The organism is Leifsonia sp. LS1 (assembly GCF_020521355.1).
In the GTDB taxonomy this organism is placed as follows: domain Bacteria; phylum Actinomycetota; class Actinomycetes; order Actinomycetales; family Microbacteriaceae; genus Leifsonia.
On sequence record NZ_BPER01000001.1, the window covers coordinates 389,307 to 446,977 of the forward strand.

The 57,671-nt window shown below is 70.4% G+C and carries 44 protein-coding genes and 1 tRNA gene (2 of these 45 cut by a window edge); 33 read left to right on the forward strand and 12 right to left on the reverse strand.

What is annotated here, in order from left to right:
- A protein-coding gene (trxA, locus tag LLS1_RS01945) for a thioredoxin (RefSeq protein WP_223358431.1) crosses the window boundary here: on the reverse strand, positions 1-308 show its 5' portion. 79 nt of this gene lie to the left of the window's left edge; only the first 308 of its 387 coding nucleotides appear in the window; the start codon lies at positions 306-308; the stop codon falls past the left edge of the window.
- Between the two features lie 134 nt (positions 309-442).
- On the opposite strand from trxA, the gene LLS1_RS01950 reads away from it, so the two are divergent.
- The 4 genes from LLS1_RS01950 (at position 443) to LLS1_RS01965 (ending at position 2,760) form a co-directional block, all read left to right on the forward strand.
- Entirely contained in the window at positions 443-934 is a 492-nt protein-coding gene (locus tag LLS1_RS01950) for a DUF5684 domain-containing protein (RefSeq protein ID WP_226653356.1), read from the forward strand.
- Between the two features lie 4 nt (positions 935-938).
- Positions 939-1,535 carry a DUF998 domain-containing protein gene (locus LLS1_RS01955; protein WP_226653357.1) on the forward strand — a complete coding sequence of 199 codons (597 nt, stop codon included), beginning with the start codon at positions 939-941 and terminating at the stop codon, positions 1,533-1,535.
- A 50-nt stretch (positions 1,536-1,585) separates the two neighbouring features.
- Positions 1,586-1,945 carry a hypothetical protein gene (locus LLS1_RS01960; protein WP_226653358.1) on the forward strand — a complete coding sequence of 120 codons (360 nt, stop codon included), beginning with the start codon at positions 1,586-1,588 and terminating at the stop codon, positions 1,943-1,945.
- A gap of 383 nt (positions 1,946-2,328) precedes the next feature.
- A complete protein-coding gene (locus LLS1_RS01965; RefSeq protein ID WP_226653359.1) occupies positions 2,329-2,760 on the forward strand; it encodes a hypothetical protein in 432 nt (143 codons plus the stop codon).
- 7 nt (positions 2,761-2,767) lie between these two features.
- On the opposite strand, the gene LLS1_RS01970 is transcribed toward LLS1_RS01965, so the two are convergent.
- Both LLS1_RS01970 and LLS1_RS01975 read right to left on the reverse strand, forming a co-directional pair.
- Positions 2,768-2,905 carry a hypothetical protein gene (locus LLS1_RS01970; RefSeq protein WP_223358425.1) on the reverse strand — a complete coding sequence of 46 codons (138 nt, stop codon included), beginning with the start codon at positions 2,903-2,905 and terminating at the stop codon, positions 2,768-2,770.
- A gap of 11 nt (positions 2,906-2,916) precedes the next feature.
- Positions 2,917-4,722 (reverse strand): DEAD/DEAH box helicase, encoded by a 1,806-nt coding sequence (locus LLS1_RS01975; RefSeq protein WP_226653360.1) that lies wholly within the window; start codon positions 4,720-4,722, stop codon positions 2,917-2,919.
- 306 nt (positions 4,723-5,028) lie between these two features.
- On the opposite strand from LLS1_RS01975, the gene LLS1_RS01980 reads away from it, so the two are divergent.
- The 6 genes from LLS1_RS01980 to LLS1_RS02005 all read left to right on the forward strand — a co-directional run bounded on the left by LLS1_RS01980 (position 5,029) and on the right by LLS1_RS02005 (position 17,044).
- Complete coding sequence (locus tag LLS1_RS01980) at positions 5,029-12,594, forward strand: DUF5979 domain-containing protein (protein ID WP_226653361.1); 7,566 nt, start codon at positions 5,029-5,031, stop codon at positions 12,592-12,594.
- Between the two features lie 139 nt (positions 12,595-12,733).
- Positions 12,734-13,708, forward strand: coding sequence for a diacylglycerol kinase family protein (locus tag LLS1_RS01985; RefSeq protein ID WP_226653362.1), 975 nt, complete (start codon positions 12,734-12,736; stop codon positions 13,706-13,708).
- Between the two features lie 55 nt (positions 13,709-13,763).
- Complete coding sequence (locus LLS1_RS01990; RefSeq protein WP_226653363.1) at positions 13,764-14,033, forward strand: hypothetical protein; 270 nt, start codon at positions 13,764-13,766, stop codon at positions 14,031-14,033.
- Between the two features lie 191 nt (positions 14,034-14,224).
- On the forward strand, positions 14,225-14,488 hold the full coding sequence (locus LLS1_RS01995) for a DUF4113 domain-containing protein (protein ID WP_226653364.1): 264 nt from the start codon (positions 14,225-14,227) through the stop codon (positions 14,486-14,488).
- Between the two features lie 651 nt (positions 14,489-15,139).
- Complete coding sequence (locus tag LLS1_RS02000; protein WP_226653365.1) at positions 15,140-16,306, forward strand: G1 family glutamic endopeptidase; 1,167 nt, start codon at positions 15,140-15,142, stop codon at positions 16,304-16,306.
- A gap of 171 nt (positions 16,307-16,477) precedes the next feature.
- Entirely contained in the window at positions 16,478-17,044 is a 567-nt protein-coding gene (locus tag LLS1_RS02005; RefSeq protein ID WP_226653595.1) for an SDR family NAD(P)-dependent oxidoreductase, read from the forward strand.
- On the opposite strand, the gene LLS1_RS02010 is transcribed toward LLS1_RS02005, so the two are convergent.
- Positions 17,041-18,873 (reverse strand): DUF2207 domain-containing protein, encoded by a 1,833-nt coding sequence (locus tag LLS1_RS02010; protein WP_226653366.1) that lies wholly within the window; start codon positions 18,871-18,873, stop codon positions 17,041-17,043. The two genes, LLS1_RS02005 and LLS1_RS02010, sit on opposite strands and share 4 nt — an antisense overlap.
- A 219-nt stretch (positions 18,874-19,092) precedes the next feature.
- Here LLS1_RS02010 and LLS1_RS02015 point away from each other — a divergent pair, with 219 nt between their 5' ends.
- The 4 genes from LLS1_RS02015 (at position 19,093) to LLS1_RS02030 (ending at position 22,514) form a co-directional block, all read left to right on the forward strand.
- Positions 19,093-19,455: a PadR family transcriptional regulator gene (locus LLS1_RS02015; RefSeq protein WP_223358418.1), complete on the forward strand. Its 363-nt coding sequence runs from the start codon at positions 19,093-19,095 to the stop codon at positions 19,453-19,455.
- Positions 19,452-20,531, forward strand: a complete 1,080-nt coding sequence (locus LLS1_RS02020) for a hypothetical protein (protein ID WP_226653367.1) — start codon at positions 19,452-19,454, stop codon at positions 20,529-20,531. Before LLS1_RS02015 ends, LLS1_RS02020 begins: the two co-directional genes overlap by 4 nt.
- 422 nt (positions 20,532-20,953) lie before the next feature.
- The gene (locus LLS1_RS02025; protein ID WP_226653368.1) at positions 20,954-21,298 is read left to right on the forward strand and encodes a helix-turn-helix domain-containing protein; all 345 of its coding nucleotides are present in this window, start codon (positions 20,954-20,956) and stop codon (positions 21,296-21,298) included.
- Positions 21,279-22,514, forward strand: coding sequence for a type II toxin-antitoxin system HipA family toxin (locus LLS1_RS02030; protein ID WP_226653369.1), 1,236 nt, complete (start codon positions 21,279-21,281; stop codon positions 22,512-22,514). Before LLS1_RS02025 ends, LLS1_RS02030 begins: the two co-directional genes overlap by 20 nt.
- Positions 22,515-22,683: 169 nt before the next feature.
- On the opposite strand, the gene LLS1_RS02035 is transcribed toward LLS1_RS02030, so the two are convergent.
- Positions 22,684-22,757, reverse strand: a tRNA-Gly gene (locus LLS1_RS02035).
- A 197-nt stretch (positions 22,758-22,954) separates the two neighbouring features.
- On the opposite strand from LLS1_RS02035, the gene LLS1_RS02040 reads away from it, so the two are divergent.
- The 9 genes from LLS1_RS02040 (at position 22,955) to LLS1_RS02080 (ending at position 39,876) form a co-directional block, all read left to right on the forward strand.
- Positions 22,955-23,986: a LacI family DNA-binding transcriptional regulator gene (locus tag LLS1_RS02040; RefSeq protein ID WP_223358414.1), complete on the forward strand. Its 1,032-nt coding sequence runs from the start codon at positions 22,955-22,957 to the stop codon at positions 23,984-23,986.
- Between the two features lie 116 nt (positions 23,987-24,102).
- Positions 24,103-26,076, forward strand: a complete 1,974-nt coding sequence (locus LLS1_RS02045; RefSeq protein ID WP_226653370.1) for an endonuclease/exonuclease/phosphatase family protein — start codon at positions 24,103-24,105, stop codon at positions 26,074-26,076.
- Positions 26,069-26,884 (forward strand): HAD-IIB family hydrolase, encoded by an 816-nt coding sequence (locus tag LLS1_RS02050; RefSeq protein WP_226653371.1) that lies wholly within the window; start codon positions 26,069-26,071, stop codon positions 26,882-26,884. The genes LLS1_RS02045 and LLS1_RS02050 overlap by 8 nt, the downstream gene beginning before the upstream one ends.
- A 92-nt stretch (positions 26,885-26,976) precedes the next feature.
- On the forward strand, positions 26,977-28,308 hold the full coding sequence (locus LLS1_RS02055; RefSeq protein WP_223358411.1) for an ABC transporter substrate-binding protein: 1,332 nt from the start codon (positions 26,977-26,979) through the stop codon (positions 28,306-28,308).
- Positions 28,309-28,388: 80 nt separating this feature from the next.
- Positions 28,389-29,300 (forward strand): carbohydrate ABC transporter permease, encoded by a 912-nt coding sequence (locus LLS1_RS02060; protein ID WP_226653372.1) that lies wholly within the window; start codon positions 28,389-28,391, stop codon positions 29,298-29,300.
- Positions 29,297-30,211, forward strand: a complete 915-nt coding sequence (locus tag LLS1_RS02065) for a carbohydrate ABC transporter permease (RefSeq protein WP_223358409.1) — start codon at positions 29,297-29,299, stop codon at positions 30,209-30,211. Before LLS1_RS02060 ends, LLS1_RS02065 begins: the two co-directional genes overlap by 4 nt.
- A 111-nt stretch (positions 30,212-30,322) precedes the next feature.
- On the forward strand, positions 30,323-31,348 hold the full coding sequence (locus LLS1_RS02070; RefSeq protein WP_226653596.1) for a glycosidase: 1,026 nt from the start codon (positions 30,323-30,325) through the stop codon (positions 31,346-31,348).
- A 145-nt stretch (positions 31,349-31,493) separates the two neighbouring features.
- Positions 31,494-35,849, forward strand: a complete 4,356-nt coding sequence (locus tag LLS1_RS02075) for a discoidin domain-containing protein (protein WP_226653373.1) — start codon at positions 31,494-31,496, stop codon at positions 35,847-35,849.
- Positions 35,850-35,916: 67 nt separating this feature from the next.
- Complete coding sequence (locus LLS1_RS02080) at positions 35,917-39,876, forward strand: discoidin domain-containing protein (RefSeq protein WP_226653374.1); 3,960 nt, start codon at positions 35,917-35,919, stop codon at positions 39,874-39,876.
- A 21-nt stretch (positions 39,877-39,897) separates the two neighbouring features.
- On the opposite strand, the gene LLS1_RS02085 is transcribed toward LLS1_RS02080, so the two are convergent.
- Positions 39,898-40,563, reverse strand: a complete 666-nt coding sequence (locus tag LLS1_RS02085; protein ID WP_226653375.1) for a TetR/AcrR family transcriptional regulator — start codon at positions 40,561-40,563, stop codon at positions 39,898-39,900.
- 147 nt (positions 40,564-40,710) lie between these two features.
- On the opposite strand from LLS1_RS02085, the gene LLS1_RS02090 reads away from it, so the two are divergent.
- From LLS1_RS02090 to LLS1_RS02125, 8 genes are all read left to right on the forward strand, one after another.
- Entirely contained in the window at positions 40,711-42,387 is a 1,677-nt protein-coding gene (locus LLS1_RS02090; RefSeq protein WP_226653376.1) for an ABC transporter substrate-binding protein, read from the forward strand.
- A gap of 76 nt (positions 42,388-42,463) precedes the next feature.
- A complete protein-coding gene (locus LLS1_RS02095) occupies positions 42,464-43,288 on the forward strand; it encodes an ABC transporter ATP-binding protein (protein WP_226653377.1) in 825 nt (274 codons plus the stop codon).
- Positions 43,285-44,151, forward strand: a complete 867-nt coding sequence (locus LLS1_RS02100) for an ABC transporter ATP-binding protein (RefSeq protein ID WP_226653378.1) — start codon at positions 43,285-43,287, stop codon at positions 44,149-44,151. Before LLS1_RS02095 ends, LLS1_RS02100 begins: the two co-directional genes overlap by 4 nt.
- On the forward strand, positions 44,148-45,218 hold the full coding sequence (locus LLS1_RS02105) for an ABC transporter permease (protein WP_226653379.1): 1,071 nt from the start codon (positions 44,148-44,150) through the stop codon (positions 45,216-45,218). Before LLS1_RS02100 ends, LLS1_RS02105 begins: the two co-directional genes overlap by 4 nt.
- Before the next feature lie 2 nt (positions 45,219-45,220).
- Entirely contained in the window at positions 45,221-46,354 is a 1,134-nt protein-coding gene (locus LLS1_RS02110; protein WP_374758228.1) for an ABC transporter permease, read from the forward strand.
- Complete coding sequence (locus LLS1_RS02115; RefSeq protein WP_226653380.1) at positions 46,351-48,612, forward strand: glycoside hydrolase family 3 N-terminal domain-containing protein; 2,262 nt, start codon at positions 46,351-46,353, stop codon at positions 48,610-48,612. Before LLS1_RS02110 ends, LLS1_RS02115 begins: the two co-directional genes overlap by 4 nt.
- A gap of 74 nt (positions 48,613-48,686) precedes the next feature.
- Entirely contained in the window at positions 48,687-49,292 is a 606-nt protein-coding gene (dcd, locus tag LLS1_RS02120) for a dCTP deaminase (RefSeq protein ID WP_223358400.1), read from the forward strand.
- 56 nt (positions 49,293-49,348) lie between these two features.
- On the forward strand, positions 49,349-49,873 hold the full coding sequence (locus LLS1_RS02125) for a hypothetical protein (RefSeq protein WP_223358399.1): 525 nt from the start codon (positions 49,349-49,351) through the stop codon (positions 49,871-49,873).
- 174 nt (positions 49,874-50,047) lie between these two features.
- Here the strand turns inward: LLS1_RS02125 and LLS1_RS02130 are convergent, their stop codons facing one another.
- Together LLS1_RS02130 and idi are read right to left on the reverse strand one after the other, a co-directional pair.
- A complete protein-coding gene (locus LLS1_RS02130) occupies positions 50,048-50,893 on the reverse strand; it encodes an SDR family NAD(P)-dependent oxidoreductase (RefSeq protein ID WP_226653381.1) in 846 nt (281 codons plus the stop codon).
- A gap of 151 nt (positions 50,894-51,044) precedes the next feature.
- Positions 51,045-51,596: an isopentenyl-diphosphate Delta-isomerase gene (gene idi / locus LLS1_RS02135; RefSeq protein ID WP_226653382.1), complete on the reverse strand. Its 552-nt coding sequence runs from the start codon at positions 51,594-51,596 to the stop codon at positions 51,045-51,047.
- A gap of 148 nt (positions 51,597-51,744) precedes the next feature.
- On the opposite strand from idi, the gene LLS1_RS02140 reads away from it, so the two are divergent.
- On the forward strand, positions 51,745-53,598 hold the full coding sequence (locus tag LLS1_RS02140; RefSeq protein ID WP_226653383.1) for a glucoamylase family protein: 1,854 nt from the start codon (positions 51,745-51,747) through the stop codon (positions 53,596-53,598).
- Positions 53,599-53,700: 102 nt separating this feature from the next.
- On the opposite strand, the gene LLS1_RS02145 is transcribed toward LLS1_RS02140, so the two are convergent.
- Positions 53,701-54,714, reverse strand: a complete 1,014-nt coding sequence (locus LLS1_RS02145; RefSeq protein ID WP_226653384.1) for a hypothetical protein — start codon at positions 54,712-54,714, stop codon at positions 53,701-53,703.
- Between the two features lie 54 nt (positions 54,715-54,768).
- On the opposite strand from LLS1_RS02145, the gene LLS1_RS02150 reads away from it, so the two are divergent.
- Positions 54,769-55,389, forward strand: a complete 621-nt coding sequence (locus LLS1_RS02150; protein WP_226653385.1) for a MarR family winged helix-turn-helix transcriptional regulator — start codon at positions 54,769-54,771, stop codon at positions 55,387-55,389.
- A 14-nt stretch (positions 55,390-55,403) separates the two neighbouring features.
- On the opposite strand, the gene LLS1_RS02155 is transcribed toward LLS1_RS02150, so the two are convergent.
- The 3 genes in view from LLS1_RS02155 to sigJ are tightly spaced (at most 49 nt apart) and all read right to left on the reverse strand, a layout consistent with a single transcriptional unit that may run on beyond the window.
- Complete coding sequence (locus LLS1_RS02155; RefSeq protein WP_226653386.1) at positions 55,404-56,897, reverse strand: MFS transporter; 1,494 nt, start codon at positions 56,895-56,897, stop codon at positions 55,404-55,406.
- A gap of 49 nt (positions 56,898-56,946) precedes the next feature.
- Complete coding sequence (locus LLS1_RS02160) at positions 56,947-57,582, reverse strand: DUF2461 domain-containing protein (protein WP_226653387.1); 636 nt, start codon at positions 57,580-57,582, stop codon at positions 56,947-56,949.
- Positions 57,583-57,609: 27 nt separating this feature from the next.
- A protein-coding gene (sigJ, locus tag LLS1_RS02165) for an RNA polymerase sigma factor SigJ (RefSeq protein WP_223358390.1) crosses the window boundary here: on the reverse strand, positions 57,610-57,671 show its 3' end. 832 nt of this gene lie beyond the right edge of the window; only the last 62 of its 894 coding nucleotides appear in the window; the start codon falls outside the window, past its right edge; it ends in the stop codon at positions 57,610-57,612.

The window sequence follows — 57,671 nt, forward strand, 5'->3', positions numbered from 1 at the left end:
ATCTGCCCGATCAGGTCTTCCAGCGCCGGGGCCGGAAGGGCGCCTGCCTGCGAGAACAGCAGGATGCCGTCGCGGAACGCCATCAGTGTCGGGATGGACGTGATGCCCGCCGCGCTCGACAGGCCCTGCTCGGCCTCCGTGTCGACCTTGCCGAACACGATGTCGTCGTTCTTCTCCGACACGGTCTCGTACACCGGCCCGAACGCACGGCACGGGCCGCACCACTCGGCCCAGAAGTCGACGAGCACGATGTCGTTCGATGTGATGGTGGATTCGAAGGTCGTTCCGGTCAGCTCGGTGGTCGCCATGTGCGGTCCTTTCGTTCGAGATACCCCTACCCGTATCTCTGCAACGGGTTCACCGGCGACGGTATTCCTCGGGTGGCGGGAGGTCGACCCCACCCCTCTTCGATTCGGCGGTGCCCGTCGGACATACTGGTCGCGTGGCCGCGCCGTACGGGCGGGCCGGACCGGGGGACACAGTGGACTACACGACGACGACGGACCTGACAGCGGCCTACGGCTGGTCGGCGCTGGGCGGCCTGGTGGCCTACGTCTTCTACGGCTTCGCCCTGATGGGGATCTTCGGCAAGGCGGGCCTGAAAAGGTGGCCGGCGTGGGTACCGTTCTTCAGCACCTGGCGGCTCCTCCAGCTCGGCGGTCAGAAGGGATGGCTGGTGCTGATCGGGCTCATCCCGATCGTCGGGCAGCTGATCTACCTGGTGTTCCTCATCATCGCCGGAGTCCACATCCAGTGCGGCTTCGGAAAGCCGGGCGTCTTCTATCTTCTGGCCATCCTCGTCACGCCCGTCTGGTACGGCATCCTCGCCTGGGACCGCTCGGTGTGGGCGCCCCGTCACACACCGATCGTGCCGCGTTCCGGCTACGCCGAACCGGGCCCGCTCTCCGATCCGGCCGCTCCCACCGCCTCCTGATCGCATGGTGGCCGTCCTCACGCTCGTCGCGCTCGCCGGGGTCGCGGTCACCCTCGGGGCGCTGATCGTGCTGCACGTCGCCCCGTCCGGCCTCTCGCCCCTGCGCGACCCGGTCAGTGCCTACGGAATCTCCCCCCACAGCGCGCTCTATCGCGTCCAGACGCTCGGCACCGCGGTCGCCGCCGCCGCTCTCGCGATCGCCCTCCCAGCGACCGACCTCCCCGCGACGCTGCCCGCCATCGTCGCCCTCATTGTCCTCGCCGTCGCCCGCGCCGTCATCAGCTGGGCGCCGATGGACGCGCCGGGAACCGCGCGCACCTCCACCGGCCGCCTCCACAACGTGCTCGCCTTCGGCGCCTTCGCCGCTGCGTCGGTCGGCGGCTTCATGACCGCGATCGCGTTCGGCGCGACCTCCGGCCTCTCCGCCGCCGCCGCAGCGTCCAGCGCGCTCGGCTGGCTGATGACCGCGGCCAGCGTCCTCACGATCGTCTCGGCCGCCACGCCTGCACTCCGCGGAGTGTTCGGCCTGGCCGAGCGCCTGATCTACGTGGGGATGATCGCGTGGCTGGCGCTGACGGCCGTGGTGCTGCTGGGGTGGTGAGGGGGCGCATCCCGTCCACGGGTCCTCGACCTACAGGGAGGAGAATCCGAATGGCTGAGAAGATGACCGACGCGGAGTACGAGGCGCTTGCAGCCCGGCTGACCGATGTCGCCACGCAGCTGCCCGCGCCCCAGAACGTCCTGATCGGCTCGGCCGCCGAACAGGCGGGTCGCGAATTCATGCTGAGCGAGTACGGCTCGGAGGAGGCGCTGGACGACGCCCTGCGCTCGGCGGGGAGGCCGCGACTCGGGACCCATCCCAAGGGGGCGTCGCCCACTGTGCGCGGCCGCATCCCTGCGGCTGATCGGGCGGCCTTCGATCAGTTGATCCGGCAGACCGGGAAGAAGGAGAGTGAGCTGGTGCGCGAGGCCGTGCATCTGCTGCTGGAGCAGCACAGGCTCGCCGGCTGATCTGCGGGGGCAATGTCCCGACCGCCACTCCGATAGCCGACATGGGAAGCGCGGGCGAGCACGTGTCTGCGACTCGCCCGCGCTGTGAGACGCCGACAACCCGAATGCCGGCGGGAGCCCTCCGTGTCTACCCGTATGACCGGAGGTCTGAGATCACCCTTCCGGACGTTGGGAGGCGTTACGTGCGTCTGGGGCGAGAATACGTAGCCCGACGGTTCGGTTGCCGTAGTCGACCCGGCGTCGGCCACGGGTCGCGCGTCCTCCGCCCGAACCTCGGGTCACGGAATCCGGTGCGGGGCGCCGCGCCGAACACCTCGTGACAGCGCACATCGACGTCTCCGGGAAGCGCCGCGGATGACGTCGGCACCACCGGGAGGGTCGGCATGACGGACAGGCGCCTCGTCGAAGAGCACGTGAGGTCGTTCGTGCGCGCCTTCGTGGACCCGACGGCCTGGCTGGCGCTGCTCGTCGGGCGAAACACGCGAGCGGGTCGCCAGCGTTTCCGGGCACTGCTGCGGTCGCCGCTCCCCCTCGTCGACGCGCGAACCGTCAGCGTCGCCGACCGCGACGAGCGGTTCGCTGTGCGGCTGCTCGAGCGGCTCGGCGCCCCGTCGACCTGCGTGCTCGTCAAAGACGGTCTGGTCGAGGACGAGACCACGACGCTCGGCTCTGCGATGCATCGCGCGCAGCTCTCGGGGGAGGGTGCGCTGATCTCGTGCATACCCGGGAGGCTCGCCTACCTTCAGACCGCCGACGGGCGGCGGACGATCCTGTACCGACAGTGCCGGTCCGGGCGAGCCGGGCCGCCGTCCTGATCCGGTGCTACCCCGGCTCCTCCTCCGACTCCAGCTGCTCGTCGGCGTCGACTCCCGAGTCGTCGGTCTCGGTCGCCTCGATGGCGGCCTCCGCCTCGGCGCGGGCCTCGGCCTCCGCGCGCTCTTCGCGCTTCTCTCTGCTCATGCCGTCCCCTTTCAGCGGTGGCGCGGCTTGCGCGCCGGTCGGTCGTCACGGTCACGTCGGTCGTCGCGATCCCGCCTGTCGCCGTCGCGGCGTGCACCGGCCCCGCGGTCGGGGCGGATGTCGATCAGGCGTCCGCTGATGCGCGTGTCGGCGAGGCGGTCGAGGGTGTCGCGCGGCAGATCGGCGGGCAGCTCGACGATGGAGAACGCCGGCATGATGCGGATGTGCCCGAAGTCGTCGCGGCTCAGACCGCCCTCGTTGGCGAGCGCGCCGACGATCTGGCGCGGTTCCACCTTGTGCCGTTTGCCGACCTCGATCCGGTACGCCGACATCGGCTTGTCGCTGCGCTCGCGTCGGGCGGGGCGGTCGCCCCGCGTGCCGCGGTCGTCGCGTCCACCGCGGTCCCGGCCCCGATCCTCGTACCGGGAGTCGCGCTGCACCTGACGGGTCAGCGCGTCGTCGGCGTCCAGCAGGAGGGGCTCGTCGCCCTGCGCCACGATGGCGAGGGCTGCGGACACGTCCGCCTCCGGGACGTCGTGGTGCTCGACGTAGTGGGCGATGATGTCGCGGAACCGCGAGATGCGGTCCTCCTGCGTCAGCGCCTCGGTGATCGCGTCGTCGAAGCGCGCGAGGCGGGTCTCGTTCACGTCGTCGATGCTCGGCAGCTGCATCTGCGTCACGGGCTGGCGGGTCGCCTTCTCGATCGCGGTGAGGAGGCGGCGCTCGCGGGGCGTGACGAAGCTGATCGCGTCACCGCTGCGGCCCGCGCGGCCCGTTCGGCCGATGCGGTGCACGTACGACTCCGTGTCGACCGGGATGTCGAAGTTGACCACATGGCTGATGCGTTCGACGTCGAGGCCGCGCGCCGCGACGTCCGTCGCCACGAGGATGTCGAGCTTGCCCGACTTGAGCTGGTCCACCGTGCGTTCCCGCTGGGCCTGTGCCACGTCTCCGTTGATCGCCGCCGCCGAGTAGCCGCGCGCGCGGAGCCGCTCCGCGAGCGTCTCGGTCTCGTTCTTGGTGCGGACGAAGATGATCATCCCCTCGAAGTTCTCGACTTCGAGGATGCGGGTGAGAGCGTCGACCTTCTGCGGGTACGACACGACGAGGTAGCGCTGGGTGATGTTGGCCGATGTGGTCGTCTTGCCCGTGATGGTGATCTCTTCGGGATCGTGCAGGTAGTTCTTCGAGATGCGCCGGATCGACGCCGGCATGGTCGCCGAGAACAGGGCGACCTGCTTGTCGTCCGGAGTGTCGGCGAGGATGGTCTCCACATCCTCCGCGAACCCCATCTTCAGCATCTCGTCGGCTTCGTCGAGCACGAGGTACTTGAGCTCGGAGAGGTCGAGGGTGCCCTTGTCGAGGTGGTCCATGATCCGGCCGGGCGTGCCGACGACGATGTGCACGCCGCGTCGCAACGCCGACAGCTGCACACCGTAGCCCTGCCCGCCGTACACCGGGAGCAGGTGCACGCCCTTGAGGTGCGCGGCGTAGCTCTCGAACGCCTCCGCCACCTGCAGGGCCAGCTCGCGGGTGGGGGCGAGCACGAGCGCCTGCGGGCTCTTCTGCGACAGGTCGAGGCGCGAGAGGATCGGCAGGGCGAAAGCGGCGGTCTTTCCCGTGCCCGTCTGCGCGAGCCCGACGACGTCGCGACCCTCCATCAGCACGGGGATGGTGGCCGCCTGGATGGCGGAGGGAGTCTCGTATCCGAGGTCCTTCAGGGCCTTCAGGACGGCGCCCTCCAGGCCGAGATCGGAGAAGGTGGGCGTCGCGTCGGCGGCGTCCGCCTCGGTGCTGGGTGTCTCGGTCGTGGTCACCGGGTCAACGGTAGTCCCCGGGCGGGGCGTGTGCCATGCGAGCGCTCGTCCCGGGCACGTCTCCGCCGCTGCGGCGGACCCCGCCGCCCCGTTCGGGGTACAGAAACGTCCTCCATGCGGTGGACTGTCCCCAGCTTTGGGGTAGCAAAACACCTACAGGCGTGATGGAAACTTCGATAGGAAAGGGGTGAAGCATCTCTCGTTGGACCCGACCCGCGAGCCGCTACCCGAACCGACGCCCGTCGCACACCCGTCCCGACGCCCGCCGAGCGGACCCGGATGCTTCGTCCCGCATGGGGGATTGTTGTGCTTACCCGAATCCGCGCTCTCTTCGTGCGCCCGCGCGGCCGTCACTCGGCCGCCGGGCTCACTCTCCGGACTCCCGTCAGTGTCGCCGCAGCACTCGCGCTGGTGCTGCTCGGCTCCTCGGCGATCGGCGTCCAGGCTGCCAACGCCGACGACCTGGGCTCCGGCGTCCTGAACCTGTCGAAGACGACCACGGTCACGGATGTGCAGCCCGGGCAGCAGTTCGTCTACACCCTCAACTTCGGCTGCTCCTCCACCACGACCGGCTGTGTGAACGCGACGATCACCGATCCCGTCCCGGCGCCGCTGACCATCGTCGGCACGCCCACGGTCGTCGGCGGCAGCGGCGCCGTCACGGTCGACGGCAGCACGGTCAAGGTCGCGTTCAGCGACGCCGTGCCCAACACCACTCCCGCGAGCACGGGGCTCGCCGCGGGTGCGACCGGCACCGTCCAGATCACCGCCAAGGTGCCCGACGACGTCGCGAAGTCGTACGACACCCAGACCCTCACCAACACCGCGTCGTTCACGGCGAGCAACGCGGCCACCGTGCAGGCCTCCGCGCCGGTCACCGTGCACGTGCCCGACGTGCTCGGCGCGACGGCCTCGAAGACCTGGACCCCGGCATCCACCCAGTTCGCCGCCGGCGAGCACTCGACCGCGACCCTCAAGGCGTCGAGCTCGTCGAACATCGACGCGACCAGCCTGACCATCGCCGAGCCCGCCGACCCGACGGCCGCGGGCGGCGTGTACGACTTCTACGACTTCGCGGGCTTCGGCGCCGTGACCATGCCCGCCGGCGCCGACCAGGTGCAGGTGGTGGCCGTGACCGCGGGCGGGGATGTCCCCGGGCCGGTGGGCGCCACCCCCGCGCTTCCCTCCACGGTCGCCGCGGGCGATGTGCTCGGCCTGAAGATCGTCTTCAGCTCGTCGCAGGGCGGGGCCGCCATCACGCCGGGTGCCAACGGATCCGTCGACGTCGTCTTCGCGCAGCGCGCGACCAACCGCCGGACGGGCGCCGCGCTCGTCGCCGGCGGCACCCGCGTCAACACGATCGCCTCCGTCGTCAGCACGCCGAAGGGCGATGCGACCTCGGCGCCCGCCACGGCCTCCCAGGTGATCGCCCCGCTCACGGTGAGCGTGTCCGCCGACAAGAGCTTCAGCGTCCAGCAGATCCCGGCCGGGCAATCCACCACCGCCACCCTCACCGCGACCAACACGTCCACGGGTCCGCTCACCAGCCTCTCCGTGCGCGAGCCCGGCAGCGGCACGTTCTTCTCCGACAAGATCTCGTTCGGCGGGTTCACGTCGGGTGCGGCATGGCCGGACGGTGCGACGGGCGCCACGGTCTCCTGGTCGGTGAACACCGGGACGGCCCCCGCCGACTCGACCTTCACCTCGTCGTCCGGGCTGCCCAGCGCGCCGACGCTCGCTCCCGGGCAGTACATCACCGCCTTCCAGGTGACCTACACCGGCACCATCGGCACCGGGGCGACGGCGAAGCTGCCCTTCCGCGTCGGGACGACGACGGACGCGGGGCCCGCCGGCTCCGGCTTCGTCACCTACTCGAACGCGGCGACCGTCACCGGCGTCAACGCGGCAGGGACCGCCGAGGACACGGCGACCGCGAACCTCGAGGTGTACTTCCCCGAGGTGATGCTGGCGCTCGACAAGACGATCACTCCGCAGACGGTGATCCCGGGCGGCGCGAGCCTGGTGCAGCTGTCGGCGCAGACGCCGCCGGGCACCAGCTCCGTGCGCCCCACCACGATCGTCGTGACGGAGCCGCAGGATCCGACCGCCGCTCCGTATTGGAACGCGTTCGACGCCACCGCGATCGCGCCGACCTCCGTCCCGAACGGGTCGACGCTCACCATCGAGTACACGACCGACGGAACCACCTGGAAGACGCTGACCACCGTCGACGCCACCTCCGGTGCGAAGACCTACTCGGCCGTGCTCGACGACGTCCTGCCGAACGGCACGGGGCACTCCGACGTGCGGGGGCTGCGCTTCACCTTCGCCGATCAGGACGGCTTCGGCCAGGCGACCAACGTGAAGCCGGGCATCGTGTTCGTCGCGCGCGGCACGCTCCGCGACGGCAGCGGCCCGACCAACCCGGGCACGTACCCGGCGCTCACCGCCTACGAGAACTGCGCGGTCAGCAGCGCGAGCGGCACCGTCAACGGCGGCGCGAACATCACGAGCCGCCCCGCCGTGGACTGCGCCACCGCGAACGTCCAGGCCACCGACGGAGGTCCCGGTCCGCTGATCGCGAGCAAGGCGTGGGACGGCACCAAGGTGCTGCAGGCCCAGTCCGGCACCACCACCGGCGTCACGCTCGGCTGGGGCACCCAGACCACCGGCGTCACCTCGATGGTCGTCCAGGACCCGGCGAGCCCCTCGCCCGTCTCGTCCAGCGTGTTCCAGGCGTTCGACCTGGTGCGCATCGACGCGATCACCCCGACCTCCACGGCGGGTGCGACCTACGACCCGCTGATCCGCTGGGACAAGGTCTCCAAGGTCGAGCTCTTCGACGGCACCGCCTGGAACGACGTCACGTCGAAGGCCTGCACCAGCGCGAACGCCTGTGACGGCACCTTCCCCGGCTACACCCTGAGCACCGCCGAGCGCGCGTCGACACAGGGTGTGCGCCTCACGTTCATCGAGAGCCCGAACCGGGCCGCGGCCATCGCCGCCACCGGCGACCCGACGGCCCCGGCCGTGGGCAGCGGTGTGGCGAGTGCCTCCGCCGGAGCCTTCCCGGGCGCCAACGCCAATGCGCGCACTCTCCACCTCGACCTGAAGCTGCGCAACTCCGTGCGCGGCGGTGCCACGACGGACTGGGTGACCGGCACCCGCGAGTACAACATCGCCGGTTCGGCCGGAGCGGTCGACAACACCGTCCTGGTGCGCGGCATCCCGGCCACCGGCGCGCCGTTCGAGCGGACCGCGTCCGATCACGTCACGATCATCGACCCGACCTTCACCACGAAGACGACGAAGACCGCGAACCCGACGACGCTCGTCATCCCGCAGCCGGACGTGCCCGCCGCCTCGTACCCGACCACCGTCTACACGACGACGATCGCGAACACGTCCACGAGCAGCACCTGGCAGCTCCGCATCAGCGACCCGATCGACTGCACCAACGCGACCACGACGGCCCCGTGCGTCTTCGGCGCCTACGACCCGGCCGCGAACCCGCTGGACAGGCTGAATCTGACCAAGATCGCCGTCGACCTGAGCTCGGCGAGCGGAGTGCAGACCTCCCTCAGCGTCGTCTCGCTCCTGCACCGCGCCGACGATGGAACGCTGACGACGACGACGCACACGATCGCGCAGGCCACGGCGCTCACCGCGGCCCAGCTCGCCGACGTGGTCGGGGTCAGCGTGCTGCTGCGCGGCACCAATGCGCAGGGAACCGACGGAACCGGCGCCACCATCGCGCCGGGGCAGAAGGCCACGGTCACGCTGACGGCGCAGCTGCGCCCGACCAGCCGGGCCACCGGCACCGCGCCCACCGCCGGCGCGTTCGTCAACACCGTCTACGGCGCGCTGCACGACGACGTCTACCCGACCGCGCAGGCCGCGGACACACAGAGCGCGTCCGTGACGCTGGCGAACGGCAACCTCCAGGTCGCCACCGCGAAGACGTTCAGCCCCACCAGCACGCTCCAGGCCAACCCGACGAACCCCATCCAGGTGAGTCTGCGCGCCCGCTCGACCGGCACGCTCTCCCCGAAGGTCCTCGTCATCGAGGACTCGACCCCCACCTTCTGGAACGCCTTCACGCTCAGCGGCTTCGCCATCCCGAACGTGCCGACCGGCGCCGACCGGGTGACGATCGACGCCCAGACCGGCCAGGGCGCCGGAGCGATCTGGCACCCCGGATCCGCGACCACGATCGCGACGGCCTCGCTGCCGTCGAGCGTCGCCGCGGCCGACGTGACCGGCCTGCGCTTCACGTTCACGCGGGCGGACGGGTCGAGCTTCGCCGCCTCCAACAATGCGGACAACGTCCGTCTCAGCGTGAGCCTGCGGTCGCAGCTGCGCGACGGGTCCGGCCCCGTCGCCTCGACGGCGGTCAGCACCCCGATGCCCGGCGAGACCGCAGCGGGCACCATCACCGACACCGTGTTCGCCGACGCCTCGTACAACGAGGTGAACGCGACGCGGGCGACCGCGACGGCGACCTTCACGGTCAACCCGGGGACCGCGGCCATCGCGGTCGAGAAGACCAGCCCCGGCCAGGCGGCCTCCGGCAAGGAGGTCAACTGGACCCTGCGGTTCAAGAACACCGGCACGGGGTACCTGCCCAACCCGGTCGTGACCGACAGCCTCCCGGCTGACGGCTCGCTGCTCTTCGTGCCGACCAACGTGCCGATCTACAGCACGTCCACGGGCGGTACCCTGCCGACCGACGCTACCAAGGTGACGCGCACCTACGACCAGGCGACCGGAGCGATCCGCTTCTCCTGGCCCGCGGGTTCGCAGCTCGCTCCTGGTGAGACGTACAGCATCACGATCTCCCTGCAGATCAAGCCGGGCCTCGCGCCGGCGACGGTCGCGACCAACTGGTTCGGCGTGACCACCGATCGCGCACTCACCGCCGGCGTCTGCAGCGCGCTCAACTCCGGCAACGGACGCAGCGTGAGCTTCGCGAACAACACCTGCTCCACGAGCAACGTCGTGACGACGCTCTCGCAGGGCTCGTTCACCGCCTCGAAGGGCGTCCGCTCCGACAGCGGAGACGCGCAGAACATCAACAACCCGTCGCTGCCCTGCACCTCGGACTCCGACGGCTACTACCGCTACCCCTGCGCGGCGGTCAGCACCGTCGGCGGCACCGACCACTGGAAGCTGGAGATGGTGAACGGCGGGAACGTCGCCGCCAAGAACCTGACCGCCGTGGACGTGTTCCCGTATCCGGGTGACGTGGGTGTCGTCGACCCGTCGCAGCGCGGGTCGGTCTACACCCCGCGGTTCAACGGCGACGTCGCGTTCCAGAGCTCGGGCGGCGTCGACGGCACCCGCATGGACTGGTACGTCACGACCTCCGCGAACCCGTGCACCAAGGAGATCACCCCCGGCGCGGGATCCTGCCCCGCCGGTTCGTGGCTGCCCTCCAGTGCGGTCGGCACCACCGTCGACGCGGGCGCGGTCACCGCGATCAAGCTGGTCTTCGACTTCAGCGGGGCGCCCGGTGCGGTGCTCCCGGCCGGCGGCGCGCTCAAGGTGACGTACTCGACCACGAACGTCCCGACCACGACGGCGGGCGACGACCGGGCGCCGGTCACCGCCCCCGTGACCGGCGTGCGCGCCTGGAACTCGTTCGGCTTCTACCCGACGTACGTGTCGGGCTCGCAGCCGGCGGGACCGCAGGAGCCGATCAAGTCCGGCGTCCTCCTCCTCGGCGGTCCGCTGCAGATCACCAAGACGATCACGGGACCGGCCGCGGAGTATGCGCCGACCAGCTTCGTCGCCGACGTGGCGTGCACCGTCGACGGCGTGAAGGTCGACCTCGGCAGCGCGTCCTCGGTCACGCTGAGCAAGGCCGGCGGGTACACCGCACGGATCGACGGGATCCCGGTGGGCGCCTCCTGCGCCGTCACCGAGCACGGCGCCGACGGCTCGTACGGCGAGTCGAGCCGCACGGTGACCCCGGCGAGCGTGGTCATCGCGACCGCGGCCGACGCCTCGGCGCCCGTCCCGGCCGCCCAGACCGTCGCCATCGCGAACGACTACGCGACGACGCAGCTCACCGTCACCAAGCACGTCGAGACCGCGGCGACGGCCGGCTCCTTCGGGCCCTTCGACCTGACCCTCGTCTGCACCAGCGCGCTCGGGACCTCCATCCCGCTCGCGGCAGCGGATGCCGCCTTCACCCTGGCCGACGGCGAGTCCCGCACCGTCACCGGGCTTCCGGTCGGCGCGAAGTGCGTGATCAGCGAGACCGGCGCCGACGGAGCGGCGACCGCGCCGAACCACGTCGGAATCGCGTTCGACGGAGCCGCGGAGACGACCGGCGACTCGACGACCGTGACCCTCACCGGCGCGGACGGCGGAGACACCGCGGTGGTGAACAACCACTACGCGGCCGGCACGCTGACGATCACCAAGACCGTCGACGGCGACGCCGCGGGCGCCTACGGCGACGGTCCCTTCACCGTCCACGCGACCTGTGTCTACGCGGGCGACCAGACCCTGTTCGACGGAGACCTGACGATCCGTGGCGGCGAGACGGTCACCGTCCCGGGCGTCTACCCGGCCGGCACCGTCTGCGACGTGACCGAGACGGCGACGGGAGGCGCGACGGGAAGCGCCGTCGACCAGCCCTCCGTCACCATCCCGGGCGCCCTCGACGGAAGCGTGCAGAACGTGACGGTCGACGTGACCAACACGTTCTCGGCCGGCTCGGTCACGCTCGAGAAGGTGCGCGACGGCGACGGCGCGGCCACCTACGGGGCCGGCCCGTTCACCGCGCAGCTGACCTGCACCTGGGTCAAGGACGGCGTGACGCTCACGATCCCGCTGCCTGACGCCGGTGTGGTCGTGCTCGACCAGGCCAACGGCTACACCGCGACCGTCACCGGTCTCATCCAGGGAGCCCACTGCGACACGGCGGAGACGGCGACGGGAGGCGCGACCTCCGTCGCGATCGCCCCGGCCGGCGGCGTCACCGTGCCCGCGGGCACCCCGGCGACGGTGACGATCACCAACACCTTCGACACCGGCTCGCTGACGATCGACAAGAAGCGCGTCGGCGCGGGCGTCGCCCTCTTCGGCGCCGGTCCGTTCACCGTCCAGGTCACCTGCACCTACGACGTCGACGGCGTGACCACGCCCATCGACCTCGGGGCGAGGGGCACCCTGGAGCTGTCGAAGGCGAACGGCTACACGGCCACCGTCGACGACCTGATCGCCGGCGCCTCCTGCGCCGTCGAGGAGACGGACGCCGGTCTCGCGACCGCGACGACCCTCGACCCCGCGGACGGCGTGGTCGCCATCCCGAGCGGCTCGGCCGCCACGGTCACGGTGACCAACCGCTTCGACATCGGTCACCTCGCGGTCGCGAAGTCCGCCGATCGGCCGACGGCCTCGGTGGGCGACACCATCGTCTACACGATCGTCGTCACCAACGACGGCGAGATCGACGCGGTCGACGCGTCGGTGAGCGACCTCCTGCCGCGTGGCCTCCGGGTCATCAGCACGAGCCCGGCGTCGACCATGACCGCCGGCAAGCTCACCTGGAAGATCCCGGCCCTCGCCGTCGGAGCCTCCACCTCGTTCACGGTGACCACCGTCCTCGACGAGCCGCTCGACACCACCAACCGCGCGACGGTCACGACCCCGCCCGGGCCGTGGACCCCGTCGACCGGCGAGGGCGGCTGCGGTGACGCGGGCGAGGCCTGCGCTGTCGTGCTCGACCCGCCGGCGGCGGGCGGCCTCGCCAGCACCGGCTCGACCCAGGGTGGCGGTGTCCTGTGGGGCATCGGACTCCTGGTCGCCGGCGCCGCCGGACTCGTGGTGACGCGCCTGCGCCGCCGCCCGCGCCGCGGCTGAGGCCGGCCGAGACGATACCGCTGCGGCGGGATGGGGCGACACCCCCGTCCCGCCGCGGTGGCGACGAGGCCCGGGAGCCGTCCATCCGGGTGCAGGAGTCTCTGACGTTCCCCGCATCGACGGCGCGTACGCTGGAACGATGAGCCGCGACCTCGTCGAGCCGCGTGCGGCCGTCGTGTACAACCCGAGCAAGGTCCGCCTGTCCGCCCTGCGCACCGCGGTGGCGGCCCAGGAGGAACAGGCCGGTTGGGCGCCGTCCGAGTGGTTCGCGACCAGTGCGGACGACGACGGACGAGGTGCCGTGGAGAATGCGATGGCCGCAGATCCGCAGCTTGTCATCGTCGCGGGCGGCGACGGCACCCTGCGTGCGGCGGCCGCCGTGCTGGCGGGATCGGGAATCGGCATCGGCGTGGTCCCGTCCGGCACCGGGAACCTGTTCGCGCGTGAGCTCGGGCTTCCCGTCACCAACACGGGCGCAGCCGTCGCGACCGCCTTCGACGGCGAGGATCGCCTCATCGACCTCGGCTTCGCGCACCTCGAACGCGCCGGCGGCGAGAGCGAGGAGCGCGCGTTCCTCGTCATGGCGGGCATCGGGCTCGATGCGCACATGGCCGCGCACACCAACCAGAAGCTCAAGAAGCGGATCGGCTGGCTGGCCTACTCCGACCCCATCGCGCGCAGCATCCTCGGCAACCGGCGCTTCGACATGGTCTACGGCTTGGACGACAAGCCCGACGTCGCGATGCGGGCCCACACCGTCATCGTCGGCAACTCCGGCAGCCTGACCGCGGGCATGCTGCTCATCCCCGACGCCGTCGTCGACGACGGCCTGCTCGACGCGGTGGTGATGCGCCCGAAGGGCGGCGGAGGGTGGGCCGACATCGGCTACCGCCTCGCCTTCAACCGTCTCCTCCACCGCACGCGCTTCGGCCGGTTCGTCCGGCGCCTCACCCCGAAGCCGCGCGCCATCCTGTACGCCCAGGCCACGACCTTGCGCGTGCGCTTCCGTGAGCCGCAGGAGATCCAGCTCGACGGCGACCCCAACGGGTCCGTGATCGCTGCGAAGCTGCGGGTGGAGCATCACGCGCTGACGGTGCGGGTGCCGCGCGGGTGAGGGTGTGACCCGAAGTCGGGGAGGAGGTGTGTACCCCGGTCTCAGGGAAATGGTCGTGGCCGTCGTCGGCGGCGGCGGGCTCAGCCTGAAGCGCCTCGGCCGCTTCACCGACGGCTGGATTCTGCAGGCAGAGAATCCTGCCTTCCGCTCCATGCCCTCGATGGTCGTTCGGGAGTGGTGGCCTTCAGTGTCCACAGACAACGTGGATGAGGGCGCCGAAACCCTCCTTGGCGGCGTCGCACAGGACGCAGGCGAGCACGCCCGCCACCACGTTGAGAACGAAGCCGGCGAACCGGCGCGGGGTGGGCTTCTTGGGGCGGCGTAGTGCGTGTCGTGACATGCCGTACCAATGCGCGGCGAGAACACTCGGGTGTCAGCGGTGATCTGCCTGGTCGATGCGAACAGCTTCTACGCCTCCGCTGAGCGGGTCTTCAACCCCAAGCCGCAGGGCCGCCCGATCGTGGTGTTGTCGCGAAGGCCGCCATTGAGGCACTGCGGGAGAAGCTGCGGGCTGGGGTGAAGTACGTGCGCGCCGACGTTATGCTCAACGACCTCACCCCCGCCAGCTCGCACAGCTTTCTGCCGATGTTCCAGCCCACCTACGACCACCGCGGCGTCGGCGACCTCCTCGACAGAGTCCACCGCCGCCATGGAGAACCCGCGATCGGCCTGGGACTTGCCGGCGTCCGCCTCGGCCCTGGCTTCGAGATGCGCCGCGAGATGCTTTCACCGCGCTCCACGACGCACTGGACTGAACTTGCGACTGCGTATGCTCAGTGAACGCCGGGGCCGGTGCCGGATCAGCCTCTGCTGAGATGCGTGGCCAGATGACCAATGGCCCGGCGTATCACGCGCCGAGTCCGTGGTAGCCGCAGTCCAGCTTCTCGCGAGTCTTAGCCTGGTATCGACGGGGAAATGTTCCCATCAGCTCCAAGGATCAGGTCGATTGTCTGGGTTTGGATGGTGCCGCAGGGCCCTGGCTTCGAGGACGACACGGGGATCTCTATCGTTTGATTCAAAGTGAGAACAGTTTGACCGCCCTGCTTTCCCGTGACTTGGAGCGTAAACTGCGTTGTCTTCCCGATCGGCTTCTCAGAGATGAGTTGACGAGACCCAGCGAGTGACACGCACTTGTCGTTGTCCAGGCAGCCGATGAGTGACGCGCCCGGGTGCGCAGACAGCCAGGCTCGTGCGTCGAGGTTGATGCCTGGTGGGGAGATGTCGCGTCCGCTGCAGGCGGCTCCTGTGCAGCCGGTGAGGAGCGCGAACATCGCGACGGTCAGCCCGATACCAGTCGCTCGTAGGACGTGCCGCATGGTCAAAATCTACGCTCCGTTTTGCGGGAGAACAGTACTTGACCTATGTTCACTACCTCCGGTAGACCGAACGGTGTGCACCCAAGATGTCCGACTGAACATCGAAGGATTGGGGATGAAACCTTCAAGAGTCATATCTACGTTGACGGTTACGCTCATGGCGGTAGGTGCTGGGATTTCGTTTGCAGTCCCGGCGCAAGCGGAAATTCGCGCCGAGCCGGCTATCAATGGCACATCAGGAGACTGCCCTGCGGGCCTGCACACCAATGTCCCCGACCGAGGGGAGGTGGAGCGAAACGGGGCCAAGGCGCTCTTCACTTCCGACGAATTGCGGGACAACCCTCAGGCGGGCAATAGTGTGCCTCCACAGATGCAAAAGGTTCTCGCGAACGACCCGACGTGGTTGACGACGATCGACTGCGGACCAAAACTCGACCCCGCGAACGGGCAAGTGACACAAACACCATCCGCACAAGCTCGAGCAGCGACAGGGTTGATGCCGATCTACTCAGCCGTATCGCCGAACTGGGCGGGATATCGGCTGATGAATGTCGATTACCCGCTGCATCAGTTCATTAACTACGTCGGCGGCGCATGGACGGTTCCGTCGCCTTATGCGCCCGTTGGGGGGCTCGGTCAGGAGAATGCTTCGATCTGGGTCGGCATCGGCTCAGGCGACAACACGACCGACCAGCTCTTGCAGGCAGGAACGGTTTCCTACAGCGGGCCAGGCGTCGCAGGAGTCGGTCCCAGTGGCACTTACGGGTTCTTCGAGATGTTTCCGTACCAGGCGGAGCAGATGATCCAGAACTTCTCCGTCGTCGGCGGTGACATCGCCAGCTCCTACATCACCTTCCTCGCCGCGTCTAACCGGATGGTGTGGACCTTGTGCACCCAGTCTGCGAACGCCTGCGTTTCTGGGTGGGAACAGTTGAACGCCCCAGCCACCACGACGCAGGCAACACAGGCCGAATGGATTGTCGAGAGGCACGGACTGGGAGGCCTCATTCAGCCGCTCCTTGAGTTCGATGCTCCGGTCGATTTCTACGCCGCCTACGGCGAGATGCCCGGGGGGCCAAATCCTGTGGAAGATGACTATGTGATCGGGCAAGGACCCACCGGGACCACGGCCGATGATGTCCACCTAGACCAGCTGAGGATGTACAACTGCCTGGGGAACGACTCGGAGACCCTGGCCACAACCGGGGGGCTGAATATCCCAACGACCGGGCATTTCCTGGTGAACTGGCAAGCCAAGGGCAATATTTGCGGGGCCAGCTGACCAGTATTGCCGGCCATCTCACCTGCGGGTCACACGGGAACACCCAGCGGTGCCACGCTCCACCAAGCCCTGGGCGGAATTCGCGAACGCCCCGCGTGCTGAGCTGCGGCCTCTCGGCCGCGGCTGCTGCCAGGATGAACCGACTTCGCCGATCCGGCGCAGGTCGAGGGGCTGCTCGGTGCGCTCGGGCCGGTCGACATCCTCGTCAACAACGTCGGGCTGTTCGGTCTCGCGGAGTTCGAGTCGGTCGACGATGCAGAGTGGAGGCGCTACTTCGAGGTCAACGTGATGAGCGGCGTGCGGCTCTCGCGGCAGCTCCTGGGCGGCATGCTGGAGCGTGGCTGGGGCCGCGTGATCTTCGTCGGCAGCGAGTCGGGCGTGAACGTGCCGGCGGACATGGTCCACTACGGCGTCACGAAGGCCGCGATGATCGCGCTGGGCAACGGCCTCGCCAAGCGCACGCGCGGCACCGCCGTCACGGTCAACACGATCCTCGGGGGCCCGACGTACTCGGACGGCGTCGCGGCCGCCGTCGAGGCCATCGCGGAGCAGCAGGCGATCCCGGCGGAGACGATGAAGGAGGCGATCATCGGGCAGAACCGCACGACGCTCCTCGAGCGCTTCCTCTCCCCGGACGAGATCGCGCACCTCGTCGCCTACCTCGCGAGCCCGCTGGCGTCGGCGACGAACGGCGCGGCGATCCGCGCGGACGGGGGTGTGCTGACGGGGATGCTCTAGACGCCCCCGCCGCCTCCGCCGCCGCCCCCGCCGCCCGAGAACCCGCCGCCCCCGGTCCCGCCGGACGACGAACTGCTCGCGATGGTCGTGCTGGAGGAGATGCCGGAGACCATCTGCGAGAGCACGGCCGCGTTGAACGCGGTCTGCCCGGCGTACCAGGTCGGCGACTGCCCGGTCTGCTCGTAGAGCCTCCCGAGTTCCGCCTGCCACTTCTTCTCCTCGCCGAAGAGCACGGCCCACGGCAGGAGCCGCTCGGTGAGCTGCAGCATCTCGCGTGGATCGTCCGCGGCGACCGGCGCGCGCTCCGCCCCCTGCGGCGACTGGAGGTACCGGATGCGATCCGCTTCGGCGAGCTCGACGTACATCCGCAGCCCGTCGGCGTACTCGCGGAGCGTCGTGCCGGTGCTGGTCAGGGGCGAGCGCGACGTCAGGCCGGCGGCGGTGACGAACAGCACGATCGAGCCGAGAAGGATCAGGAACGGCGCCGCCCCGCCGTAGACGCCGACGATGCAGAACACCGCGCTCACGACGGCCAGCAGCGTCGCGGCGAGGCCCGCGAAGAAGACCGCGCGGATCGGTCCGCTCGGACCGGACGTGCGGTAGCCGTACCCGGTCGCATCCGTGTGGACCCGCTTCAGGACGGCGGAGATCGCGCGAGCCGCCCGTGCGTCGGACGAGCCGAGCTCGAGTGTCGCCCCCGGGGCGAGCGGCTCGCCGAAGAGCGCCTGCAGGAACTCCAGCTCGTCCCGCGTCGGATGCGGCTGCCGCAGCGCCTGTCGCCCGGTGGCCTCCGTCGAGACGAACTCCAGCGCATACTTCGGCCGCCCGAGGAACCCCGTGGTCTGCAGCACCCGGACCCGCCCCGACACCGCCAGGTCGAGCGTCTGTGCCGCGACCGCCTTGCTCGTGCGCCGCAGGATGTCCGCCGTGAGCAGCAGGCCCTCCGCGGGCGGCACGTACTCCGGGATGATCGTGCCGCGTCCCGGGGCGTCCCGCAGCAGGCGCACCCGCACCACGATCGCGCCGATCAGCGTCAGGATGACGAGCACCAGTCCGGCGACCGCTGCGTACCCCCAGCCCGTGTCGAACAGTCCGTCCGCGCGCGCGATGAACGTCCCGGACGCGAACCCGATCGCGAACGTGAGGTTCTCCCGCGCCCCCAGCCGATCGGCGGTGAAGCGGAACCCGTCCGCGGTGCGCTCGACGGTCGCTGCCTCCGTCGAGCCCTGCGCGCCCCGATACGCGGACGCCGTGCCCTTCAGCGCCTCCGCCAGCCCGGAGCCGAGATGCACGGTCGCCGTCACCCGGTCGAACGGCTGCGCCCACTCCGTCCCGTTCGCGTCCCAGTAGAACTCGTCGTCGTCCGTGTCGGCGAAGTGCCGCGTCACGTCCGTCTGCCGGTAGGTGATGACGTACGTCTGCTCGCCGTGCACGAACTCCTTCGCCGCGATCGTCAGCGAGAGGACACCGTCGTTCGACTCGCTCGTGTATGCCCGCGGGGACCCGTTCCCGTCCGTCACGGACACGACCTGCGGGCCCGTCGGATGCCCGTCGTACTCTTCGACCAGCTCCCGCCGGATGCCGTGGTTCTGATCCGTCTCGGGGAACCGCGCGACGAGCGTCTCGACGGTGGTGAGGGTCGAGTGCCCGCCGGCGTCGCGTCCGAGGCGGTAGTCCCCGTCGAAGCTGGCGAAGGTGAAGTCGTCGACGGAGACGGGGGCATGGCCGGGCGGCCGCTCGGCCGTCGTCGTCCGGGCAGCTGCTGCTCCCGCCGTCGCGCTCGTCAGGAGCACGATCGTGACGAGGGCGCCCAGGGCGGAAGCGATCACGTGCCGAGCACCCCGGGCGACCCCACCACGCGGCTGTCCAACCCGATCGCGGACTCCCACCTCACCCGCCGTCCTCCGCCCACGGGCGGCGTCGTCGGCAGCCGGTCCCTCCGGCGGCCCCCTCCATCCTGACATCGTCGCGAGTGCAGGACCGAGTGTGCGATGCGCAGTACTGTGCAATCCGTGGTACTGTCTGAAGCGAGACAGTGAGGTGGTGTTGTGGACACGACGCAATTGTTGAAGGGCGTGCTCGATGTCGCCGTACTCGCGGTCGTGCAGGAGGACGACGGCTACGGGTACGACATCGTCCGGCGCCTCCGCGAGGCCGGCCTGGGTGAGGTGGGCGATGCCTCCGTGTACGGAACGTTGCGGCGTCTCTACACCGCCGGCGCCCTCTCGAGCTATATGGCGCCGTCCGAAGGCGGTCCGAACCGCAAGTACTACGCCATCAACGCCGAGGGGGTGGAGATGCTCCAGAGCCAACGCCAGACCTGGACCGCCTTCTCCGCGGCGATGTCCGAGCTGCTGGGGAACGCTCCCCGGCAGCACTCCCCGTCCGTCCGCACGATCGGAGAACGATGATGCACACCACGACTCTGCGTGACGACGTCGCCGCGTTCGCCGCGGCCGTCCGCTCCCATCTGAGCGACCTTCCCGCGGATGACGTCGACGACCTGACCGACGGACTCGAGGCCGACCTGCTCGAGCAGGCCGAGGACAACGACGGGGCGCTCACCGCGGACGACCCCGGGCAGTACGCCTCCGAGTTGCGAGCGTCGGCCGGGCTGCCCGAGCGGGCAGGATCAGCCGCGGCGCCGACGCTGCGGGAGCGGGTGGGGGAATCCGTCGCCCGCATGCGGGGGGAGGCGTCGCGGCTGGCCCGCTCGAGCCGATTCGGCGCGTGGCTCACCGACTTTCTGCTGGCGCTCAGGCCGGCCTGGTGGGTGTTCCGCGGCTGGGCCGTGTACGTCGTGGGCTGGCTGCTGTTCACCGGGCAGGCCCGCCTTCTGCCCACCCAGATCCTGGGCTGGGTGGTGCTCGGCGCGAGCGTTCTCGTGAGTGTGCAGTGGGGGCGCGGCCGCTGGCTCCCGCAGCGATGGCTGACGTACGTCCGGCTGCTCGCTTCCGTCGTCGCCGTGCTCGCCGCGCCGTTCGTGGTCGGCGGCCTTGCCTCCGCGGTGAACGACTCCGGCTCGTACGCCGCCGGGCCCGTCGACGACCTGCCACCTCAGGGTCTCACGCTCGACGGCTCGGCGGTGACCAACATCTTCGGCTACGACGCCGACGGCCGTCCGCTCGACCACATCCAGCTCTTCGACCAGAACGGCGCGCCGCTGGTCACCGTCGGCGGCGACTCCACGGGCCTGGACGCCGACCCCAACACGTCGGACGCCGTAGTCCCGGTTCCGTACGCCAAGATCGGCAGCACCTACGTGTGGAACGTCTACCCGTTGCGCGTCGCGCCACTCGACGCCGACGGCCGGCCGAAGACGGGCGAGGAGGCGGCGGCGTCCCTCCCGTTCCCGGCGACCAACCCGCTCAGCGCGTACGAGCTGCCGACCCCGGAGCCGACGCCGACCCCGACCCCGAGTGTGACGGCGCGTCCCGGTGATGCGGCCACCACGACGCCCACACCGGTGCCGACGCCCGCGCCGTGACTGCTCCTCTGCCGGCCGGGCGATGAGTGCCGGCGGTCCGACCGCATCGGGCGAGAGGGATGATCTGTCGAGTCCGCGGACAGCTGGCGCTCGTCCGCAATCGTCGACGCGGCCTGGGCGCGGCAACCGCAGCCCCGCGATCAGAAACCTCGGTCGAGTCGCTACCCCCGTTCGACGTCGGCGGCGCGGTGAGCACGATCGGAGTAGATGAGAAAACTGGCTACTCCAATACTGCCTCCAATAGTTTCGGGTTAGTTGCTGGTTAGCCGCGAAGTATTGCGCATTGGATTGCTCAATCCGATGGCAGCGGACGGATGGGCGCGCTATTCTTCGCCAGCTGGCACGTCCGCCGTGCATAGAGCGCGCGGACCGCAATAGTTTGAGTCTAATATGGCTTTAGCGCGAAAGTATTGGAGGCACTCGTGGGTAGGCAGCGTATCTCCCTGACACCAGCCGCGCAGGACGCGCTCACCGTCCTCGGGCAGCAGATCCGCTTCGCACGCCATGACCGTGTGTGGTCGATGGCGGAACTCGCCGCACGTGCAGGTGTGTCCGAGAACACGGTGCGAGCGATCGAGACCGGAGGGGCGAACCCGTCTATCGGGAACGTCTTCAATGTCGCCGTCGCCGCCGGCGTGCCGCTGTTCAGCGCCGACCGTGACGAACTCGACAGGCTCGCCCGAGACGGCGCCGCCCGCCTCGCCCTGCTCCCCACCCGGGTGGATGAGCCGCGCCGGAAGGATGTCGATGGCGACTTCGACTTCTGACCGGTTCTACGTTTGGGTATGGCTCCCCGGCGAGACCTCACCGGTCACCGCTGGGGTCCTCGCGCCGAGAGGCACGGACCTCCGCTTCCGATACGGCGATCGCTACCTCGAGCGACCGAACGCGATCAGCCTCGGCCCGGACCTTCCGCTCGGAACCGACTGGCACGAACCGCAAGCCGACCTGCACATGCCCGGCAGCGTTCGGGATGCAGCACCCGACGCGTGGGGCCGCCAAGTCATCCTCAACCGGCTCACCGGCCGTCGCGGCGTCGACGCCGACACCAGCCTGCTTGACGAGCGCACCTACCTGCTGCAGTCCGGCTCCAACCGGTTCGGCGCACTGGACTTCCAGACCAGCGCGACCGACTACATCGCCAGGCGAGACACCGGTTCCCTCGACATGCTTCACCAAGCCGCGGACCTGGTCGCCGCGGGGCTGCCCGTCCCTGAACCGCTCGCGGACGCGCTCACCCTCGGCACCGCGATCGGCGGCGCCCGGCCGAAGGCGCTGCTGGAAGCGGACGGGAAGCACTACATCGCGAAGTTCTCCGCCAGCACCGACCCGTTCTCTGTCGTCGGCGCAGAAGCGGCCAGCATCGTCCTCGCCCGCAAGGCCGGCATCCGCGTCACCGACTCCCTCGTGGTCCGCTCCCTCGGCCGTGACGTCCTGCTCGTCGAACGGTTTGACCGCGTCGACGGCGGCCGCCGACTGGCCGTGTCCGGGCTCACCATCCTCGGCCTCGGCGAGATGACGTCCCGCTACGGCACGTACCCCGACCTGCTCGACAAGCTCCGCGCATCCGCTACCGCACCTGACACGGTCGGCGAGGAGTTGTTCACGCGGATCGCGTTCAACATTGCGATCAGCAACACCGATGACCACCTGCGCAACCACGCTGCGTTCTGGGACGGTGAGCACCTCGACCTCACCCCTGCGTACGACCTCAGCCCGATGAACCGGTCCGGCGAGACGGCGAAGCAGATCCTCGCGTACGGGCGCGACGGGGAACGGGACAGTACATTCGTCGGCCTCGTCGCCCAGTCGCACGTCTACGGTCTCAGCCAGGTTCGCGGCCGCGAGATCGTCAAGGATCTCATCGCCACCATCAGCGACAGTTGGGACGAGGCTGCGGAACTGGCTCGGCTGACCGTCACCGACAAGATGCTGCTGTTCGGGAGGCAGATCCTGAACCCCGGCACAACACATGGCCTCTGACCTGTTGGACCGGCTCCAGGAGCGGGGCCTTGTGCGCGTCACTGTTGAACTGCAACACAGCGAACCGGTCGTCGCGTCGGCACTGGGAACGGTCGATCAGCTCTTCGAGCTGAGCGACCCGTGGCCTCGGGCGACCAGCGGAACGCGACGACTCTCACCCTGCGAACACTGGAGCGAGTGACGGGAATCGAACCCGCGCTATCAGCTTGGGAAGCTGAAGTTCTACCATTGAACTACACTCGCGTGGCCTTCGAACCCAATGAAACACTGGGCGGTCGGGCTGCGGCCCAGACTACCCGGTCAATGGTTTTTGGCCAAACCCGCCGAGCGTGATCGTGATGGTGTCGTCCGGTCGATGAGGGCAGGGCGGTGTCGCGTCGGTGGTCGGGTCGGAGGCTACAGTTGCTTTGTCGTTGGAGCGAGGGGCGTCGAGGAGGTCCGTGACTGATCATCGGGTGACGATCGTCGATGTCGCCAACAAGGCGGGGGTGGCCGTGAGTTCGGTCTCGACCGCGTTGAACGGCCGGCCGGGGGTGTCCGAGGCGACACGCGAGCGGATCGTGCAGATCGCCAAAGATCTCGGATTCGTGCCGTCGCTCCGTGGCAAGAGCCTGTCCGGGCGGCGGGCGTACACGGTCGCCCTCGTGGTCCAGCGTGATCCTGACGTGCTCGAGCTCGACCCGTTCTTCGGCGGCTTCATCGGCGGGGTCGAGGAGGCGATCGATCCGCGCGGCTATGCCGTCGTGCTCCAGATCGGGGCGCAGCCGGAGGCGATCCTGCAGCGGTACCGCAAGCTCGCGGCGGACCGTCGCGTGGACGGCGTCTTCCTCGTCGATCTCGAAGCGGACGACCAGCGGATCCCCCTGGTGCAAGAGCTCGGGCTGCCGGCGGTCGCCGTCAATCCGGGGGCGGACTTCCCCCTCCCGGCCGTGCGGCAGGACGCCGAGGCGGGCATCCGGGCGACGGTGGAGCACCTGGTCGGTCTCGGCCATCGCCGCATCGCCTTCGTCGGCGGGAGGGCGGGGTACCTGCATTCCCTGCAGCGCGAGGCGGCCTGGCGGTCGGCGCTGGACGCGTTCGGTCTCGACCCGGGACCGGCCGTTCCCGGCGATTTCACGTACGAGGGGGGCGCGGCTGCGGCATCGGAGCTGCTCTCGCTCGCCCATCCTCCAACGGCGGTGGTGTGCGCGAACGACCTGTCCGCACTGGGCTTGATCGCGCAGGCGCAGCGGCTCGGCGTGTCGGTTCCGGAACGCCTTTCGGTGGCGGGATTCGACGACATCCGCCTCGGAACCTACGTGCGTCCGTCGCTCACCACGGTGCGCACGACGCCGCGCGAGCTCGGGCAGGAGGCGGGGCGGCTCCTCATCGACCTGGTCGAGAGCGGTCAGGCGGCGGACGTCCGCGTCGCCGACGCCGAACTGGTCGTCCGCGATTCCACGGCGGCGGTCCCGGCGAGCGCGACCCGCTGACGCCGGGAGGCGGCGGCGCGTTGCGTCGCCCCCGTCCCGTGTGTGAGACTTTCGCCGTGCCGAAACGTTTCGGTAAATGTCGCGCCCGCGAGGGCCTGCTCGATGAGGAGACCTGGATGACCACTCGCCGACCCGTTTGGAGGCGACGGATCGTCGCCGCGCTCGCCTCCGTCGCCCTCGGCCTCGTCGCCGGACTCGGCGCCGTTCCGGCGGCGGCCGCCGGGGCGACGCTCACCGTGAGCGCCGCGGAGCTGGACACCTCCGGCACCGTCGCCATCAGCTACGACGCCACCGGCTCGGCCGGCGCGAAGAACTGGATCGGGATCTACCGGCACGGGCAGAAGCCGGGCAGCGGGTCCTCCTCCCTCGACTGGCGCTACGCCCCGGGAGCCGGCGGCAGCTTCACCTGGGGACCGGGCTCGCGGGACGGCTGGACCCACGAGGCGGCCACGATCGGCGCAGGCGACCTGGACGTCTACCTGCTCGCGAACGACGGATACGGCGTCCTCGCCGGGCCGGTCGCCCTGCGCGTGCGGGTGCAGACCGTCCCGCCCAAGCCGGCGGTCGACGGCGTCAGCGAGCTCGACGTGCTCTCCTTCAACATCTGGAAGGGCGGGTCCGTCGTCTCCGGCGGCATCCAGCACGCGGCGGACGTCATCCGCGAGAGCGGCGCCGACGTGGCGTTCCTGCCCGAGCGCTTCGACCCGCGGCTCGCGGACGCGACCCCGGCCATCGCCGACCAGCTGGGCTACCACTCCGTCTCCGCCACCGACACGGGTCTGGTGTCGCGCTATCCCATCGTGTCCACGGCCACGGTCGGTGCGCGCTGGACCAAGGCGATCATCGATGTCAACGGCACCGATGTCGCGGTCTACGGCGGTCACCTCGAATACCGCTGGTATGCGGAGTACCTCCCGCGCGGGTACGGCCCGACCGCGATCGGGGACTGGCCCGCGGAGTTCCTCGGCGGCGGCGAGCTCAGCGCACCGGTGACCGACGTGGCGACCATGCTCACCATGAACGCCCAGTCGGGGCGGCCCGACTCGGCACGGGAACTGCTGGCCGACGTCGATGCGGAGAAGAAGGCGGGGCGCCTCGTCGTGGTCGGCGGCGACTTCAACGAGCCGTCGGCACAAGACTGGACCGCAGCCACCGCGGGACTCTTCGACCACCGAGGGGCCGTCGTGCCGTGGCAGACGACGCGCACCCTCCTCGACGGCGGACTGGCGGACTCCTACCGCCAGGCGCATCCTGACCCGGTGAAGAACCCCGGGTTCACCTGGCCCGCCGGCAACCCGAACGTCTCCGTCAACAGCCTGACCTGGGCTCCGAAGGCCGACGAGCGGGATCGCATCGACTACGTCTTCTACGCACCCTCGAGTCGCCTGGAGCTCGCCTCCGCGGCCGTCGTCGGTCCGCGCGCGACGATCGTCCGCAGCCAGCGGGTCGACGACGACAGCGACGATGTCATCGTCACTCCCGACGCCGTGTGGCCGAGCGACCACAAGGCCGTGCTCAGCAGGTTCCGCGTGTGCGCGGAGAGCTGTGTGCCGGACCAGCCGGGCGGACCGACGACCGGTCAGGAATCGGTGACGGCCGATGCGTCGCGTGTCGGCTCCCCCCTGATCGTGCGGGGGAGCGGATTCCTGCCGGGGGCGGCGGTGACCATCGAACTGCACTCGGAGCCGACCGTGCTCGGAACGGTCGAGGCGGGCCAGGACGGCGCCTTCCGCTTCGAGGTGACGGTGCCCGCCGGCACGGCGCCGGGAGATCACTCCCTCGTCGCGCTGATCGATGGTGCGGAGGTCGCACGGACGGCGGTCCGAATCGACGCGGCCGCCGATACGGGAGGAGGCACGGGACCATCGGATCCGGGCGCGTCGGATCCGGGCTCCATGGCGCCGGGCTCCACAGCGCCGGGATCCTCCTTGTCGGACCCGTCGACGAGCCGTGAGCTCGCCAGCACCGGGAGCGATGCAGTGCCCACGACGCTGATCGCCGTCGCGGTCCTGCTCCTCGGCCTCGTCCTGGCCATCGGTCGACGGGGATCGCTCCTGGCCGCTCGCGCGCGAGGGGGCCGACGTGCGTGAGGATGTCGCGCAGGGCGCGGAGCCGAGGTCTCCGCGCGGAGCTGCGACCCTGCCCCGGCTCGTCGCATTCGACCTCGACGACACCCTGGCGCCGTCCAAATCGCCCCTGACGCCGCGGATGACGTCGATCCTCGTGCGCCTCCTCGACGTCTGCGAGGTGTGCGTGATCTCCGGCGGCAGCTACGAGCAGTTCCGCCGCCAGCTCCTCGCGCGTCTTCCGGAGGGGCCGGACCTGCGCCGCCTGCACTTGATGCCGACGTGCGGGACGCGCTACCTCCGATGGGTCGGCGGCACCTGGACGCTGCAGTACGCGGAGGATCTCTCCGACGAGGAGAAGCGCGCGGCGGTCGACGCCATCGAAGAGGAGGCGCGCCGGCTCGGGCTGTGGGAGCCCGACACGCGGGGCCCGGCGATCGAGGATCGCGGATCCCAGATCACCTTCTCCGCCCTCGGGCAGGACGCCCCGATCGATGCGAAGGCGGCGTGGGACCCGGGCGGCGAGAAGAAGGCCCTGCTGCGATCCGCGATCCAGGGGCGCCTGCCGGGGCTCGAGGTCCGGTCCGGCGGGTCGACGAGCATCGACGTGACGAGGGTCGGTGTCGACAAGGCGTACGGGATGGCTCGTCTGGCCGAGCTGACCGGGATCGGCTACGCCGACATGCTGTTCGTCGGCGACCGCCTGGATCCGGATGGCAACGACTACCCCGTCCGGCGCCTCGGGGTGCCGACCCGGGCGGTGCACGGCTGGGAGGAGACGGCGGACGTCGTCGAGGATCTCCTCGCCCAGGCGGTCACGGACGTCGCGTAGTTGCACCACCGGCGGGAACGTGCCATGATTCGACTACCGAAACGTTTCGGTAACGTGCAATCACCACCCGAGCACTCACAGAGGAGACCCCCATGGCAACAACGAGGTTGCGGAAGAGCACCGCGATCCGGCGCGCGCTCGCCGGCATCGCGGCCGTAGCGACGATCGGCGCGCTGGCCGCGTGCTCGAGCGCGAGCGGCGGATCGTCCGACGGCGAGCCGAGCGGCAAGCTGCAGCTGCTGGTTTCGAGCAGCGACGCGACCGACGCAGGCTTCCGCGCGGTCAACGACGCGTTCAAGAAGAAGTACCCGGATGTGGATGTCGTCTTCTCGACCGTCTCGAACGACAACTACCCGGCGACCAAGTCTTCGCGCCTCACGGCCTCCAACCTCGACCTGTTCGTCGTGAAGGGCATGACCGAGACCCCGTCCTACGCCAAGGACGCCGCCACCGACGACGCCCGCCTCGCTGCGGCCGGCGGCCTGGTCGACCTCACGGACGAGGGCTTCCTGAAGAAGTACACCCCGACCCTCCTGAAGGCCCAGGCCATCGGCGGCAAGCAGTACTCGGTGCCGACCGGCGTGAGCTACTACACGGGCGTCTTCTACAACAAAAAGATCTTCGCCGACAACGGCCTCTCCGTCCCGACGACCTGGAGCGAGTTCACCTCGACGGTCGACACGCTCAAGGCCAAGGGCATCACGCCGTTCGGTCTCGGCGGCAAGGACAGCTGGCCCGCCGGCCTTCCCATGCTCGCCTCGGTCGCCTCGAACTACCCGACGGCGGCCGACAAGCAGAAGCTCGCCGAAGACATCTGGACCAACAAGGCCAAGCTCACCGACCCCACCGAGGTCAAGGTGCTCCAGCAGACGGAGTACGTGCTGCAGAACGCACAGCAGGGCGCGGCCGGCGCCGACTACACGTCGATCCCGGCGGGCTTCGCCGCCGGCGACTTCGCGATGACGGTCGACGGCACCTGGGACCAGCCGACCATCGACGCGGCCGTCGCCAAGAAGTTCGACTACGGCTACTTCCCGTTCCCGGGCTCGGAGACCGCTGCCGACAACGCGTTCCTCAACGGCAAGACCGAGCTGCAGCTGGCCATTCCGACCTCGGCGAAGAACAAGACCGCGGCTCTGGCCTGGCTCGACTTCTTCTCGCAGAAGGACACCTACCAGCTGTTCCTCGAGAAGTCGGGCTTCTCGTCCGCGCAGCCGGACATCGAGACCAGCGCGTTCCTGCAGTCCATCGCCCCCTACACCTCCACCTACCAGCCGGCGTGGGACCAGATCTGGTTCGCGAACAACAAGGCCGGCCAGGACGCGGTGTTCCCGTTCAACTACCCGGCGTTGACCCCGCTCGGCTCCGACTCGCCGGAGCAGGCGGCGGCGGCGGCGCAGAAGGCCTGGACGGCCGCGGGCTGACCCACTCCCGTGACGGCGGGCCGCGACCGGCGACGGCGCGGCCCGCCCCAGGGCTCGAACGACAGTGAATCGAACGACACATGGCTGAGACCTTCCCCTTCCCCCGGCGCACTCCGGTGCGCGTCACCTTCGGGCTCGGGATGCTGCTGCTCGGGATCTTCGGGTTCGTCCCGGCGATCGGCGTGCTGGTGGCCTCGTTCACCGACCTCCGCGGGCTGCCGGGCCTGCCGATCAACTTCGTCGGCATCCAGAACTACGTCGACTTCTTCTCCCCGGCGAAGTGGGCCGACAGCGCCAACGCGCTGACGAACACGGTGATCTTCGCCTTCGCGAGCACCCTGATCCAGATCGTGGTCGCGCTGGCGATCGCGGTGCTCCTGAACCGCAAACTCAAGGGCCGCAACTTCTATCGCGCGGTCGTCTTCATGCCGACCATCCTCGGCGTGACCGTGACGGGCCTGGTCTGGTCGCTGATCTTCAACGTCAGCGGCGGCCCGGCGGCATCGATCCTCGGGCTGTTCGGCGGTCACTCCGCGTTCTTCGGCGACCCGCATCTCGCTCTCTCCCTGGTCATCCTCGTGCAGGTGTGGATGGTGCTGGGCGTCTCGGTCATCATCTTCCTCTCCGGTCTCCAGGCCGTGCCCGAAGAGCTGCACGAGGCCGCGGAGATCGACGGAGCGAGCGCGTGGCAGCGTTTCCGCAGCGTCACGGTGCCCCTTCTGGCTCCGTCCATCACGGCGAACGTGCTCCTCGGCATCGTGAACGCCCTCCAGAGCTACCAGCTCATCTACGTGCTCAGCGGGCCGAACAACCGGTCGACCCAGGTACTCTCGCTCCTCGTCTACGTGCAGGGCTTCGGCGGAGCGTCCGGCACGACACTGTCCCAGTCCCAGGGCTATGCGGCGGCGGTCTCGATGGTCCAGTTCGTGCTGGTCGCAATCGTCTCCATCGTTGCCCTGGCCGTGCTCCGCCGACGGGAGGCCAAGCTGTGAGCACCACCATCACCCCCGCCCCGACGGGCGGCGCGGATGCGCCGTCCACCGAGGGAGACGACCGGAGACGGCGGGAGTCCCCGGCGGCACCGAGCCGACGCCGCCGCCGCCGCATTCCGATCGGGGCATACATCTGCGCCCTCGTTCTGCTGGTGGTCTTCCTCTTCCCGCTCCTCTATCTGCTGAACACGGCGCTCAAGACGCAGGCCGAGTTCGTCGCGGACCCGGTCGGCCTGGTGCGCGACCCGCAGTGGGGAAACTTCGTGACCGCCTGGAACACCGGCGATTTCGGCGCATACATCCTCAACAGCGTCCTGTACACGGCCGCCGGCTCGGCGATCGGCACCCTCCTGACGCTGGTCCTCTCGTTCCCGGTCGCACGAGGCTACGTGAAGGGCGCCAAGTACTGGTCGGTGATCTTCGTGCTGGTGCTGTTCCTGCCCAACGCGCTCATCACCCAGTTCCAGCTGCTGCTGCGCCTCGGCCTGTACGACACGCAACTCGGCTACATCCTCCTCGTCGGCGTGGGCGTGGGCGTCGGCCCGCTGCTGCTGAGCGGCTTCGTGAAGTCGATCCCGCGGGAGCTCGACGAGGCGGCGGCGATGGACGGCGTCGGCTACTGGCGCTACCTGTTCGGCTTCATCTTCCCGCTGGCGCGCCCCGCCCTCGTCACCGTGTTCATCCTCCAGGCGGTATGGATCTGGAACGAGATCATCCTCGCGACGGTGCTCCTCGCCGACCCGACGAAGTTCCCGGTGACCGTCGGCCTCTACGCCTTCAAAGGCACCTATGGCAACCAGTGGCCGCTGCTGGCGGCCGCCACCTTCATCGTCGCCGCTCCGCTGATCGTCGGCTACATCTTCATCCAGCGCTATCTCGTCAACGGAGTGGTCGGCGCCATTAAGGGCTGACCACCGTTCGCGACCGTCCACCACCATCCGAAGAAGGGTCCTGTGTCCTCCATCTCCTCCCTCTCCACCTCCACCCGCGTGCCGTACGCGCTCGAACGCGTCGGCATCGTGATGGAGCCGGACCCCACTGATCCGCGACAGGTCGAGGGAGTGCTCAATCCCGCGACCGTGCAGAGTCCGGACGGCACTCTCCATCTCTTCCCGCGGCTCGTCGCCGAGCACAACGTCTCGCGGATCGGCCGCGCGCGGGTCGTCTTCGACGGCGGCGTGCCGAGCGGTGTCGTCGACCTGGAGATCGCCCTGGACGCGGACCGCGGCTGGGAGCGCGGCACCGAGCACGGCGGGGTCGAGGATCCGCGCATCACCACGATCCCGGACCTCGGCGTGCACGTGATGAGCTATGTCGCCTTCGGCCCGCTCGGACCGAAGCCGGCGCTGGCGGTCTCGACCGACGGCGAGAGCTGGCGGCGTCTCGGGCCCCTCCAGTTCGAGTACGACGACGCGCTCGACACCGACCTGAACCTGTTCCCGAACAAGGACGTCGTGTTCTTCCCCGAGGTCGTCCCCGACCCGCAGGGCGCGCCGAGCTTCGCCCTGCTCCACCGGCCGATGTGGGACTTCGGGTTCGTGCGCTCCGGCGAGCGGCCGCCGCTGCCCGCCGGCGTGCCGGACGACCGGGCCAGCATCTGGATCTCCTACGTGCCCGTCGCCGATGCGATGCAGGACCTCTCGGCGCTGGTGCGCCCGCGGGGGCACCGCTTCGTCGCCGGCCCCGAGTTCGCCTGGGAGGCGCTCAAGATCGGCGCGGGCCCCGCGCCGCTGCGCGTGCCGGAAGGGTGGCTGCTGCTCCATCACGGCGTGACCGGCGACGTGGGGGAGAGCGCATTCGTGCCCCACGCCTTCGACGTGAACTACGTCGTCGGGGCGATGCTGCTCGACGCCGACGACCCGTCCCACGTGCTCGCCCGGACGAGCGAACCCCTGCTCACCCCCGAGACGGCGGAGGAGACGGCGGGCACCGTGGCCAACGTCGTCTTCCCCACGGCGATCGAGCGGATCGGCGACGAGCACTTCGTGTTCTACGGCGCCGCAGACACCCGCATCTCCGTCGCCCGCCTCGTGCGGACCGCCGACTGACCGTCGCGGCGCCGGTCCCTCCTCGCGTGTGACCGGCGCCGCATCCCCCCTCCCAGCCGCACCCCCGAACAGCTCGACCCGCTCCAGCCGCACCACTCGCTCCACACACCCGAATACGATCCCCCGATCCAGAGGAGTCTGCGCAATGTCGCGTGACCGAGAAGCATCACCAGCCCCAGGGCGCCGCACCATACGCGCCCGCCTCGTCGGGGCGACAGCCGCCGTCGTCGCCCTCGTCCTGGGCCTCGCAGGACTCACGAGCGCGCCGGCGACGGCCGCCGACCTGAACTCCGACGTCGCCACCATCGTGTCCCGGCTGCAGGACTACTACCTGAGCCAGGGCGACGAAGTGCAGATCGCCAACGGCATCTACCTCGCACAGACGTCCAACGCGCTGGAGTACGTGAAGTCGCAGAACGCGGACGGCTCGTGGTCCGATGTCGATTACACCGACCGCACGAGCTCGGCCAACGGCAAGACGTGGGACGCCTACAAGGCGCTCTACCGCATGGTCGCGATCGCGCAGGCCTACCAGGACAAGACGGCGAAGGGCTTCCACGACGCGAGCCTGCTCGCCGCCGAGGAGCGCGCGCTCGCCTACTGGGACAAGGCCGACCCGGGCAACACCAACTGGTGGGAGACCGAGATCGGCGAGTCCATCGCGATGGGCCGCATCTCGATCTTCCTCGGCGACGTGCTGAGCGCAGACGGGCTCGCCCTCACCATCAAGCACAATCAGGGCAAGCTCGACCCGGCCGGCGCGAACGGCGCCTGGCGCACGTCCGACTACCTCTACAAGGCGCTCGCCACCCGCAACGCCGACCAGATCACCGCGGGCTTCGCCACGATGGTGAAGACCGTCGCCGTCGACAACTCCGGCACGGTGCAGGAGGCGGTCCAGCCGGACGCCACGTTCTGGGCTCACGGTGCGCAGCTCTACAGCGAGGGCTACGGCATGGCCCTGTTCACCCAGGTCGCGATGTGGGCCGACTCGGCGCGGGGCACCAGTCTCGCCTTCACCCGCGACCAGCTCGACACCATCGCCTTCTACATCATCGACGGGACCCGCTGGATGATCCGCGGCGAGATCGGGATGCTCTACCTGCTCTACCGGCCGGCCACCACGGTCGACGGCGTCACCAGCTACGCCGCGGTGTTCCTCGACCCCCTCGACCGGATGGCGCGCACCGACGCGCTCTACGCGAGCGACTACCGCGAGCTGGCCGACAGCATCCGCGGCAAGACCGCGGGCAACGGCCAGACCGGCAACACCTACTTCTGGCGCTCCGAGTTCTCGTCGCACCAGCGCGCGGGCTTCGGCATCTTCACCGCCCTCAACTCCAGCCGCACGGTCGGCAGCGAGTACCGCTCCACGCTCCGGAAGGACGTCGGCAACGAGGTCGTCTGGAGCAAGGCGGGCGCGACGGCGATCCAGGTGACGAACAAGGAGTACACGGCGCTCGGCCCCGCCTTCGACTGGTACCACTACCCCGGCACCACCGTCCCGTACGTCAAGGAGACCACCCTCGGCACCGACGGACGCTCGACCAACGGCGGCAGCTTCACGGGCGGCGTCTCGGACGGGCACTACGGCGTCAGCGTCGAGAGCCTGGACCGCGCGAGCACGCAGGCGCAGAAGAGCTACTTCTACCTCGACGACGGGATGGTCGCACTCGGCGCGGGCATCACCTCCACCAACGCGGCCGCCGTGCACACGACGGTCAACCAGGTCGACGCGAAGCCGAACGCCTCGGTCGACGGAACCGCGGTCGCCGCCGGAACCGACGGGAAGGTCGTCAGCGACCCGTCCTGGGCCTACAACGACAAGGTCGGCTACGTCTTCCCGTCGAGCGACCCGGTCGTGGTCTCCGACAAGACCCAGACGGGCAGCTACTACGGTGACCAGCCGCAGAGCCACGACGCGTTCACCCTCTACTTCGACCACGGGGTGAAGCCGACCGGGGCCGGCTACGAGTACATCGTCCTGCCCGGCGCCACGCCCGCGCAGACCGCCGCCTACGCCGCGAACCCCGCTGTCAGCATCCTGCGCAACGACAGCGCCGTGCAGGCGGTGCACGACCCCCGCGTCAAGCGGACGATGGCGACGTTCTACCAGGCGGGCTCCCTCGATCTCGGCGACGGCCGCACACTGACCGTCAGCCAGCCGGCGATCGTGCTGCTCGACGAGTCCGGCCCGACGCCGATCGTCAGCCTGTCGAACCCGGGACAGCCCGGGCTCCTGGTCAACGTCGGACTCAGCGGCGCGGGAGCGGCCATGCACGGCACCTTCGTGCTCGGCTCCGGCGCCGCGCTGGGCAAGACGGTGTCCGCACCCTTGGCGGCGGACGAGTCGGACGGCTCGCCGTACACCGCCTCCGCTTCCGCGTCCGGGCACGGCCCCGCGCTCGCCGGCGACGGCGACCAGGGCACGTACTGGCAGTCGGCCGGGGACAGCCCCTGGCTGCGGCAGCAGCTCGCCGCCGGCTCGTTCGCGACCGGCGTCGACATCGACTGGGGCACGGACTACGCCACCCGGTTCCTCGTCCAGACCTCCACCGACGGCACCAACTGGACCGACCAGAAGCTCGTGCAGAAGGGGACCGGTGGGCACCAGCACGTCGACTTCCCGGCGACCGCGGCGAACTTCGTGCGCGTCCTGCTGCTGGACAGCAGCGGGTCGGGGGGATTCGCGGTGCGGGAGCTCAAGGCGAGCGCCAGCGTGAACCTCGCGCTCGGGGCGCCGACCACGGCGTCCGACGGCACCAACCCGGGCAGCGCCACCGACGGCAACATGACCACCCGCTGGATCGCCGATCGCACCGGATCGCCCGACACCTCGTGGCTGCAGGTCGATCTCGGCAGCGTGCGCTCGATCGGTGCGGTGCGGATGTTCTGGGAGTCGTCGTACGCGAGCCAGTACAAGATCCAGGTATCCGATGACGGCAAGACGTGGACCGACGCGTACGTCACCCCGACCGCGGGAAGCGACGGCGCCACGGATCTCGTGGGAGTGTCGGCGACCGGCCGCTACGTGCGGATGCAGACGGTGAAGCGTGCGCTCACCTCGTACGGCGTCTCTCTGTTCGAGTTCGAGGTGTTCGGCGACTCCTCCCTGCTGTCGGCGCCGACCGCGGGCGGGCGGGTGAACCTGGCCAAGGGGCAGCCGACCACCGCGGACAGCGTGTACAACAACCTGGCCAACATCACCGCCCCGATGGCGACCGACGGATCGAAGACCACCAAGTGGTCCTCCGCGCGGCCGACCGGCGCCGCGCCGTACACCAACCAGAACTGGCTCCAGGTCGACCTCGGCTCCGTCCGCGGCGTGTCGCAGGCAGTGGTGGAGTGGGAGTCCAGCAACTCCACCGACTACCGCCTCGAGGGCTCGGTCAACGGCACCGACTGGACGCAGCTCGCGCACGTGCAGAACACCGCCACGGGAGACCACCGCCGCGACACCACCGATTTCCCGACCGCGGAGATCCGTTACATCCGGGTGATCGGCGCTCCCGCGACGAAGTACGGGCTCAACATCTGGGAGTTCGAGGTCTACGGCGGGTACGCCCTGTCGTGCGCAGCGCCGGTCACGGCCGATCGCGACAGCACAGCGACCATCGCTGCCACCATCAATCCGGTCGACGGCAGCGACTCCTTCACCGCACATGTGCTCGACAGCAGTGTGGCGACCCTCTCAGGGCAGCCCCGTGTCGGCGCCGACGGACGGATCGAGTTCGATGTGAAGACGCACGGGGGCGGTACGACCGCCGTGCTCGTCGGGCACGCCAACGGGGACGAGTCCGCGTGGTGCAGCCTGTCGGTCGCCGTCGACACGAGCGTGCTCCAGCAGCTGGTCGATCAGGCCAACGGGCTCGACAGCACGCGGTACACGGCCGCCAGCTGGGCGCCCCTCCTCCCCGCGCTCGAGGCGGCGAAGACGGCCCTGAAGACAGCCGGCCTCACTCAGGCGACGATCGACGGGCGCGCCGCGGACCTCCGTGCAGCCATCGACGGGCTCGCGGAGCCGGCCGACCCGACGGTCGCGCTCACCGGAGACCCGGTCGCCGGTGGTCGCGTCGACCTCACCGGCGCCGGGTTCGGCGCGGGGGCCGCGCTCACGATCGAGCTGCACTCCGCGCCGGTCGAGCTGGGCACTGTCACGGCGGACGAGTCCGGTGCGTTCACGACGACCGTGGCCATTCCCGCCGACACGGCCCCCGGCCGCCACACGATCGCGGTGCTGCAGGACGGCACCGTCAGAGCCTCCCTCGAGGTCGAGATCCGCGCCGCGGATCCGTCCGGCAGCGGGGGAGGGGGAGACACCTCCGGCTCCGGTTCGGGCTCGGGCACCGGGCCGGGAGCGCCGTCGGCGACGCAGGACGAGGACGACCTGGCGAAGACGGGCGGTGACTCCACCGCGCTCTGGCTGGGCGGGGGGATCGCCGTGCTGCTCCTCGCCGCAGGTGCGGTCTTCGTGAGCCGTCGTCGCCGCACGGAGGGGTGACGGTGCGGGCCCGGCCGATCGTGGCCGGGCCCGCATCCCTCGACCCACCGCCCTGAAAGGAATCGCTGTGACCCGTGTCGACGAGCATTCGAGAGCGCCCTTCCCGTTCCTCAGGCGAGTGCTGACGGGCGGTGTCGCAGCCGCGCTCGCCCTCGGGCTCGTCACGGGGAACGCCGGCCAGCCGGCGCAGGCCGCCGACGCCGCGCCGGCCTTCGGCGCGCCGGACTCCACCGCGGCGGACTACTACGGCGCCCTCCTGCGGCACACGCAGTGGGTGAACACCGTGTGGGACGCCTCCATCGGCGCGTACAAGCTCGCCGACTTCGACTTCGCCGTCGTCCTCGGGAACGCCGTCCTCGTGACACAGGGCGACTACGACGCCCAGCTCGCCGGGATCTCCGAGGAGGACCTGCGGCAGAAGACGGTCGCGACGATCAGGTACTACGCGGCCTCCAACCGGTTCGTCGATCCGAAGGGGACGTGGGGCAAGCGGCTGTTCTGGGACTCGACCTTCCAGTCGTACTTCCTCGACGCGGGGCGGCTGATGTGGGATCAGCTGGACAGCACGACCCAGGCGAACCTGAAGACGATCGCGGCCGGGCAGTCGACCTACACGGCAGACCTCGACTACGGGCGCGACCCAATGTCGGGCTCGTGGACGGCGGAGTGGCCGAACGGGCGGCACGAGGACGACACCGCGCTGGAGGAGTCCGGCGTGTACACGCAGGCGCTGGCGCCGGGCCTCGCCTGGGCGCCCGACTCCCCCGACGCCGGCCGGTGGGCGGAGCAGTTCGACGACTGGGCGCGCAACGCGGCCGGCCAGCCCGTCGCGGACGCGAACAATCCGGCCGTGGTGGGCGGGAAGCCGATCTCGTCGAACACGATGGACAACATCTACGACACCTATGTCGTGGACAACCACAACACGGTCGAGCCGCACTACCAGTCCGACATCTGGCGCTCGGGCGGCCGCAACGCCATCCAGTTCATCCTGAACGGACAGCCGATCCCGGAGATCCTGCTCCAGCAGCCGAACTCGGCGGAGCTGTGGAACTCGCTGAAGCTGTTCCTCTCCGGTCAGGGCGAGCCGTTCCAGCCGATGAAGGACGATCGCGAGTTCCTCTACGGACGCGACATCATTCCACTCGCGTTCCTGGGTCAGGTGCTCCGCGACCCCGACGCGGCACGAGCCGAGGCCGACATCGCCGGTTCCCTCGCCGCCTATCAGGGCTACGCGCCGGTCAACCGGCTGGCGAAGTTCTCGGGTGAGCCGAAGTACGAGCCGGAGGCGCGCGCCGAGATCGCGATCTCGTATCTTCTGCATGTCCATGCGGCGGAGTCGGCGGGCGGTGTCGTCGCACCCACACCCGAGGACCAGTTCTTCCAGCGGCTCTCGGGCGTCCGCGACTACGGCGCGCGCGCCGGGCTGACGGTTCAGCAGTCCTCAGCGGCCTGGGCGGCGGCGTCCAGCCGGGCGGGATACGTGAAGTTCCCCTGGGTGCCGGGCCACGACGACTGGCTCTTCGACGTCTCCGGTGCGACCCCGTTCCTCTACCCGACCCCGTCGGCGGCGGTCGGCACACGCAACGTCTCCGTGTACACGGCGCAGCGCGACGGGTTCGACGGCACGGCCTCGCTCTATCAGCTGGGCGGCGGCTACGCGGGCCAGGTGACGCTGCCGGACGGCTCGGCCGTCTACGCCTCCACGGGCGCCGGCCCGGACGACGGAAGCGTCCGGGTGCGCAACCTCGACATGTCCGGTTACGACGGTCTCGACGGATCGCGGACGTACTCGTCCGCGGAAGGCGACACGACCGCGACCCTTCCGGAGACGCACGTCGCCGACCCGGCCGATGCCAAGGCGGCCCGCGTCGATGACCTGGCCTTCGAGCCGGTCGGCGCACGCTACGTCCGGATACAGGGTCAGCAGGGCGACCCGACCTACGGCTACTCGCTCTACTCGCTCCACGTCTACGGCGACGGCTCCGCGACGGCGAAGGACCTGGCGGCCGGGAAGACCGCGACCGCGTCCAGCGAGGACGCGAAGAACGCTCACCTCGCCGCGCACGCCGTCGATGCGAGCGCCTCCACCCGGTGGGCGGTGTCGGTGGCCGACCGCACCCGGGCGGACTCCTGGATCCAGGTCGACCTCGGGTCGTCGCAGACGGTCTCGAACGTGCGTCTCGCGTGGGAGTCCAGCGCGGGCGCCCGCTACACGGTGCAGACCTCCGAGGACGGGACCCGGTGGACGACCCGGTCCGCCTACGGCGGAGCACCCGCCGACGTCAACGTGGCGCGGCTCGACACCGTGGACCTGACCCCGGCCGGTGCCACGGATCCGGGCCCGGTGACCGCACGCTTCGTGCGGATGCAGGGCGAGCAGGGTGACCCGGCCTACGGGTACTCGCTGTACCACCTCCGCGCACTGACCCCGGCGGGCGTCGACGCCGCAGCCGGTCGGCCGGCCAGCGCGTCGAGCGCCGACGGTTCGTATCCGGCGAGCGCCGTCACGGACGGCACAGCGACGACCCGGTGGGCCGTGTCGAAGGCCGATCGGACCAGGGCGGATTCCTGGGTGCAGGTCGATCTCGGCGCTCCGACCGCGATCTCGCAGGTGCAGCTCGGCTGGGAGAGCGCGGCAGGCCGTCAGTATCGCGTCCAGACGTCCCTCGACGGCGTGACCTGGCAGGATGCGGCGGCGTTCCGTTACACCGGCGACCAGATCCTCTCCAGCTCGGGAGACTGGCTCGATGTCGAGGGGAAGGCCGGCTTCGTCGTCCGGGGCTCCACGGCTCCGATCACGGTCTCGCGTGAGGGCGACGCGACCAACGTCATCCGGCTCGCGGATGGCACGGCGGGGGCGCGCCTGATCGAGATGCTCCCGGCGGACGCCGCGGTCACCCGGGCGAGGGCCGCCGCCGCAGAACCGACCACCGACGCCCCGGGCGTGCTCGTGAGCTCGCTCGGCGGGTACCTGACCGCGTTCAACCTCACCGGTGCGGACGTGAAGACCACGGTCGTCGTCCCGTACACCGGAGCGGCCGTCCCGCTGTATGCCGGGACGCAGCAGCTCGGTGCGCAGGCGTCGACGCTCGCGATCACCCTCCCGGCGGCGACGGCGGTCGTGCTCGCTCCCCGGGCGACGGTCCCGACGGCCTCGGCCGCGACGGGAACCCTCACCGCGACGCTCCCGGATGCTCGCACCGTGGAGCTGACCGGGTCGCCGGCGACCGTGGACGTGACGAACGTCGAGACCGGTGAGACGCGGGCGGCCACGATCGCTGCGCCCGCCGTGCCGACGGCGGCTGCAGGGCTCGCCTCCACTGCGACGCCTGCCGCTGCCGGCCCGGCCCCGAACGTCGTCGTGTTCGCGTCGGCGACCGCCTACCCCGTCGCCGACCTGGCGCTCAGCACCTTCACCTACCCCGCGTCCGTGCTCCCGGCCGGGATGACATCGCCCGGCCTCGCCGTCGATGGCGACGCGGCCACCGCGTGGGTGCCGGGACCCGGCGGACGGATGGTCACCGACCTCGGGTCCGTTCGCGCGATCGGGTTCGTCGCGACCGCGTGGGACGGCGCCGCCGTGCCCGACGCTCAGGTGGCCGTGAGCGACGACGGGATCACCTTCACCCCCGTCGGCACGATCGCCGGCGGCACGCGGACGGGGTCGCTGGAGGTCGCCGGGAACGCCCGCTACGTGGCGCTCACCACGCGGTGGCGGACAGGCGAAGCCGGCCTCACCGCCCTCCGTGTGCTGCCGCCGGGCGTGGCGGTCGACCAGCCGGGCGACGGCACCGGCCCGGGCGGCGATCCCGGCGAGGGGACCGGCCCCGGCGGCTCGACTCCGGGCGGTTCGACACCGGGCGGCACCGGCCACGGTTCCGACTCCGCCGGCCGGCACGACCCGGACGCGCTCTCCGCGACGGGCCTCAGCGTGGCCGCCGGCGCACTGCTCGCGGCGCTGCTCCTCGGCGCCGGCGCGGTGCTCCTCGTCCGGCGACGCAAGCGCACCGGCCGGGTGCACTGACGCCGTCGGCCCGCACGCGACCTATTCCGCCGGGGAGGCGTCGCCTTCCCGCACGTACGACGCGAGCGCCGGTCCCGGCTGAAGCACCCCGTTGACGATCGCCTGGATCGCGAACTCGCTCGCGCCGGCCAGGTCGATGGCGCCGGGCTGCAGCAGCCATTGCAGCTGCAGGCCGTCCATGACCGCGAGGATGGAGGCCGCCGCCTTGTCGATCGCGTGGGGATCGGTCACACCCTCTTGCGCGCAGAGCTCCCGGAAGGCGTCGTCGATCTCGCTGCGGAGGGTGCGGTAGCGGTCCTCGAAGTAGGTCTTGGCCGGGTGATCATCGGTGACGGACTCGGCGGAGAGCACGGTGTAGACCTGCACGATGCCCGGGCGCTCGGCGTTGCGGAGGGCCGTGCCGACCAGGTGCATGAAGAGCGCGGGACCGCCGGGGATGTGGCGGTCGGCGAGGTGGGCGACGTCGTCCTGGTCGCGGAACTCGATGACCTCGAGGAGCAGGTTCTGCTTGGAGCCGAAGTGGTGCAGCACGCCCGCGTGCGTGATGCCGACCTGCTCGGCGATGTCGGCGAGGGTGCCGTTGGTGGAGCCCTTGGTGCCGAAGACCTCGACGGCGGCGCGCAGGATGTCCTTGCGCTTGCGCTCTGTCTCGGGCCGCGGATTGACCGTACCGCCGGTGGTCGCCATCCCGCATCGTCCTTCGCTCGTGGTTGCGTGGCAGCCTACCACCCAGTAACCTCACGCTAACTTGCTTTCTGACCAGTAAGCAAGTTATGGTCACCGAACCACCTGCACCACGAGGCACAACGTCTGTGCCGTCACGAAGGAGAAGCAATGAGGCTTAAGAAGCTCGTGATCGCGGGATCCGCGATCCTCGCCATCGGCGCCCTGGCGCTGACCGGATGCTCGGGCTCCGGCTCGAACGCGTCCAGCGGATCGGGCGGCTCGCTCACGGTCGCCAAGCCGGACGGCGCCGCCGTCCTCGCGACCGAGATCAACAACCCGTTCATCGCCACGGGATCCGGCCAGTCGCTCGGCTACAACCGGATGATCTTCGAGCCGCTCGCCCTGGTCAACCCGGTCGGCAAGAACGAGACCACCCCGTGGCTCGCCTCGAAGGTCGAGTGGAACTCCGACTACACGCAGCTCACGGTGACGCCCCGCGAGGGCGTCAAGTGGAGCGACGGCAAGCCCTTCACGGCCGACGACATCGTCTACACCTTCAACCTCATCAAGAGCACGCCCGCTCTCGACCTCGCGGGCCTCAAGCTCGCGGACGTCAAGAAGGACGGGGACAACGTCGTCCTCAGCTTCACCGAGTCGAAGTTCGTCAAGCAGGGCGACGTGCTCCAGACGGCCATCGTGCCCGAGCACGTGTGGAAGAACATCTCCGACCCGACCAAGGACGCGGTCAAGGACGCGGTCGGCACCGGCCCGTACACGATCAAGACCTTCTCGTCGCAGGGCGTCGTGCTCAAGGCCCGCACCGACTACTGGGGCGGCAAGGTCCCGGTGGGCGAGCTGAAGTACCTCGAGTACAACGACAACACCGGCCTCCTCCGCGGTCTGCAGAACGGCGAGACCGACTGGGCGCAGATCTTCATCACCGACTACCAGAAGAACTACGTCGACAAGGACCCGAAGCACAACGTGTTCTGGGGCGCGAACGTGCTGAGCCCCGACATGATCGTGGTCAACACCACCAAGGCGCCGTTCGACAACGTCGCGTTCCGCAAGGCCGTCAACATGGTCGTCGACCGCAAGGCGCACGCCGAGAAGGCCCGCAGCAACGCCGGACCCGAGCTGAAGAACGTGACGGGCATCCCGCAGCCGACCGGTGACCAGTACATCGCCCCCGAGTACAAGGACACCGAGTTCACGGTCGACGTCGACGGCGCCAAGAAGGTCCTCACCGACGCCGGCTACACCTGGAAGGACGGCGCGCTGATCGACCCGTCCGGCAAGCCGGTCTCGTTCACGCTGCAGGACCCGCAGGGCTGGAACGACTACGTCACCGGCATCCAGCTGGTCGCCACGCAGGTCAAGTCCACGCTCGGCGCCGACGCCAAGGTCGCGACCCCGGACGCGGACACCTGGACCACCAACATCGCGACCGGCAACTTCGACGCCGCCCTGCACTGGTCCGGCTCCGGCTCGAACCCGTGGCACATCTACGACGACGTCATGAACGGCGCGTACCTCGACCAGGCCGCCGACGGCAAGGTCGCGGACAACTTCGGACGCTACAACAACCCGGAGGCGAACGCCCTCCTCAAGGAGTACGCGCAGGCCTCCGACGACGCGACCCGCACCGCGGCCCTGAACAAGATCCAGAAGATCTTCGTCGAGGACGTGCCGGCCATCGCGATCGGCACGCACCCGCAGCTCGCCGAGTACAACACCCGCAAGTACGTCGGGTGGCCGAGCGAGAGCGACCAGTACGCGACCGCCGACCCGACGCAGCCCTCGGCTGTGCAGGTGATCATGAAGCTGAAGCCCGCGAGCAAGTAATCCCCCAGCGCCCGGGGCGGGATCGTCCCCGATCCCGCCCCGGGCGCTTCGCGGTCAGCACGAAAGCGACGTACTCATGACAGACACCCTTCTCTCTGTGCGCGACTTCTCAGTCGTGTACGACGTGGATCCGCCGGTCCGGGCGGTGAAGAACGTCACCCTCGACATCAAGCGCGGCGAGATCGTCGGCCTCGCCGGCGAGAGCGGCTGCGGCAAGACGACCCTCGCCTACGGCGTGCAGCGCCTCCTGCGCCCGCCGGCCGTCATCACCGGCGGCAGCGTCGTCTTCCACGACAAGGACGGCGCGGACGTCGACATCAACTCCCTCGACGTGGAGCAGATGCGCCGGTTCCGCTGGGACAAGATCTCGATGGTCTTCCAGGGGGCGATGAACGCCCTCAACCCGGTCGCGACCATCGGCGCGCAGCTGGAGGACGTGTTCGAAGTCCACCGGCCCGACATGAACCGCGTCGAGCGCCGCAAAGCCGTCGTCGAACTGCTCGAGATCGTGAAGGTGGGCGGCCAGCGCCGCCGCTCCTACCCCCACGAGCTCTCCGGCGGCATGCGCCAGCGCGTCATGATCGCCATGGCGCTCGCGCTCCGCCCGCAGCTGATGGTGATGGACGAGCCCACCACCGCGCTGGACGTGCTCGTGCAGCGCGAGATCCTGCGGCAGATCTCCCAGCTCCGTCACGAGTTCGGCTTCTCGGTCGTCTTCATCACCCACGACCTCCCCCTGCTGCTGGAGATCAGCGACCGGATCGCGATCATGCGCGAGGGCGAGATCGTCGAGCTCGACACCGCCGAGCGCATCTGGAACGACCCCACCCACGAGTACACGCGCAAGCTCCTGGCCTCCTTCCCGCGGCTCACCGGAGAGAGAGGGGTGGTCGCGCGATGACGACCCTCGAGTTCACCAACGTCACCAAGATCTACAACGTCCGCGGCTCCGGACAGCTGAAGGCCCTCGACGACGTCAGCTTCACGCTCTCGTCGCACCAGACGATCGGCCTGGTCGGCCAGTCGGGAAGCGGCAAGTCGACGATCGCGAAGATCCTGACGCAGCTGGAGACCCCGACCAGCGGCCAGGTGCTGCTCGACGGGAAGCCGATCCCGCGCTCGGGCAAGCGGCTGAGGAAGTACCGCCAGCAGCTGCGCATGGTGTTCCAGGACCCGTTCGCCTCCCTGAACCCGTCGCACTCGATCCGCCACCACATCGAGCGCCCGCTGCGCCTCGACAACGTCGTCCCCAAGCGCGAGGTCGACGACGAGGTGCGCCGCCTCCTGGAGCGCGTGCGCCTGGACGCCGACGCCGTGATCGACCGCCGCCCGCACGAGCTCTCCGGCGGCCAGCGTCAGCGCGTGGCGATCGCCCGCGCCCTGGCCTCGCGCCCCGCCCTGCTGGTGGCCGACGAACCCGTCTCGATGCTGGACGTCTCCATCCGCCTCGGCGTGCTCAACCTGCTCGCGGACCTGCAGCGGGAGGAGGGGCTCGGCGTCCTCTACATCACGCACGACCTGGCGACGGCCCGGCACTTCAGCGACGAGATCATGGTGCTCAACCAGGGCAGAGTCGTCGAGCGCGGCACCGCCGACGACGTCATCCTGCACCCGCAGGACCCGTACACGCGCGAGCTGCGCGCCGCGTCGCCCGACCCCGAGAAGCACTTCCGGGAGCTGGCGGCCCAGACCCCGTCGGCAGCACCGTCGTCGGCGGCGGCTCGGACTCCTCTGACCACACAGACCTCGGGAGGTGCGCAGTGAGCGCCGAATCGCAGACCTCGGTCGACCCGACGCTCGTCGGCACGACCGCCGCCGGTACCGAGCGCCGCCGCTCGCGCATCCCGTGGCGCTTCATTGGCGGCCGCGTGGCCTTCTACGCGTTCACCCTGTGGGCGGCGATCACCGTCAACTTCTTCATCCCCCGTCTGATGAAGGGCGACGCGGTCGACTCCTTCATGGCGCGCAGCCAGGGCCAGCTGACCCCGGACGCCGAGAAAGCCCTCCGGGCGCTGTTCGGCCTCGACAAGTCCGTGCCGCTCTGGGACCAGTACGTCAACTACTGGAACATGCTGCTGCACGGCAACCTGGGCGTCTCGATCTCCACCGGCATGGCCCCGGTCGGCGACGCGATCGCCTCGGCGCTCCCGTGGACCCTCGGCCTCGTCGGCGTCGCCACGATCATCTCGTTCGTGATCGGAACCGGCCTGGGTGCGGTCATCGGCTGGAAGCGCGGCAGCGGCCTCGACGCGTTCGTGCCGGTCACGACCTTCCTCGGCACCATCCCCTACTTCTGGCTCGGTCTCATCTTCATCGCGATCTTCTCGACCACACTCGGCTGGTTCCCGGCCGGGCACGCGTACGAGGTCGGCGTCGAACCGGGCTGGAACGGCGAGTTCATCTCCGAAGTCGTCTCCCACGCCGTGCTCCCGGTGGTCACCATCGTGGTCGTCTCGCTCGGCGGCTGGGTGCTCGGGATGCGCAACATGATGCTGACCGTGCTCGACGAGGACTACATCACCGTCGCGCAGGCGAAGGGCATGCCGAACCGGCGCGTGCTGTGGCGCTACGCCGCCCGCAACGCGGTGCTCCCGCAAATCCAGAGCTTCGCGCTCGCCCTCGGCTTCATCGTCGGCGGCACGCTCGTCATGGAGATGGTGTTCTCCTACCCCGGCATCGGCCTGCTGCTGCTCAACGCGACCAACGCGAAGGACTACGCCCTGATGCAGGGCATCTTCCTCGTCCTCGTGCTGGCCGTGCTGGTCGCGAACATCATCGCCGACATCGCCTACGCCATCCTCGACCCGCGCACCCGTCAGACGGAGGCCTGATCATGACCATCCCCGCAGAGAGCACGTTCCCCACCGAGAACGCACCGGCGCCCGACCAGCCGATCGGCGTGGGGGCGCCGGAGACGGCGGCCTTCCTGGCCGGGCGTCCGCACGCCCCGCAGGAGCCGGCGCCGCGCAAGACATTCTGGTCACAGCTGAAGGTGTCGCTCGCGATGTTCAGCAACCCGAAGTCGGCCACCGGCCTGATCATCCTCGGGGTGTTCATCCTCGTCGCGATCTTCGCTCCCCTGATCGCCCCGTACGACCCGCAGGCGCAGAACCTCGACGAGACCCTCCAGCCGCCGTCGTTCCAGCACCTGCTCGGCACGACGCACATCGGCCAGGACGTCTTCAGCCAGATCGTCTACGGCACGCGCGGTGTGCTCATCGTCGGATTCCTCGCGACGATCATGGCGACCATCGTCGCGATCGCCGTCGGTGTGACCGCCGGCTACCTGCGCGGCTGGAAGAGCGAGTCCCTGTCGGCACTGTCCAACGTGTTCCTCGTCATCCCCGGCCTGCCGCTGATGATCATCATCGCGTCGCAGTTCCAGGACCCGCCGTTGATCGTCATCGCCGCCGTGCTCGGCCTGACGGGATGGGCGTGGGGGGCCCGCGTGCTGCGCGCGCAGACCATGTCGCTGCGCAACCGCGACTTCATCCAGGCGGCGCGCGCCAACGGCGAGCCGCTGCACCGCATCATCCTGGTCGAGATGCTGCCGAACCTGATGGCGCTCATCGCCTCCAGCTTCGTCGGCACGATGACGGCCGCCGTCCTGGGGCTCACCACCCTGGCGTTCATCGGGGTCATCCCGGTGTCGAACCTCAACTGGGGCACCGTGCTGTTCTGGGCGCAGCAGAACAACGCGTTCCCGGACTACTGGTGGTGGTACGTCCCCGCCGGTCTGTGCATCGCGCTGCTCGGCGTGGCGCTCGCACTGGTCAACTTCGGCATCGACGAGTACGTCAACCCCCGCCTGCGCTCGGCGGGCGAGCGCGCCCGCGCGCTGAAGAAGAAGGGCCTGAACATCAACGCGACCGTCACCCAGGTGCGCACCGGTGCCGACGCACCCGACGCCCCGGCGAACTCCACGTCGTCCTCCGCCCGCTCCTCGACGGAAGGCGTCACCGAATGACGTCGACCCTTCCCGAGACCGCATCTCCCACGCTCCCGTACCAGGACCCGTCGCTGACGACGGCCGAGCGGGTCGACGACCTGCTCGGCCGCATGACGGTGGAGGAGAAGGTCGGGCAGATGCTGCAGCTGGACGCGCGCGACGACCTGCGCGACCACGTGCTGCGCCGCCACGTCGGCTCGATCCTGCACACCTCCCCGGAGCGCATCCTCGAGGCGAACCGGCTCACAGCCGAGACCCGCCTGCGCATCCCGCTGCTCGTCGGTGAGGACTGCATCCACGGCCACTCGTTCTGGCCCGGCGCGACGATCTACCCCACCCAGCTCGGCATGGCCGCGTCGTGGGACGCGGAGCTGATCGAGCGCGTCGCCCGGGCGACGGCCGAAGAGGTCGCGGTGACCGGCGTGCACTGGACCTTCTCTCCCGTGCTGTGCATCGCCCGCGACCTCCGCTGGGGGCGCATCAGCGAGACGTTCGGCGAAGATCCGTACCTGATCGGCGAGCTCGCGAGCGCGATGGTCCGCGGCTACCAGGGCGACGGGCTCGAGGACCCGACCGCGATCCTCGCGACCGCGAAGCATTTCGCCGGATACTCCGAGACGCAGGGCGGCCGGGACGCGAGCGAGGCCGACATCTCGCGGCGCAAGCTGCGGAGCTGGTTCCTGCCGCCGTTCGAGCGTGTGGCCCGTGAGGGCTGCCGCACGTTCATGCTCGGCTACCAGAGCACCGACGGCGTTCCGATCACCGTGAACGACTGGCTGCTCAGCGAGGTGCTGCGCGGCGAGTGGGGCTACACCGGCACCCTCATCACCGACTGGGACAACGTGGGCCGCATGGTCTGGGAGCAGAAGGTGCAGCCCGACTACGCGCACGCCGCCGCGGCCGCGGTGAAGGCCGGCAACGACATGGTGATGACGACTCCTCTCTTCTATGAAGGGGCGCTGGAGGCCGTCGCACAGGGGCTCCTGGACGAGGACGCCTTCGACGCGGCCGTCGGGCGCATCCTGACCCTGAAGTTCGACCTCGGCCTGTTCGAGGACCCGCGCCTGCCCGCCCCCGACCTCGACACGGTGGTCGGGAGCGCCGCGCACGCGGACCTGAACCTCGAGGTCGCCCGGCGCTCGCTCGTCCTGCTGGAGAACGACGGCACCCTGCCGATCGCGGCGGACTCCTCCGCGCCGGTGCGCGTCGCCGTCGTCGGCCCGCTCGCCGACGACGCGCAGACCCAGCTCGGCGACTGGGCCGGCGGGTCGGGCCAGGCCGGCTGGCTCGACGGCCAGCCGCGCGAGATGATCACGACCGTGCTCGACGGCCTCCGCGCCATCGACGGCCTCAGCGTGCGCCACGCCCGCGGCGCCGACATCCTGACGCTGGAGGACGACCCCGCCGGCCGCACGTTCCCGGACGGCCAGCCGCGGCCTCCGGTGGTCGTGCCCAGCGCGCCCGACCGGCCGCTGATCGACGAGGCCGTGGCCGCCGCCGAGCAGTCGGACGTCGTGGTCGCCGTGGTCGGCGACCGCATCGAGCTGATCGGCGAGGGCCGCTCCACCGCGACGCTGGAGTTGATCGGCGGCCAGAACGCCCTGCTCGACGCACTGATCGCGACGGGGAAGCCCGTCGTCGTGATCCTGCTCGCCTCGAAGCCGCTCGTGCTGCCCGCCTCCGTCGCACGGGCCGCCGCCGTGGTCTGGGCCGCGAACCCGGGCATGCAGGGTGGACGGGCGCTGGCCGAGCTGCTCACCGGCCGCATCGAGCCGTCGGGCCGCCTGCCGATCTCGTTCGCGCGCCACGTCGGCCAGCAGCCGACGTACTACAACCAGATCCGCGGCCAGCACGGCGACCGCTACGCCGACCTCACCCAGGCGCCGGCGTGGGCGTTCGGCCAGGGGCGCTCGTACACCACGGTCGAGTACACCGACCTCGCCCTCGAGCGCACCGACGTCGGGGCCGGCGACGACATCGTGGCGGAGGTCACCGTGAGCAACACCGGCGACCGCCCGGTGCGCGAGACGGTGCAGGTGTACGTGCGCGACGCGGTCACCAGCGTGAGCTGGGCCGACAGGGAGCTGAAGGCGCACCGGCAGGTCGACCTCGCCCCGGGCGAGTCGGCGCGCGTGAGGCTGATCCTCCCGGTCGCGGAGTGCTCCATCGTGGACGCGGCCGGCGACCGTGGCGTGGAGCCGGGTGCGTTCGAACTGCTCGTCGGCTCGTCCTCCCGCGAGATCGACCTCCTGGCCGCGCCGTTCGAGGTGCACTGACCCCGTCGGCGGCGGGGCGCGGGACGCTGTCCGACCCCGTGCCTCCGCCGACCGGCACCCGATAGGCTGTCCCCGTGCTTCTCTCCGATCGCGACATCAAGGCCGAGCTCGGCGCCGGACGGATCGCCCTGGAGCCGTTCGACTCCCAGATGATCCAGCCGTCGAGCATCGACGTGCGGCTGGACCGGTTCTTCCGGTTGTTCGACAACCACAAGTATCCGTTCATCGACCCGTCGGAGGACCAGCCCGAACTGACCCGGTTCGTCGAGGTGGAGGCGGACCAGCCGTTCATCCTGCACCCGGGCGAGTTCGTGCTCGGCTCGACCTACGAGCTGGTGTCCCTGCCGGACGACGTCGCCGCGCGGCTGGAGGGCAAGAGCTCCCTCGGGCGCCTCGGGCTGCTGACGCACTCGACCGCCGGATTCATCGACCCCGGTTTCTCCGGTCACGTGACGCTCGAGCTCAGCAACGTCGCGACCCTGCCCATCAAGCTCTGGCCGGGCATGAAGATCGGCCAGATGTGCTTCTTCCGTCTCACCTCGCCGGCCGAGCGGCCGTACGGGTCGAGCGAGTACAGCTCCCGCTACCAGGGGCAGCGGGGGCCGACGGCCTCGCGGTCGTTCCTCAACTTCCACCGGACCGACGTGTCCGGCACCGAGGCCGGACGCCCCTCCAGCTGACCCGGCCCCGGCGATTCCGACCGACCTCGACCGACCCTCGACCCGGGAGGCGCACCATGAGCGAGACGACCGACGCCGACTTCGCGCGTGCACTGATCGCGACGGGGCCCACCCCGGTGCGGCCGCAGCGCATGCACCTCTTCGGGCAGCTCGTCGGCAGCTGGCGCGCCGAGTGCCGCTTCCTCGACGAGGAGTCGGGGGCGTGGAGCGAGTTCGCCACCGACTGGCTCTTCGCCTACACCCTCGGCGGCCGCGCGGTGCAGGACGTGCTGGTCGCCCCGAGCGCGACCGACCCCACCCGCATGGAGTCGAAGGGGACGACGGTGCGCGTCTACGACCCCGTGCTGGGCGCGTGGCGGGTGAGCTGGTTCGGAGCCGTCGCCGGTGATTTCTGCACCCTGGTCGCCACCGGGCACCGCGACGGCATCCGCCAGGACGGCACGCAGACCGATGGCCGCCCCATCCGCTGGAACTTCTCCTCCATCACCGAGGACTCCTTCGAGTGGGACGGCTGGGTCTCCGACGACGAGGGCCGCACCTGGTGGCTCGAACAGCACATCGACGCCACCCGCACCGGCTGACCGGCCCCGCCCGTCCGGCGTGACCCAGGGGTCGCGAACTGCCGCTTCGGCGCCCCCTTTCCGGCGGAATGCGACCCTTGTGGGGCGCACCGCGCAGGGGTCGCATTCTGCCGGAATGCGCGCGCCAGAGCGGCGGAATGCGTCCCCTGTGTCGGGCGCGACGGAAAGGGTCGGTTAGGCGATCCAGGCGGCGGTGGCGCCGGTGACGCGGGAGCCGTCGAGGTCGGCGAGCTTGAGGCCGACGAAGGCACGCGCGGCGTCGGAGGTCTGCACGCGGAACGGCGGCGCGTCCTCCGTGAGCACGCGCCCGATGACGGCGGCGACGTCGGCCGGCTGCTGCGCGGCGTCGAACGCGCCCGCAGTGCGCTCCAGGTAGGCGGCGAGCAGCGGCGCGTAGTCGCCCGCGGAGGCGAGCGCGGCATCCCGGCCCTCGGTCGCGTTGGCGACGAACTCGCTCGCGACGGCGCCGGGCTCGATCACGACGACCGCGACGCCGAGCGCCGCGGCGACGGGGTGGAGGCTCTCCATGAATCCCTCGACGGCGAACTTGGCGGCGCAGTACGCGTCGTTGAACGGCTGGCCGACGATCCCGCCGACGCTCGACACCGTCACCACGCGACCGCCGGAGGCGCGCAGGGCGGGGAGAGCGGCCTGGGTGAGTTGCACCACGCCGAAGAAGTTGACCTCCATCGCCGCGCGGACGCGGTCGATCCCCATGATCTCGGCGGTGCCGAGGGCTGCGGCACCCGCGTTGTTGACGAGCGCGTCCAGGTGGCCGCGCTCGGCGGCGACCAGCGCGACGAGCGCAGCGGAGGCCGCCCCGTCGGTCACATCCAGAGCGCGGATGTCGAGGGAGACGCCGGCCGTGGCGGCAGCGTCGCGCAGGCGGTCCGCGCGGGCGACGTCGCGCACCGTGGCGACGACATCCCACCCGCCGCGGGCGAGGGTCACCGCCGTCTCGAGTCCGATGCCGGTGGAGGTTCCGGTGACGAGGGCGACCGGAGCGCTGGAGGAGTTCATGGTCCCAGCATGCTCCTTCGAGTGCGCTCGAGGTCAAACGGTGGGCGGTCTGTGCCCCGAGTCGCTCCGTGGGCGTACGGATTCTCTGGGCGGAATACGCCGCGGCGAGTTATCCACAGGAGATTTCACAGGTGGAAAATATGAGCCGTTCTCACAGCTGGCCCGAAGGTTCGCCATCCGGCGAGGCGTAGAGGGCGGGGAGCTGCAGGGTCAGCCACGGGCTGAAGGCCCATGGCGTCGCCTCCACGGCAGCGAGAAGCGTGCGCGGGTCGACCCATTCCCACTCCGCGACCTCGGCGGCGGAGGGTGCCAGCTCGCCCGCGATCGTGGCGGTGTAGACCGGGCAGATCTCGTACTCGACGATGCCGCCGGCATCGACTGCGCGGTAGCGGAAGTCCGGGAGTGCGACGACGACGTTCTCGATGGTCGTCCCGAGCTCGTCGCCGGCGCGCCGCGCGATCGCGTCCGCGAACGACTCGCCGGGGCCGGGATGCCCGCAGAACGAGTTCGTCCACACTCCGGGCCACGTGGCTTTGCCGAGCGCCCGCCGGGTGACCAGGATGCGCCCCTCGCCGTCGAAGAGATGGCACGAGAAGGCGAGGTGCAGGGGAGTGTCCGTGGTGTGGACGGTGGCCTTGTCGGCCGTCCCGATCGGCGTCCCGTCCTCGGCCAGCAGGACGACCTCTTCCCGGGGTGGCGTCATGCGTCCATCCTAGGCTCGCGGGGAGGCGCGGGCGCGGGGCGGTGCACCGGCAGGGTTGCGGGATGCGATGTATGCGCATACACTCTCACGAAACCTCAACCGACGGTGCCCGTGCGCTGCTGCGCGGGTGCCGGGCGAAAGGACGACGATGCCCCTTCACCTCCCCCGCCTCCCGCGATCCGGGCGTGCGCTCCGCGCCGGCGGAGCAGCTCTCGCCGCGACACTCGCCGGCGCGGTCGCGCTCGCCGCTCCCGCCTCGGCCGCTCCGGCGTCCGCCGCCGCGCCCCTCGCGGCCGCCGCACCCACCGCCCTCGCCGTCGACACGCACGGCCCCGCCTCCGGTGACGCGTCGCCATACGCGGCCGACCTCCGCCGCTGGGCGGCCGACACCTGGCGATCGCTCGATGCGATGACGGATCCGGCCGTCGGGCTCCCCGCGGACAACATCGACGGCGCACTCGACCCCGCCTCCGCGAGCGGGCACACGTCGCCGACCAACATCGGCGGCTACCTGTGGTCGACCCTCGCGGCGCGCGGTCTCGGCATCATCTCCGCCGACGACGCGCGGGCGCGCCTCGCGACCACGGTCGGAACCCTCGAGCGGCTGGAGCGCAACGCCGCCAGCGGGATGTTCTACAACTGGTACTCGCCCGCAGACGGTCGCAAGCTGACCACCTGGCCGGAGGACGGCTCCGTCGTGCATCCCTTCCTCAGCACGGTGGACAACGGCTGGCTCGCCGCGGCCCTGCGAATGGTCGCGAACGGCGAACCGGCTCTCGCCGACCGCGCACGGGCCCTGTACGACTCGATGGACTTCGGCGTCTTCTTCGATCCCACGCCGTACACCCCGAATCTCCCCGCAGGCACCAACAAGGGCGGGTTCTGGGAGGAGCAGCCCGGAGACACGTGCGCCAGCGAGCAGGCGCCGTTCTCCGGGGTCGGCCCGAACGTGTTCTACACCTGCCACTGGTACGACACGACGGTCAGCGAGAGCCGCATCGCGACCTACCTCGGCATCGTGAACGGGCAGATCCCGTCGTCCGGCCTGTACGGCACCTTCCGCACCATGCCCGCCGGATGCGACTACTCGTGGCAGGAGCAGAGCCCGGTGGGCGAGAGCCGCGTCTACGACGGCCTCACCGTCTACGAGGGCGCCTATCGATACGACGGCATGCGGTTCGTGCCGAGCTGGGGCGGCAGCATGTTCGAGGCGCTGATGCCCGACCTCCTGGTGCCCGAGGAGGTGTGGGGTCCGACCTCGTGGGGAGTGAACCATCCCGTGACGGTGGCTGTGCAGGAGAAGCACGGACAGGACGCCGGCTACGGCTACTGGGGCTTCTCGCCCGCCAGCAACCCCGACGGCGGCTACCGCGAGTACGGCGTGGATGCCGCCGGGATGCGCGCCGACGGCTACTTCTCCGACCAGGAGAACACCGACGTCGACCTCCCCTTCGACGGCTGTCCGACCGCCGAGCGCGGCACGAACCCTGCGCCGGCGTACGGCGACGGTGTCGTGACCCCGCACGCGTCGTTCCTGGCACTCGGCTACGACGCCCGCGGCGCCGTCGAGAACCTGCGCGGCATCGAGCGTGAGCTGCACGCGTACGGCCCCGGTGGCTTCTACGACGCCGTCGCGGTCCACAGCGGACGCATCGCCGAGCGCTACCTCTCCCTCGACCAGTCGATGATCATGGCGGCGGTCGCCAACGGCCTCGACGACGGTGCCATGCGCACGCTGTTCGCCGACGACGCGGTGCGGGACGCGCTGCAGCCGCTGATGGCGGCGCAGACGTTCTCGGCGGCGTGGGCGCCGCGCAGCGAGCCCGCAGGGGAGGCGACCGGCGGGGGAGCGGCGGTGGCGGGAATCGCGGCCGGCGAGCTCGCTGCGACAGGCTCGGGCGCGGGAGGCGCGGTCGCCGTCGCGACCGCGCTGGCCGTGCTCTTCGGGGGTGCGGGAACGATCGCGCTGGCGATCGGGTGGCGGCGTCGTCGCACGACGTGACGGTCGGCGCGGCCGTGAGCAGCTCAGGCGGAGGCCGGGACGCGCGCGCCCCGGCCTCCGCCTCCCCTCCTGATCGCGGAGGGGTCGGGTGATCGCGGAGGGTCAGCTGTCCTCGGCCTGGCGTTCCTCCGCCGCGCGCGTGCCCGGCTCGTCGCCTGGCTCCGGGTCCCGCGGCTCCCAGCCGAGGTTCCTCGCCATCCTCTCGAGGGTGGACAGAGTGGTGGCGTAGTCCTCGGCCGAGATGCCGTCGGTCGCGGCCGCCCGCACCTCCTGGACCCGCGCGAAGGCGGCGTCGTGGGCGGCGCGGCCCTCGTCGGTCAGCGTGGCGCTCTCGCCGTCGAACCAGACCCAGCCGCGCTCGGTGAAATCGGCGAGGATGCGTTCGATGCGCGCCGTGCGGCGGTCGCCGTCGCAGCGTCCGTGCGGACCGCCGTGGCCGCGATGGGGGCCGAAGCCGCGCCCGCCGCGGAAGCCGCCCGGGCCGCCGAACGGGCCGCCGAATGCGGGTGCCGCGGCCGTGCCGCGCAGGAACCCGCGCTCGAAGCCGCGCTCGAAGGCGGCCTCGCGGTCGTGGTGGTCGTGGTGGCCGTGGTGCTCGTGACCGTGCTTCCCGTCGTGGCCGTGGGCCTCGGCAGGAGCGTACGTCTCGGCGTGGGCGTCGGCGCCCCGATGATCGGGGCGACCTCCTCCCGGGCCAAACGGGCGCTCGGCGTGCCACGTCTCGCGGCTGGAGGTCCAGGCACCCTGCGGGCGCGGAGACGCCGAGGGATGGTGTCCGCCGCGTCCGAAGCCGTCGTGGCCGTGGTGGTGGTCGCGCTCGCCGCGCTCCGGCGAGCCGGAGCGGTCACGGCCGCGCCGCGCGCTGTCATGTCCGCGGGCGTCGCGCTCGGGGGAACGACCCCGTCCGCGGCGTCCGCGCGGCAGGCGGGCGGCGAGCTCGTCGGCGCTCGCCGGGCCGTCGTTGAGGGTGTGGAGCAGGCGCCAGCCGCCGCGGCGCAGATCCTGCTCGGCCAGGGCGGAGCGCATCCGGTCGCGCAGGCGGCTCTCGATCTCGCCGAACCAGTAGCCGGGCGGGGTCGAGGCAGGGGTGTTGTTCGAGTCGTCGATGGTCGTCATCGGGACCCCTTCCTATTTGTATGTACGTTGACAAGTAAATGTATAGTTACATACATGGATGATCGGAGTCAAGCCAGCCCGGGTTCGCCCTCGGCGGACGATGTCGCTCTCATCGAGAGCGCGCTGATGGCGGTGCGCCGCGACCAGTCGCGCCGTCGACCGGCCGGACCGTGGGGCGACGGACCGTTCGCGCGCGGCCCGCACGGGTGGGGGTCGCACGACCACTCCGGTCATGACCGCACCGCTCACCACGCCGACCACGACCACCCGCCGTTCGGCGACTCCGCGCGTCCCGGCTCGGGGCGTCGCGGGCGCGACGGCAGTCTCGGTCGCATCGCGCGCATCCGGATGCTGGAGGCGCTGGAGACCGCCGAGGCTGCGGGCAGCCCGCTGTCGATCAGCTCGCTCGCCCAGGCGATCGGCGTCGATCAGCCACGCGCCAGCCGCCTGGTGCAGGAGGGCGTCGAGCGCGGGCATGTGCGGCGTGTGCCTGACCCGTCGGACGCCCGCCGCGCGCTCATCCAGCTCACGGCCGCGGGCCGCTCACAACTCGACGAGGTGCGGACGCATCGCCGCAGCGCCGTCGAGTCGGCGCTCGCGGGATTCACCCCGGAGGAAGCCCGTACCTTCGCCGAGCTCTTCGACCGCTTCGTCCGCGCCTGGCCCCGCGCCTGACGCTGCGCCGCGTTTCAGCCCCGCGCGCCCGCCCTCCCCGGCGCCTTCACCGGCAGCAGCAGCGCGAGACCGAGCGCGAGCACCAGGACGATGCCGAGGATGCCCCAGTACTGCGCCCCTCCCACGGCCACGAACGTCGCGAACAGCAGCGGCGCCAGGAACGACACCGCGCGCCCGGTCGTCGCGTAGAGGCCGAAGACCTCCCCCTCGCGCCCGGCCGGGGTCACCCGCGTGAGGAAGGTGCGGCTCGCCGACTGCGCCGGGCCCACGAAGAGGCAGAGCACCAGCCCGCCGATCCAGAATGCGGTCGCGCCTCCGTCGTGCAGGAAGAACACGGCGAGGCCTGCCACGACGAGACCGACGAGGGCCGTCACGATGACGGGCTTCGGACCGTACCGGTCGTCGAACCGTCCGGAGAGCAGCGTGCTCACCCCGGCGACGACGTTGGCCGCGATGGCGAAGATGATCACCTGGCCGCTGGAGAACCCGAAGGTGCCCTGCGCCAGGATGCCGCCGAACGTGAACACCCCCACCAGCCCGTCCCGGAACAGGGCGGAGGCGATCAGGAAGAGCACGGTGTTGCGGCTCTCCCGCCACAGCCGGGCGATGTCGCGCACGAGCACGGCGTAGGAGGCGAAGAACCCGACCCGTGGGGTGGGCGCGTTCTTCTCCATCTCGGGCACCGAGATCAGCACGGGCAGCGAGAAGACGAGCGTCCACAGGGCGGCGATCAGCGCGATGATGCGGATGTTGAGTCCCGCGTCCTGCGGGGCGTGGAAGATCCCGCCCGTGCCGTCGCCGTTGTCGGTGACGAGCCCGACGTAGACGATGAGCAGCAGGACGATGCCCCCGAGGTAGCCGGCGCCCCACCCGAAGCCGCTCACCCGGCCGACGGTCTTCGGCGTCGAGACCTGCACGAGCATGGCGTTGTAGTTGACCGTCGCGATCTCGTAGAACACCGTCCCGACGGCGACCAGGGTCACTCCGAGCAGGAAGTACGACGGCTCGCCGGCCACGAGGAACATGAGCGCGGTCATCACGACCACGACGCCTGTGTTGATGCCGAGCCAGAGTTTGCGCCGGCCGGATCCGTCGGTCCGCTGGCCCAGCACCGGGGCGAGGAGCGCGACGACGATGCCCGCGATCGCGAGCCCCCAGCCGAGCCCGCTCGACAGCGGCGCCTCGGCGGCGGTCACGGCGGCGTGCGCCGGGCCGTCGACCTCTGTCTCGGCGTCGCGCGCGGCGACGAGCGCCGGATCGACGAACAGGCTCCCGGTCAGGTACACCGTGAAGACGAAGGTGGTGATGACGGCGTTGAAGGCCGCGCCTCCCCAGTCCCACAGCGCCCACGACAGCACCCAGCGGCGCGGGATGCGACGCTCGGTGGTCGAGTCGGCGAAGAGGGGGCTCGCCGACGTCACGAGGGCGTCGGTCGAGGTGGTGGGGCGTCTCGTGCTCGCGTCGCCGTCGTCGCTCGCACCGCCGCCACCGGGGAGGTCGCGTGTCATGCCCACAGCGTAGGGCGTGGCGGGGAACAGCCGGTGAACTGCCGCGCGGTCAGCGCACGGTGTCGCGCAGCCAGCCGGAGACGGGTTCGCTCTCGCGCAGGAACCGGGCGATCTCGTCCGCTGCCGCCGCAGTGGCGAACCAGTCCGGGATGCCCCAGTCCGTCCAGGCGACGAGGCCCTTGTAGCGCAGCAGCTCGGCGCGCGGATGCGGCGGCTCGCCGGCCTCCGGGCGGAACCCGCGCGGTGCGGTCTTCAACCGGTCGGAGACCACGATCGCGTGGCCGGCCGCCTCCACGGCGGCGATGGCCCGTTCCAGCGCCGCACCGGTGGCCGGGGCGTCGACCGCACGGCGGTAGCGCTCGAGCTGGTCGCGGTCGAACAGATCGACCCCCGCGCCCGCGGCCACTCCCTCGGCCGAGACCTGCACGTACCCGCCGCGCTCGAACGTCAGCCCGGCGTGGAGCTTGTAGGGGGACTTGTCGCGGGAGAACCGCACATCCCGGTAGGGGCGGAACAGCCGTGCCGCACCGAACTCGGGCGCGAGGGCGTCCGCCAGCGCGTGCATCGGCCCGGCGACGCGATTCTCGTAGCGGTCGCGGTTCTCGAGCCAGAAGGCGCGGTCGTTCCGGAGGGTCAGCTCCCGGTAGAAGGTGATCGCGTCGTCGTCGAAACCGTCGAAGTGCATGCTCCGATTCTCGCGCGTGCCGCCCGCTCAGCCCCAGAGCGTCAGCTTCTCCGGGTTGCGCATCATCCGGATCTCGGTGACGAGGCCCG

Bases quoted from the DNA above. Each gene is read 5' to 3' on its own strand.
- LLS1_RS01955 (WP_226653357.1), top strand. From the start codon at position 939: ATGGTGGCCGTCCTCACGCTCGTCGCGCTCGCCGGGGTCGCGGTCACC.
- LLS1_RS01960 (WP_226653358.1), top strand. From the start codon at position 1,586: ATGGCTGAGAAGATGACCGACGCGGAGTACGAGGCGCTTGCAGCCCGG.
- LLS1_RS01965 (WP_226653359.1), top strand. From the start codon at position 2,329: ATGACGGACAGGCGCCTCGTCGAAGAGCACGTGAGGTCGTTCGTGCGC.
- LLS1_RS01970 (WP_223358425.1), bottom strand. From the start codon at position 2,905: ATGAGCAGAGAGAAGCGCGAAGAGCGCGCGGAGGCCGAGGCCCGCGCC.
- LLS1_RS01985 (WP_226653362.1), top strand. From the start codon at position 12,734: ATGAGCCGCGACCTCGTCGAGCCGCGTGCGGCCGTCGTGTACAACCCG.
- LLS1_RS02000 (WP_226653365.1), top strand. From the start codon at position 15,140: ATGAAACCTTCAAGAGTCATATCTACGTTGACGGTTACGCTCATGGCG.
- LLS1_RS02020 (WP_226653367.1), top strand. From the start codon at position 19,452: ATGATGCACACCACGACTCTGCGTGACGACGTCGCCGCGTTCGCCGCG.
- LLS1_RS02030 (WP_226653369.1), top strand. From the start codon at position 21,279: ATGGCGACTTCGACTTCTGACCGGTTCTACGTTTGGGTATGGCTCCCC.
- LLS1_RS02045 (WP_226653370.1), top strand. From the start codon at position 24,103: ATGACCACTCGCCGACCCGTTTGGAGGCGACGGATCGTCGCCGCGCTC.
- LLS1_RS02055 (WP_223358411.1), top strand. From the start codon at position 26,977: ATGGCAACAACGAGGTTGCGGAAGAGCACCGCGATCCGGCGCGCGCTC.
- LLS1_RS02060 (WP_226653372.1), top strand. From the start codon at position 28,389: ATGGCTGAGACCTTCCCCTTCCCCCGGCGCACTCCGGTGCGCGTCACC.
- LLS1_RS02070 (WP_226653596.1), top strand. From the start codon at position 30,323: ATGGAGCCGGACCCCACTGATCCGCGACAGGTCGAGGGAGTGCTCAAT.
- LLS1_RS02075 (WP_226653373.1), top strand. From the start codon at position 31,494: ATGTCGCGTGACCGAGAAGCATCACCAGCCCCAGGGCGCCGCACCATA.
- LLS1_RS02085 (WP_226653375.1), bottom strand. From the start codon at position 40,563: ATGGCGACCACCGGCGGTACGGTCAATCCGCGGCCCGAGACAGAGCGC.
- LLS1_RS02090 (WP_226653376.1), top strand. From the start codon at position 40,711: ATGAGGCTTAAGAAGCTCGTGATCGCGGGATCCGCGATCCTCGCCATC.
- LLS1_RS02095 (WP_226653377.1), top strand. From the start codon at position 42,464: ATGACAGACACCCTTCTCTCTGTGCGCGACTTCTCAGTCGTGTACGAC.
- LLS1_RS02100 (WP_226653378.1), top strand. From the start codon at position 43,285: ATGACGACCCTCGAGTTCACCAACGTCACCAAGATCTACAACGTCCGC.
- LLS1_RS02110 (WP_374758228.1), top strand. From the start codon at position 45,221: ATGACCATCCCCGCAGAGAGCACGTTCCCCACCGAGAACGCACCGGCG.
- LLS1_RS02115 (WP_226653380.1), top strand. From the start codon at position 46,351: ATGACGTCGACCCTTCCCGAGACCGCATCTCCCACGCTCCCGTACCAG.
- LLS1_RS02125 (WP_223358399.1), top strand. From the start codon at position 49,349: ATGAGCGAGACGACCGACGCCGACTTCGCGCGTGCACTGATCGCGACG.
- LLS1_RS02130 (WP_226653381.1), bottom strand. From the start codon at position 50,893: ATGAACTCCTCCAGCGCTCCGGTCGCCCTCGTCACCGGAACCTCCACC.
- idi (WP_226653382.1), bottom strand. From the start codon at position 51,596: ATGACGCCACCCCGGGAAGAGGTCGTCCTGCTGGCCGAGGACGGGACG.
- LLS1_RS02140 (WP_226653383.1), top strand. From the start codon at position 51,745: ATGCCCCTTCACCTCCCCCGCCTCCCGCGATCCGGGCGTGCGCTCCGC.
- LLS1_RS02145 (WP_226653384.1), bottom strand. From the start codon at position 54,714: ATGACGACCATCGACGACTCGAACAACACCCCTGCCTCGACCCCGCCC.
- LLS1_RS02150 (WP_226653385.1), top strand. From the start codon at position 54,769: ATGGATGATCGGAGTCAAGCCAGCCCGGGTTCGCCCTCGGCGGACGAT.
- LLS1_RS02155 (WP_226653386.1), bottom strand. From the start codon at position 56,897: ATGACACGCGACCTCCCCGGTGGCGGCGGTGCGAGCGACGACGGCGAC.
- LLS1_RS02160 (WP_226653387.1), bottom strand. From the start codon at position 57,582: ATGCACTTCGACGGTTTCGACGACGACGCGATCACCTTCTACCGGGAG.